The organism is Brevundimonas sp. G8 (assembly GCF_902506205.1).
Classification (GTDB): Bacteria; Pseudomonadota; Alphaproteobacteria; order Caulobacterales; family Caulobacteraceae; genus Brevundimonas.
Map to the genome: position 1 here is coordinate 3,123,690 of NZ_LR732816.1, position 54,260 is coordinate 3,177,949.

Here is a 54,260-nt window from a genome sequence, read left to right on the forward strand (position 1 = left end):
AACCCCGAGTTCGCCACCCTTCTGCGCTTCTGCGTCAGCATCGCCGCCATCAGCATCACCGGTCTTCTGGTCGTCAGGACGCTGCGGGATCGCGACAAGCTGTTGGGCCAGGCGATCGCTCTGCGCGCCAGTGAGGCGCGCTATCGCAACATCTTCAACACCCTGGCTGTCGGCATATGGGAGCACGATCTCGCCCCCCTTCGGACTGCCCTGCGACGGCTGCGGGAGACGGGCGTGGAGGATTTGCGCAGCTATCTGGTGCAGCATCCCGAGTTCGTGCGGGACGCACAACAGATCGTGCCGATCACCGACGCCAACGACACAGCTTTGAAACTGCTCGGCGTCGAACGAAAGGAAGACTTCTTCCAGACGCTGGCGGAAATTCTGCCCGCAACAGGCGGAAGCTTCATCGAGTTCCTCATCGCCTTCGACGAGGGACGCAGCTACTATCAAGCCGAGACCGAGGTGCTGGACCGGCAGGGCCAAACCATCCCGATCATCGTCGCCATCACCTTCCCGCCGCCCGGCGGCGAGACGGATCGCGTTCAGGCCGTCATCCTGAATATCGTCGAACGACGCCGCCTTCAGCTCGCCTTCGACCTCGCCAAACAGGACGCCGACCAGGCCCTGCGCGCCGCCGCCATGGGCGAGCTGTCGGCCTCCATCGCGCATGAGGTGAACCAGCCGTTGGCCGCCATCATGACCTCGTCCGAGGCCGCGCTGCGCTGGATGGACCATTCACCCCCCAATCTGGACGAGACGCGTGAGGCCTTGGCCGACGTTCTGCACGCAACACGTCATGCCACCGGCGTGGTCAAACGCGTGCGCAAACTGGTCAGCCGCAATAGGCCGGAGACCGAGCAGGTCGCCATCGACATTCTGACCACCGAGGCGCTGCGTCTGGTCCATCACGATCTCGGCCGCATGGGCGTTACGGTCAGCGCGAAACTGGCCGCAGCCGACGCCCTTATCCAGGCGGATCGCGTCCTGCTGCAACAGGTGTTGGTCAATCTGGTGATGAACGCGGCCCAGGCCATGACCGCCGCCGAGACGCCTGCCCCGACCATCGTCGTGCAAACCCGCCTGCACGACGGCCAGGCCCTCATCGACATCATCGACAATGGCCCAGGGTTCGATGCCGACAGCGCCCAGCGCGCGTTCGACGCCTTCTATACGACCAAGGCCGAAGGGATGGGCTTGGGGCTGGCGATCTGTCGCTCGACCGTGGAGGCGCACGACGGGACTATCGCGATCATTTCCGAACCCGGCGCCGGCGCCAGACTGTCGATCTCCCTGCCCGTCCTGACGGACTGACGGTCAGGCGCGCGCCTGAGGCGTCAGGTCCTGAGACAGCCGCACCAGATCGGCCACCGTGTGGACCTGCATCTTGCGCATCAGGCTTGAGCGATGCAGCTTGACGGTGACCTCGCTCAAACCCAGCTCGGCCGCCGCCTGCTTGTTCATCAGCCCCCCGACGACCAGGTCCATCACCTGCCTTTCGCGCGGGGTCAGTTGCGCATAACGCGCCTCGACGCCAGCGACGTCTCCCGCGCGCTCGCGCGTTCGACGGTCGCGCTCAAGCGCTTCGTTGACGGCATCGATCAGGTCCTGATCCCGGAACGGCTTGGTCAGAAAGTCCACCGCCCCGGCCTTCATGGCCCCCACGGACATCGGCACGTCGCCATGACCGGTGATGACGATAACCGGCGTCGTGACGCCCTGCGCCGCCAGCGCTTTCTGAAAGTCCAGTCCGCTGACGCCCGGCATTCGGACGTCGGTGATTATGCAGCTGACACGGCTAGGCGCCTGCGTCGCGAGAAAGGCCGTAGCGGACTCATAGAGCGTGGTCGCCAGGCCGATGGATCGGAACAGCGAATCCAGGGCGCGTCGCACCATTGGATCGTCGTCGATCACGATCACGACCGGCGCGTCCAGTTCAGTTCCGGCCAATCGCCCCTCCCGGATGATCCACGTCCCACCTGCCTACGGAAGCTGAGCCGTCAGATCAATCCAGTGCAAGCTCGACCAAGGGCTAGGACAGGCCGACGATTCGATTCCTAGCCATCAGGCTACGAACCTGAAGCACGACAGCCATCGCCGCCGCAACGGCCCCCAGCACGACCACGCCGGCCCAGCCGAACCGCGACCAGGCGACCGTGGCGATCGCCGAACCCGCCGCGCCGCCCAGGAACATGGAGCCCATGAACAGGGTGTTGATCCGGCTGCGCGCCTCAGGCCGCAGGGCGTAGACGACGTGCTGGTTCGACACGAGGGCGCTTTGCACGGCGAAATCGAGCAGGATGACCCCGACGACCAGACCGGCGATCGAGGTCCAGGCGCCGAAGAGTATCCAGGACGCCAGGGTCAAAAGCGCCCCCAGGGCGATCACCTCATGCGGCCCGCGTCGGTCCGCGACGCGCCCCGCGATCGGTGCGGCGATGATGCCGACCGCCCCGACCACGCCGAACAGGCCCGCCACATCGGAGCCCAGGCCAAAGCGCGGCTCCTGCAACCGCAGCGCCAGTATGGTCCAGAAGGCGGCGAAGGCGCCGAAGAGCAGCGCCTGGGTCAGGGCGGCAAGCCGCAGGCCCGGGAACTCGCGCCACAGGTCGATCAGTGTGCGAAGCAAGGCGGGATAGGACAGTCGGCTATCGGGCCGGCTTGTGGGCAGGACCGCGAACATCAATCCGCCGGCGATCAGGGCCAGCGGCGCGCCCAGCCAGAACATCTCGCGCCAGCCGAAATGCGCGCCGACGAAGCCCGCCAATGTCCGGCTGAGAAGAATGCCGCACAGGACGCCAGACATGACCGTGCCGACCGTCGCACCCCGCTTTTCCGGCGATGAAAGATGGGCCGCAAATGGCACGATCTGCTGCGCAACGGTCGCGGTCACCCCGACCACCAGCGAGGCGACGATGACCAGAGCCGCACCGGGCGCCGCCGCCGTCGCCGCCAGCGCAAGGGCCAGCACCACGAACTGTCCCACGATCAGCCGTTTGCGCTCGATCAGGTCGCCCAGCGGCAGGAGAAGGAACAGACCCAGCGCATAGCCCAACTGAGTGACCGTCGGCACGAACCGCGTCGCCTCGCCGGGCAGATCGCGTTCCATCAGGCCCAGCATCGGCTGGTTGTAATAGATGTTGGCGACGGCCAGCCCGGCGGCTACGGCCATGGCGAAGATCAAGCCCCCGCCCACGCCCGGCGCGCCGGCCACGTTTGCGAGTGCTGGCTGGTTTTGCTGTGTCATAACATGTTCCAGTTCAAAGGCTGGGACGCATCGTGCCCAGCCTGCCAGCCGCGTTCTTGTTCATTTCCGCTACTATGGCTCGAACTTCAGGCTCGACTGCTCATTTTGGACGCGGATTGGAGCACGTGGCCCGGCGGCAAGAAAGCAGACAGATTCCGTTGCCTTAATTTTCGTCGAACGCCGCTTAGGCGCAATCGCCTGCCCTCGCCTCGGTTAGGTAGCAACGCGCCATGAGCCGACATCATCTCACAGTCGGAAAGGCGTCATTCAGTCTTTTGCCCTCCCCGTCTCAACTTACGTCCAGGGTGACGCCGCCGACCATTCCGCATGGATATGGTCTATGAACATTCTCACCTTGGGCGAGAGATGGCGCCGCGTCGGATACACGGCGACTACGGGCCCTTCTTCGCGCCGGTAGTCGGTCAGGACCGGCGTCAGACGCCCCTCACGGATGTCATCGCCGACCAGAAAGGCGCCCAGTTGAACCAAGCCTAATCCGGCCAAGGCGGCGTCCCTCACGGCTTCACTGTTGTTTAGGCGGAGGGCCCCATTTACGCAGACCTCGCGATCTTCGCCGTTCACATTGAATCGCCAGGTCGAGACGGTCCCGCAAACTGTGAAAACCACTTTTTCGTGCGCCTGAAGTTGGTCGACGGCGCTGGGCATTCCTCGGGATTCCAAATATGCCGGAGCCGCGCAGGTGATGAAATGGTGCGGCGCAAGGACGCGCCGGATCAGTCCGCTGTCCGTCGGCCCGCCGACCCGAATAGCCAGATCGACGCCATCCGCAGCCAGATCGCGATAGTCGTCCGACAGGGTCACGTCGGCCTCTAACTCGGGCCATTTGGCCAAAAAGCGGTAGAGAGACGGCAGGATATGAATCCGCCCCAGAGCGATCGGCACATCCAGCCGCAACCGGCCTCTGGGCGATTGATAGCGTTGGGCCAACGCTGCCTCGGCGTCCTCCACCTCGCAAAGGATCCTGATGGCGTGCTCGTAGAAGAGCCGCCCCTCCTCTGTCAGAGCGACGCTGCGCGTTGTTCGGTGAACCAAACGGGTGGCGAGGCGCTCCTCCAGCCGAGCGACGCATTTGCCGACTGCCGACCGCGAAAGCCCCAACCGCTCGGCGGCCAAGGTGAAACTCCGTGCGTCCGCAACCCGCACAAAGGCCGTCACGTCGCCTAGCTGATCCAGCATTTCGGCCTCATTGGGTCCATTTCGTCCCTAGAGCTTTTACGTTGGTGCTGTTTATCGCGCTAGAGAGGACAGTCATGTCTCCACATCCGCAGATCGGAGACGCGACCATGACGCAAGACAAGACCAAGTTGGCCGTGTACGGGGCCGACAAACCTGTCTGGCGGCCTGTCATCGCAATCGGCCTGTCGACCTTCGCCGTCGTCACGACAGAGATGCTGCCTATCGGACTGCTGACGCCCATGGCAGCCTCGTTCGGCAGTCCTGTCGGCGCGGCCGGCCTGGCCATTTCCCTGCCGGCGCTGCTGGCCGGCCTTTTCGCGCCTGTCGTGCTGGTGGTTTCGGGCGGCATGGACAGGCGTCGCATCCTGATCAGGCTGCTCATCCTGCTGGTGCTCGCCAACCTGGCTTGCGCCGTGGCGCCCTCGATCGGCTGGCTTCTCGCAGCGCGCATTCTGGTCGGCTTTTGCATGGGCGGCGTTTGGGCCATCGCTGGAGGCTCGGCTCCACGCCTCGTTCCGCAGCCGTCACAGGGCATGGCGACCGCCGTCATCTTCGGCGGCGTCGCCGCCGCCTCCGTCTTCGGGGTGCCAACGGGCGCCCTGATCTCGGACCTGGCTGACTGGCGGACCGCCTTTGGCGTCATGGCGGCGTTCAGCGGGCTGGTGCTTCTACTCAATCTCTGGGCTCTACCGCCCCTCCCGGTCCGGCATTCCGTGCGGCCGCGCCAGTTCGTTGAACTGCTGGGACGACCTTCGGTCCGGTTGGGCCTGGGCATCACCCTTCTACTCGTCGCCGGTCACTTCATGGCCTACACCTTCGTGCGGCCCTCTCTACAGATGCTCTCTGGCATCCCGACCCACTGGGTCGGGCTGCTGCTCTTCGCCTATGGCGCTGCCGGCGTGGCGGGCAACTTCATCGCGGGGGCCCTACCCGCACGACGGATCGGCGCAACCCTGATCCTCATTTCGGGCTCTCTGGCCTCAACCCTTTTCGCCTTCCACATCCTGGGAACGACAGCATCAGGAGGAACCCTAGTGCTCATCGTCTGGGGCCTTGCCTATGGGGGCGTTTCGGTGGCCCTTCAGACTTGGATGATGCGGGCCGCTCCTGACGCCATCGAGGTCGCTACCTCGCTCTTCGTCGCCGTCTTCAACCTCGCCATCGCGCTCGGGTCTCTGCTTGGAGGACAGGCGGTGGACCGGCTGGACCTTCAGACAAACATGCTGATGGCGGCCGTACTGACGACAACGGCGCTGGGCCTAGCGCTCGTCGCCCGGCGCTCCCTTGCTCGCAGTAGTCGCTGAAGCGCCTCCGCTCATCCACAAATCCGCACGGTACCTCCATGACGCATCAAAGTTTCCACCTTGGCGACATCCGGCTCCAGTCGGGCCACGACATTCCCGACGCCGTCCTAGCCTATCAGACCCATGGCGCGCTCAATTCGGCCCGGGACAACGCCATCATCTACCCGACATCCTTCGCCGCCACCCACAAAGACGCGGCCTGGCTCATCGGGCCCGGTCGCGCCCTAGACCCCGACCGGTATTTCATCATCATTCCGAACGCCCTGGGCGCAGGCCTGTCCAGTTCCCCGAGCAACCGTCCCGCCTCCATGGCCGGCGATAGCTTTCCTCCTGTCACCATTCGCGACAACGTCCTGCAGCAACATCGCCTGGTGACTGAGCGGTTCGGCATTGATCGGCTTCATATGGCGATCGGCTGGTCCCTGGGGGGATCACAAGCCTTTGAATGGGCGTCAGCCTTCCCCGATCAGGTCGAGAGACTATTCACCTTCCAGAGCGCGGCGCGCACGTCGCGACACTTTTCAATCTTCTTCGACAGCGTTCGCGCTGCGATCATGCAGGATTCGGAATTTCGGAACGGCCTTTACATCCGCCAGCCCGAGCGCGGGCTTCGAACGGCTGCCCGCATATATGCGGCGTGGGGCTTCTCTCAGGCATTCTTCAGACGGCGGCTGGACGAGACCGCGCTTGGATACGCCTCCATGGAGGACTTCTTGACGGACTTCTGGGAAGGCTGGTTCCTCAAACGCGACGCCAACAACCTGCTCGCGCAGATCTGGACAGGCCAACACGCCGACATTAGTGCGAACGAGATCTACCAGGGCGATCTTGATCGTGCGCTCGGCTCGATCCAGGCTGACGCCATTATCATGCCCGCATCGAGCGATCTTTACTTCCCGATCGCAGACGCCGCGGAGGAAGCAAAACGCATTCCCGGAGCTGAGCTTCGCGTCCTGGAAACGGACTGGGGCCACGTAGCGGGTGAAGGCCTCAATGAGGCTGATACGGCTGCACTTGAGCAATCCATCAGCGACCTGCTGAGGCGATGAGCTACGGCTTGATGTCCGCTTTCCACCCCTTCGAGACTTTGGGGCAGCCCGCTTTTCGGCAGCCTGCCCCATGCCGGCTCAAAGATCGATCTGCTCCGAAATCTCCAACGCGTCGTCCACCTCGATGCCGAGATATCTGACGGTGCTCTCGAGCTTTCCGTGGCCGAGGAGGAGCTGGCAGGCGCGTAGGTTTCCGGTCTTCTTGTAGATCAAGGCCACCTTGGTCCGTCGAAGGCTGTGGGTGCCATAGGCGCTTGGGTTCAGGTCAATCATCCTCACCCAGGCATCGACCAGTCGAGCGTACTGCCGTGTGCCTATGTGCTCTCCATCTCGGCTGCGGCTGGGGAAGAGCCAGTCGTCACGCCGTGGCCCTCTGCGCTCTAGCCAGTGAGCCAAAGCTTCTCTCGCGGCCTCCGTGATCTCGAACGGCACCGGCCGACCGGTCTTTTGCTGGACGATGGTCGATCGCTGGCGAATGACGCCGCCCTGAGCGATATCGCCGAGCCGGAGCTTCACCAGATCACAGCCCCGAAGTTTCGCGTCCAACGCGATGTTGAACATTGCCAAATCACGGATCAATCCTACGGACTTGAGATGCTGTCGGATCGCCCAGATGTGCTTTGGCTTGAGTGGGGCCTTGGCGCCTGTCATTCGACCAGCGTTCCAGGGCTTGCGAGGTAAACGAAACAGATCGGGCTGGCTCATGGACACCTCCCACGATCAACGCCCCCTCCTCAGGATACGCTCCAGAGAGCGCAGATGCGCCAGCAGCGGACATAGACTAGCTATCCGGCTCCAGACATTCAGCTTGGTCAATTTCGGCCCTTTGATTCAGTATTGGGTCGGTCGCACGAGCAAGGCTTCCCCTCGTAGGCCCCAACTTCTAGCGTCGGGTGATGGACCACCTCCAACTCGACTTCGGATGGCGATCGGCTCTGCTCGGCTTAATGGCCGTCCAGATCATCACCCTCGCCATCGCCCTCGTCACCGCCTCAACCCGACGGACGGCCAACCGCGTTTTGGCCAGCGCCCTCTTGGTCATTGCAGGACTTCTGATCCCGTACGCCATCGGGTTCGCGGGCGCATACGATCTCTGGCGCGGCCTGACCCTCGCGCCCTTCGCCATCCCCCTGGCTCTAGGCCCCATGCTTTACGCCTATGCCCATGCGCTACAGGCCGGTCGCCTGCCTCGCCGCATGGCCTGGCACGTGGCCCCGCCGCTCGTGCAGTTCCTCTATTTCGGGGCCTGCTTCCTCCTGCCGCTGGACATTAAATGGGCTTGGTACACAGGCGTTCACCGCGAGGTGGCGGCCCCGGTCCTCGACGTGCTCGCCATGGCCAGCCTCGGCGCCTACGCCTGCGCCATCGGCCGGGTGCTCACGGACTATCGCCGTCGGTTGGCCGACGCCCGCAGCGACGACGACCTGTTCTCCGCGCGCTGGCTTGGGCGAGTGCGGGCCGCCATCGTCCTCGGCCTCCTCGTCGAGGTCGGTTTCTGGCTTTGGTCCGCCGTGACCGGCGGCATCGACTATTTCCAACAGGCCGGCCTATATTTCGCGCTCGGCGCTCTTGGCCTTTATCTCGGGGTTTCGGGCTGGCGCCACGCCGGCCTCCCGGAGACGTTCGTCCCTGAAGATCCGCCTGCGGCTGACGATCCCGCGCGCATCGCGCCTGACTGGGGCGCCATCGCCGCCGACTTCGCGGCCCGCACCCACGCGGAAGGCTGGTGGCGCGAGCCGGCGCTGACCATGCCGCGTCTGGCCCGGTGTTTGGGCACCAACAGCGGGCGGCTGTCCCGAGCGATCAACCTCGGGCTCGGCGTCAACTTCTCCACCTTCGTCAATGGTCTCAGGGCCGAGGCCGTGGCTGAGGCGCTCGCGGCCCGCACGGACACAGATCTCCTCGACCTGGCGTTCGAGATGGGCTTCGCCTCCAAGGCCAGTTTCAACCGCGCCTTCCAGGCCCGCTATGGCCTGCCGCCCTCCCGGTACCGCCAACAGGTCTCAGATCCTGCTTTTGTAGCGCCCGACGACGATCTGAGGCGCGCAAAGGCGTGAGGCCGCACATCCTCGACACCATCGAGATCGAGGATGCCCCATGACGTCGCTGAACCGCCGCCGCCTTCTGCAAGTGTCTGCGGGCCTATCCCTCGCCTCCGCATGTCCGGCCTGGGCGCAGTCCCGGTCCGACGACTGGAGCGGCGATGTCGCCATCCTGCGCGAGGTCTGGGAGGCCATGCATCCGGGAATCTACCGCTACAGCACGCCTGCCGAGATCACGACGCGCCTCGACACGCTTGCCGAGACCTGGCGGGCGCCAGGGTCGTTTCGTGAGCGCTTCCTGGCCCTGACGCGGGTCACCGCCTCGATCCGCTGTGGTCACACCTATCCCAGCCCGTACAACGGTGACGACGCCATGGTCGCGGCCATGTACCCGGACCGGTCGCTCGTGCCGTTCCGCTTTCGCTGGATCGACGGTCGCATGGTGGTAACGCAGGATCATACGCCCGCCAGCGCCCTGCCGCGAGGGACGGTGGTCACCGCCATCGACGGCGTCGCCACCAAAGCCCTCCTGGCCCGCCTTGTCCCGCTCGCCCGCGCCGACGGCGGCAACGACGCCAAGCGGATCAATCTGATGGAGGTTCGCGGCGAAGACCGGTTCGAGACCTTCGACATCCATCTGCCGCTCATCCTGCCGCTGAAGGACGAGGCCGCCTTCACCCTCGCGGACGGACGGATCGTGCGCGCGCCGCTGCTCACGCTTGCGGAGCGGCAGTCCCGCCTCGCGCCGTCGGCCAGCCCGACCCGCGACGCCAATCCCTGGACGCTGGAAAGCCTGCCCAATGGCGTCCGCCGCTTGACCATGCCCAGCTGGGCCCTATTCAACTCGACCTTCGCCTGGGAGGCCTGGCTGGGCGAGACCATGGACGCCTTGAGCTCACAGCGGGCGCGGGGCCTGATCATCGATCTGCGCGGCAACGAGGGCGGTCTCGACTGCGGCAACCTCATCCTCAGCCGCTTGATCGACCGCGACCTGCCCCTGTCGCGCAACCAGCGCTGGACCCGCTACCGCAGCGCCCCTGCATCGGTTCGGCCCTATCTCCACACCTGGGACCGCAGCTTCCTCGACTGGGGTGATCAGGCCCAACCCTCCACCGAACGCCCCGGCTTCTACCGACTGACCCGCTACGACGATGATGCGGAGGGCACGGTCATCCGACCGGCCGGAACTCGCTTCACGGGACCGGTCGCGGTTCTCTGCGACGCCTCCAACAGCTCCGCCACCTTCGGCTTCGCGCAGGCTGTGCAACAGAGCGGCGCCGCCAAGCTGATCGGCCAGCCGACCGGCGGCAACCGGCGCGGCATCAACGGCGGCACCTTCTTCTTCCTCAAACTTCCGGCATCGGGCATCGAGATAGACCTGCCGCTGATCGCCAATTTCCCCGACACGCCCCAACCGGACGCCGCGATCCAGCCCCACGTCTTGGTTCAGACGACGGCCGACGACATCGCCTCGGGCCGGGATCCGCAGATGGCGGCGGCAACGTCCTTGGTCATGGAGAGATGATAGGAACTCGGCACGGTGAACTCACAAGGCTGTTGTGATCCACGGCGTCCCCAAGGACTCCAAGCGGTCAGTCTTGATCGGATATTGAAGTCGGAAACGCGCCATGAGCGGACATTGACGTCTAACCGGAAAGCAGACCTTCAGGTTTGTCGATGGCGAAGCGTATCCACCACAACCTGGAAAGCTGCGAGGTTCTGACGACGGCTGGGGTAGTAGAGGAAATAGCCGTCGAACATGGGGGACCAGTCGTCGAGAATGAGGTCCAGCTCGCCTGACGCGATGCGGGTTGCGACAATGTCTTCCGGCACATAAGCGATCCCCAGCCCGCAGACTGCGGCGTCGATCATGGCGTAGGAGTTGTTGAAGGTGACCTGGCCGTCGACGCGGACGCGCAGCGCCTGACCATCTTTCTCGAACTCCCAAGCATAGAGGCTGCCCGCCGACTCGTGACGCATGTTGATGCATGAATGGGCGACGAGGTCCTTGGGATGAACCGGCCTGCCGCGTTCGGCCAGGTAGCCGGGTGAGGCGACGGCAACGAGCCGCCAATCGGGGCCGATACGGACGGCGATCATGTCTTTCTCGACGCTCTCACCGAGGCGGACACCGGCATCGAACCGCTCCTCGACGATGTTTCGGAAAGTGCTGTCGAGGATCAGTTCAACCTTGATGTCGGGATAGGCGGCGAGCACCGGCTTCAGCTTGGGCCAGACCACGCTGTCCAGAGCATGATCGGACAGGGTCAACCGGATGGAGCCCGCCGGTCTGTCCCGCACGCTGGTCAGGCTTTCGATCTCCTGCTCGATCTCGGCCAGGCGTGGGGTGATGGTCTGTAGCAGACGCTCACCCGCCGACGTGGGCGCGACGCTGCGGGTCGTGCGGGTCAGCAACCGGATGCCGAGGCGCGTCTCAAGCTGCCGGATGGCATGGCTGAGGGTGGACTGCGCCACGCCGATCCGGGCGGCGGCTTTCGTGAAGCTGCGTTCCTCGGCGACGATTTGGAACCAGGTCAGCTGGTTCAGGTCTGGTCCGGCCATGGACGGCCTCCTCGATTAATCGTCTGCATCGATTAGTTCATGCCGATCTCCATGGCTAATCGCTTTGAACGCCAGAGCCTAGTTTGTCCCTCGACGAATGAGGGAGACGACCATGCTCGCGGCCACCACACCACCATCCGACGCTGCGACGCCGACCGCCGCCTGGAGCGCGGTGCTGTCGATGGCGCTTTGCGTGGCTTTGCTGATCGCTTCGGAGTTCATGCCGGTCAGCCTGCTGACGCCCATGGCCCAAGGCCTCGGCGCCTCGGTCGGGCAGACCGGTCAGGCCGTCTCGATCAGCGGCCTGTTCGCTGTCATCGCCAGTTTGGGGGTGAGCACGGTCGCGGGTCGGCTGAACCGCAAATGGGTTCTCGTCGGCCTGACGGGTCTGATGGGCGCTTCGCTGGTGCTAGTTGCCGCAGCGCCCAACTTCGAGGTCCTGTTGGCCGGGCGCGCCTTACTGGGTCTCTGCATCGGCGGGTTCTGGGCGTTGGCGACAGCCGTCATCATGCGGTTGGTTCCGACGGCGGACGTGCCCCGCGCCCTAGCCCTGATGTATGGCGGACAGGCCATAGCCGCCGCCTTCGCCGCGCCGATCGGCAGCTATTTTGGCGGCCTGTTTGGCTGGCGCGAGGTCTTCTGGGCGCTGACGCCTCTCGTGGCCGCCAATCTCGTCTGGCACCTCGTCGCCCTGCCGTCGCTGCCCGCCCGTGGACAGCGAGGCATCGGCAATATGCTTGACCTCATACGTCGCCGCTATTTCCTGGTCGGCCTGATCGCCTCGATGCTGTCTTGGGGATCGGCCTTCACGCTTTTCACCTATCTGCGGCCCTTCCTCGAACAGGTCACGGGCGTGGGCGTCACCGGCCTGTCGATTCTGCTGCTCGCGCTCGGTTGCGCCGGCTTCGTCGGCACGTGGGCCTCAGGCCGCTTCATCAAGGGTGACGTGTCCAGGCTTCTGCGCCTGCCGGCCCTGGTCATGGGCGCGGTGACCGCAGGCCTTCTGGTCGTCGGCGGCTGGCCGATCGCGGCGGGCGTTCTCCTGATCGTCTGGGGCGCGATGAACACCGCCATGTCGGTGATCTGGATGACCTGGATGTCGCAGAACGCAGAGGACGCGCCCGAAGCCGCCGGCGGGCTGATGGTCGCCGCCGTCCAGGCCTCGATCCTACTGGGCGCGGTCATCGGCGGCCTGCTGCTCGACCACTTCTCGATCAATGCCGTCCTGGTCGCCAGCGTCGCCTTGGCCGTCATCGCCGTCCTGATCGTCCGCGACGGCCGCGCCCTTCTGAAACCCCGCTGAACACAGCCCTCGGAGCCCGACGTGACCCACACTTCCCCCGATCTTCAGACCCGGACGTCTGCCGCGATGGACCGTCGCGGCCTGATGAAACTGACCGGCGCCGGCGTGACCGCCTTGGCCGCCGCATCGCTCCTCCCGATCTCCAATGCAAAGGCACAGACCATGACCAGCGACTGGGACAAGGTGTTCCCCCGAGACAATGCTGTCGATCACCAGAAGGTCAGCTTCACCAACCGCTACGGCATCACCCTGAGCGGCGATCTCTACCGGCCCAAGGGTCGCGACGGGCAACGCCTGGCGGCGCTCGCGGTCGGCGGTCCGTTCGGCGCGGTCAAGGAGCAGTCGTCAGGCCTCTACGCCCAGACGATGGCGGCGCGGGGTTTCGTCGCCCTGGCATTCGATCCGTCGTTCACCGGCGAGAGCGGCGGACAGCCCCGAAACGTCGCCTCGCCCGACATCAACACCGATGACTTTATGGCGGCGGTCGACTTCCTCGGCCTGCACCCCTCGGTCGATCAGGAACGGATCGGCGTCATCGGCATCTGCGGCTGGGGCGGCATGGCGTTGAACGCGGTCGCGACCGACAAACGCGTCAAGGCCGTCGCAACCAGCACCATGTATGACATGAGCCGGGTCATGTCGCGCGGCTACGACGACAGTGTGACCCTCGAACAGCGGGCGCAGTCGCTGGAGCAGATGAGCCGCCAGCGCTGGATCGATGCCCGCAACGGCGGCCCCGCCTACGGTGCTGCCGCCAACGAGCTGAAGGGCGGCGAACCGCAGTTCCTGGTCGACTATCACGCCTACTACATGACGCCGCGTGGCTATCACGCGCGCGCGGTCAACTCCGGCAACGCCTGGTCGGTCACGACCCCGCTGTCCTTCATGACCTTCCCGCTGATGACCTACATCGCGGAAATTTCGCCACGCCCGATCCTGCTGATCCACGGCGAGAACGCCCACTCGCGCTACTTCAGCGAGACGGCCTTCGCGGCGGCGGCCGAGCCGAAGGAACTGCTGATCATTCCGGGCGCCAGCCACGTCGATCTCTACGACCGCGTCGATCTGATCCCGTTCGATCGGCTGGCGCGCTTCTTCGAGGAGCACCTGTCGTGATCGGCTCGATTGTTTCAGCCACAGCCGCCCTGTTGGGCGGAGAGCTCCCCATACAGACGCAAGGAAACGCACCCGTCATGGAAATCACCCGCAAGGCCGACCAGGCCACCGTCGACGGTCCGGCCGAATGGTTCACCGGCCGCGTCGCCATCAGCGGCCAGTTCCAGCGCGAGGCGCCGTCGCGCGTCGGCGGTGCCATCGTCCACTTCGAGCCCGGAGCCCGCACCGCCTGGCACGTCCATCCGCTGGGCCAGACCCTGATCGTCACCGATGGCGTCGGCTGGACCCAGATCGAGGGTGGGCCGAAGCTGGAGTTCCACGCTGGCGACGTCCTGTGGTGCCCGCCTGAGCACAAGCACTGGCACGGGGCCACACCGCACGCGCCCATGACCCATATCGCCATTCAGGAAAGCCAGAACGGCTCCCCCGTCACCTGGATGGAGCAGGTCACGGACGAACAGTATCTCGCCGACAACTCGGTGACCGCAGCAGAGGCAGACCAATGACCGACAACATCGCCGGCAAGACCGTGATTATCACAGGCGCGTCCTCCGGCATGGGCGCAGCGGCAGCCCGCCACCTGGCCGCGAAGGGGGCCAACGTCGTCCTCGGCGCCCGCCGCACCGATCGCATCGAGGCTCTCGTGGCCGAGATCACCGACGCAGGCGGCAAGGCCATTGCCGTGGCGACAGACGTGACGAAGCGCGATGACCTGAAGCGTCTGGTCGATGCGGCGATCAAGGCCTACGGGCGGGTCGATGTGCTGATCAACAACGCCGGGGTCATGCCCCTGTCACCGCTGGAACGCGTCAAGGTCGATGAATGGGACCAGATGATCGACGTCAATCTGAAAGGCGTGCTCTATGGCGTCGCGGCCGCACTTCCCCGCATGATCGCCCAGAAGTCCGGCCACATCATCAACGTCTCGTCGGTCGCGGGCCACAAGCTGTTCGGCGGTTCGGCCGTCTATTCCGCGACCAAGTTCGCGGTGCGCGCCCTGTCCGAAGGCCTGCGTCAGGAGATGGCGCCCCACAACATCCGCACCACCATCATCTCCCCCGGCGCGGTCAAGACAGAACTCCTCGACCACATCAGCGAGACGGACGTCCAAAAAGCCAATCAGGACTACGTCGGCCAGATCGGCGTACCTGCCGAAACCCTGGCGCGCTTGGTGGCCTTCGCCATCAACGAACCCCAGGATGTCGGCATCAACGAGATCCTTTTCCGACCCACTGCCCAAGAACTCTGAGTCCCTTCAAAACCGCCTACCGGGTGATCGCCCAAGGCACCCGGTAGGCGGTTGTTGAAAGGTGCTGGCCAAGGTCGCAGAAGCGCCATAGACAGACATTGGCTACCAGCCGATTTCCGGACATCCCATGGACACTCGCAAGTAAGCTCCCGACCCATGCGGACATCTCGGGTCCTCGCCACAGTTCGGCATGATGGGGGTGCCGGTATGGTGACGAATGATAAAACGCAGATACCCCGCACTATCGGAAGAGCTAACCGGCAAGCGCTCAAATACATGCTAGGCTGGCACGACCTTCTCTTCGTCATAATGTGCCGGCTCGCCGTCGTTAGACGGCATTGTCGCCCCCTTGGCCACTTCCTGACGGGCGGCTTCGATTGCGTCAGCAATCGCAAAAAGCTCGTCTCTTTGAGGCGAGGGCAGCAGCTCCTCGAATGTTGCTTGGTTGACGAGCGCGATCAGCTTGTCGATGTCCTTTCCACCGTGGCCGGCGGGTAAGTAGGCTTCCAAGGTACCCTCTTTAAGAACGTAGATGTCGTCTGCGCGCTGGCTGTCGATGAACGCGTTGATCGATCCCCGCTCTTCAACCGAAAGATTTGGCTTTAGCTTCGTCCGAATGGATTTGATGCGTTCCCATTCTTCGGAAGATCCTACCCACTTACCTTCCTTGATCGTGGCATCGAACATCGACACGATTTTCTCGCCATCGATGCTGCTTGGATCGCCGATGGCTTCCTTCACCTTTTTGGCGTTCACACCCATCATAGACTTGATGTCGTCCGTTCCGATCTGCTGGATGTAGTCGAAATCCGCGACCAAAATGCTTCGCACCCCACACGCCTTCAGAAGCGACGTGTAGTGGCCGAACATCATTTTTCCATGCACCGCCACGACTTCAACCGTCGCGCCCCCGCCGCCAGCCTTCGCTTCTCGGCTGGCGAGTAGCGCCTCCATCACCATGCGGTCGCTCGGGCCTTCAACGAGCACGACGATGTCGGCGAAGAATATCCGCTCGTTGTTTTGGCTGTTGATGGCATCGAAGCGGTGCTTTGTGCCAGGCAAGCCTTTCGGTTCCAAGCGGACTACACGGCTGCGCTGCTTCTCGGCAAAAACACGTGACACGTATTGGATGGATGTGGGTGAAATGAATGTCGGCGAATGAGTCGCCATGATGAACTGGTTGCCGGTTTCGGCGCTGAGCTGTTCGAACAGGTTCAGCAGCGCCTTCTGCCACCGAGGATGCAGATGCAACTCTGGCTCGTCGATCACGATCAACGCATCACGGATATCCAGAGCATAGATCGCCAAGAGATACGTGAGCAGCTGCCGTTCTCCGGAAGAAGCATTGCCTATTCGGAACGCCGACCCCTGCTTCTCGAGCAGGATCGTATAGGTGTTGTTGTCAGCGTTGATGCACTCCACGCTCCACTCATAGCCAAGCGCCTTAAGTGCTTTCGTAAGTCGCTCCATGTTCGGTTCGGACTTGAGTTTGGAAAGAGCCCCCGCGCCATGAGTTTGCTCCAGGCGTCGATGCTGCTGTGCGATAGTAGCGATAGCGCGACTGGATATGCTGCCAGCAAATTTCGACGTCATGGCGTCTGATTGCTTCTTCATGTCCCACGTATTGACGTTCGCGAGAACAACTTCAGCGCTCACATCTTGCGCTGACCGATTCACCGGTAGGTATAGCAATGTTTCGCGAAGTTGCTCCTCGCCAAGTATGCGGCGGAGTGAGTTGTCGGACTCATAAGCTTGAAGGTATGCGAAGAATAATTTCTCAGCATCCGTAGTTGGTGCGGCACTTCCATCACTGATCGTCAGAGCGACCCGATCACCAACCTTCACGCTGCCAGTGTTCCACTCATCTGCACCGGCGCTGCGACTGCCGTTGACGTTTCGCTTTTCCGATTTGAGAAGTCGCTTTGAATCCGCCTTGATCTTAGAAATGTTCTCAATGTCGTGGGCGGTCGCCTCAAATTCTATTGTTATGATTTGAGAGGCGTCTTCCGACCCCGAATGACGATCGAGCTGAGTTGAGCTGAGCTGGTCATTATGCATGAAATCATAGTAATATTGGTCGTTGGGTTGCGGGTTATGCCGCGCATACACAGGAGGCATTAGATAGCGTTTGATCGAAATTATGATGGCATCAAGGAGGTTCGTCTTACCGCCACCGTTCGGGCCTACCAAGATTGCAATCTCACCATCGACTTGCAGGACTTGCTTCTCAAGAAAGCTGCGAACATTGGAAACTTGAACCGAACGGATCTTCATTGATTTTTCTTCTCTTGGTTGCGAGGCATTGAACTTCATCCAGAAAAACCCTGCAACGGATAAACTTGGGCGGAGCGCTAGGTGCGAACTGGCCATCCAACACACAAAGGAGAGCCTGATTTTACCGCTCGGAAAGATCGGCTCCACAAGCCGCCATTCGGACCGGCAAACTTCCCGATCGAGAAGAGCGGCCTCGAATCCCAAAACGCTCGCCACCGGATGGCGCGATCGGAATCCTGGCCAAACTACCCCGGCCAGGCACTGGCAGGAATTGGTCACGCCCACGTAGAGGGCCAGATGCCAGTCGACGAAAAGCAGACATGTTCAACATCCGCTTTGAGTCAGAAGCGGACGTTGTGCTGATCGGAAAAGTAGTGCGACTGGCTGTCGCGCATTTTTCGAACGAGGGTTCCGGAGTCGCGTCACTTATTCGAATATGTGCGAATCCGGGGCCTTACCGATTACGGATGTATCGGTCGCAGGGTTTGCGATCAGTGACACTAATCGGCTTTCCTGCGCCCGCTTCTGGATCGTCACCGGCGTCTTCGCGCGTGGAGGTTGCCGCGTCAGTCTGACGCCCTTCAGCCACAGCTTGAGCGCCTCGTAGTGGATGGCAGTGACCACCTTGAAGGTCATCAACGGGATCGCGGCTGTAGCCGCCGCGATATGACGGTCGTCGATGGTCCGGCGTTCAGCCTCCATTGACGCCGTGATTAGCACGCCGTCGTCATCAAGGCCGTCGATCGTCATGTCGAGCCGTTCAGCCGGTAAGTGGCCGCGGAACCTGTAATCCATTTCCATGCCCATGAAGGGCGAGACATACAGCGCCTTGGCGGCGCCCTGTCGGATCAGGCCGGACGCTTGATCTTCGGCCGGCACGGGAATGACGTAGGCGTGGCGGATGCCGAAGGTGCTGGTCACTTCGTACACCATTGCCACGAGTCGGCCGTCCGGCTGGTGGCAATAGTAGAGACTGATCGGGTTGAAGACGTAACCCAGCACGCGCGGCATGGTCAGCAAACGGATCGGGCCTCCGTCGAGGTCGATGCCTGCGCGGTTCATCCAGGCCTCGACCTGAGGCCGCAAGGCGCCGGAACCGTCGCCATAATCGCCGTCGTGGAAAGACAGCAGGTTGAAGCGATTGCGCGAGAACAGTCGCAGGCTTCTATCGAGATCGTCGATCTCGGCCAGATCCAGCAGCAGCCAGAAAACGCGATAGTTCAGCTGGTGCGTCTTGGGACGCAGGCGTCGGTGCATCACCCGGCCGCGATAGAGGGCCGAGGCCTGGGTCACGCGGCCTGCTCGAATACGGGTATCGGCAGCGGCGACAGATGGATGCGGCCGCTCTCGTTCAGGACCGACCAGGGCCGACGGACGTCGCCGAGCTGCTCTGCGACGGCCAGGCCGGATTGCAGCCCATCCTCGTGGAAGCCGGCGCCGAAGTGGGCGCCGCAGAACCAGACGCCCCCCTGCCCCTGCAAGCTCCACAACGCCTTTTGGGCCTGGATGGCGGCGGGATCGAAGACGGGATGTTCGTAGAGTTCGCTGCGCAACAGGGTGTCGGCGCGCGGCGGGCGCGGCGGGTTCAGCGTGACGAACAGGTCGTCGCCCGGCAGGCCCTGAAGCTTGTTCATCCAGTAGGTGACGCAAAGACCATCGTCCGCGCCGATATAGTTCCAGCTAGCCCAGGCGCGACGACGACGCGGCATCAGGCTGGCGTCCGTATGCAGGACCGTCAGGTTGCGGCTGTAACGGAAGGCGCCCAGCAGGGCTTTTTCCCGGGCCGTGGGTTCCGCCAGCATGGCCAGGGCCTGATCGGCGTGGGCGCCGATCACTACCTGGTCGAAGCGTTCTACGCCCCCCTGGCTGTCATGGACGAAGACGCCCTCCTCCGTGCGTCGCACCGATGTCACGCCGCGATCCAGGCGAACGTCGTCGATGGCGCGCGCCAGATGTTCGACATAGACCCGGCTGCCGCCCTCGACGGTGCGCCACATGGGGCGTCCCACCAGTTTCAGCAGGCCGTGATTGCCGCAGAAGCGGATGAAGGACTCGGCCGGATAGTCCATCAACGTGTGCGCCGGCGACGACCAGATGGCGGCGGCCATGGGCAGCAGATGGTCGTCGCGGAACGCCTCGCTGAAGCCTTCACGCTTGAGATAGTCACCCAGGGTCAGCGACGGATCGGACATGCCGGCCAGATCCTTGGGCGCATCACGATAGAAGCGCAGGATCTCGCTCAGCATCGACCAGAACCGTGGCCGCAGCGCATTGCGACGCTGGGCGAACAGACCCGGCGCGGCATATTCGAACCGGCCGTCGTCCAGCGAGACGGCGAACGACATGTCGGTGGCGCGGGTCGCGATGCCCAGATGTTCGAACAGGGCGATCAGATTGGGATAGGTCGCATCGTTGAAGCAGATGAATCCGGTATCGACGGCGATATCGCCTGACGGCACGCCCGCCGTCACGGTGTTGGAATGGCCGCCCAGCCGATCGGCCTTCTCGTAGATCGTCACCTGATGTCGCTGGGACAGAAGCCAGGCCGACGACAGGGCGGCCACGCCGGAGCCGATGACGGCGATCTTCAGGCGATCGGCAGACGGATTCGCGGGCGACAGGGACATAGGAACTCCGAATACACGCCCGCTGGCGCAAGCCCAGGCATGAACGGATTACGGGCCGCCGTCATGATCGGATCGCGATTGATCCAGACATTTCCGCTGAGCGTATTAGGGTCTATGCATGTCGAGTCACTGCCTTTCACGTCGAGCCCATGCCGGTCCCCCCGCATGAAGACACTCGACAATTCCTCCGACCCTTTTTTCCATGATCGGTTGATCGAGGCGATTGCACAACGTCGCGACCGAGACGCCTTTGCCGCCCTGTTCGCCTATTTCGCGCCGCGCCTGAAAGCTTGGCTGATCAAGTCCGGGGCGACGCCCGGCGCGGCCGAAGACTTCGCCCAAGACACCATGCTGACCGTTTGGCGCAAGGCCGATCTGTTCGACACGTCCAAGGCTCGCGCCGCGACCTGGATCTTCACCATCGCCCGAAATCGACGCCTGGACATGCTGCGTCGCGACGCGCGCCCTCTGCCGACGCCGGAGATAGAGCTGGCGGGCGAGGACGTGCGCCGCCCCGACGAACTTCTGTCGATGTCCCAGGACGCCGATCGGGTTCGAGACGCCCTATCCCGCCTCACCCCGGACCATGTCGAGGTCCTGCGCCTCGCCTTCTTCATGGACAGCTCCCATTCCGAAATCGCCAAACACCTCGACCTGCCGCTCGGCACCGTCAAATCCCGTATTCGTAACGCCATGACCAAACTCCGCCTGATCCTAGCCCCGTCCGAGGAAGCCGCGCGATGAACCCGCAACGCAATCCTTCGGAAGAACGGCTGCTGGCCTACGCCGCCGGCACGCTCAGCCCGCCCGAAGCCGTGGTGATGGCCGCGCATCTGGCGATGCGGCCGGCGAACGACGCCTGGGTCCTTGATCTGCAAGCCGTAGGCGGCGAATTCCTGGACGAGGCGGCGCCGTCCACCCTGTCGCAGGATGCGCTCGCCCTGGCGATGGCGCGGATCGAGACGGACGCTGGCCAGGTGAAGGCCCTGGCCCCGCTGAACGACATGCCCGAACTGCCCGAGCCGCTGCGGCGCTATGCGCTCAGCCCCTGGCGCTGGGTCGGCCCCGGCATGCGGGTGCGCGATGTCCATGCACCGCGCGATGGGAACTGTCGCGTGATCCTGCTGAAGATCGAATCCGGCCGAGAGACGCCCAAGCACACGCACGGCGGCGTCGAACTGACCTGCGTCATCTCCGGCGCCTATGCGACGGAGACCGAACGGTTCGACGTGGGCGACTTCGAAGAAGCCGATCCCGAAGTGCTGCACCAGCCGCGCGTCGTGTCGGACGAAGCCTGCCTTTGCGTCGTGGCGCTGGATGGCCAGATCCAGCTGGACGGCTGGGTGGGCAAGCTGATCCAGCCGTTCGTTCGCCTGTGACCAGCCTGGCGGCGCTGTGGGGTGTTGCAGCCCTGTTTCTCGTCATCGTGATGTCGGCGGCCTGGCTGGTGCAGAAGCGCACTGGCCAAGGCGGCTGGGCCGACGCCTTCTGGTCGCTGGGCCTGGGCGCGGCAGGCGTCGGCGTGGCGCTGTTTCCCATCGATGGCGCGGCGCCGTCTCTGCGGCAATATCTGGCGGCCCTGCTGATCGGTCTGTGGGGTCTTCGTTTGGGCTCGCACATCGCCATCCGCGCCGCCCATGAGGGCGAAGACGCCCGTTATGCCCGGCTGCGTCAGGATTGGGGCGACGGGTTTCAGGTCAAGATGTTCGGTTTCCTGATGCTTCAGGCGGGGGCCGCGGCCTTCCTGGCGCTCAGCGTCATGGCCGCCGCCCGCAATCCAACACCCGGACTGACACTGCAGGACGGGTTCGCGACGCTGGTTTTCGTAGGTGCGCTTCTGGGCGAGGCCATCTCGGATCGACAGTTGGCGGCTTTCAAGCGCAATCCTGCCAACAAGGGCGGGGTCTGCGATGTCGGGCTGTGGGCCTGGTCACGCCATCCGAACTATTTCTTCGAATGGCTGGGCTGGTGCGCCTGGCCCCTGTTCGCCGTCAACCTGAGCGGTGAATGGACGTGGGGTTGGCTGGCGCTGACGGGGCCGGTCTATATGTATTGGCTGCTGACGCAGGTGTCCGGCGTGCCCTTGCTGGAAGAGCATATGCGACGCTCGCGACCCAAGGCGTTCGAGGCCTATGCCGCCCGCACCAGCGCCTTCTTCCCTCGCCCGCCCCGTCACTGAATCGACGTCAGTCCTTGCGAGCGGTTCCAAGGTGAATGTCGCCGCGTCTGCGCGCGATTTCCATCTGCCTGTGGCGCTCGGCATAGCGCTCGCGTTGACCGTCATCGCGCGTCGCGTGGCAGCGCTCGCAGCAGACGCCCTCGACGTAGTGGAGCGAGGCCCGACCGACGTCATCCACGGGCAGGCGGCATCCCCTGCAAAGCGTATGTGGACCCTGGCTCAGCCCGTGGCCGACCGAAACCCGCTCGTCGAAGACGAAGCATTCGCCGCGCCATAAACTCTCATCCTCATCCACCGTCTCAAGATAGCGCAGGATGCCGCCTTCCAGGTGGTGGACGTTTTCGACGCCTTCCGCCTTAAGAAAAGCCGTCGATTTTTCGCAGCGGATGCCGCCGGTGCAATACATGGCCACGCGCTTTGCGCCGGTCTGCTCCAGCAAGGCGCGGCCCTCGGTGCGGAACCAGTCGGGAAAGTCGCGGAAGCTGTGGGTGTTGGGTTGGACCGCCCCCTCGAAAGCGCCGATTTCGCCCTCGTAGTCGTTGCGCGTATCAATGACCAAGGTCTGCGGATCGGCGATCAGCGCGTTCCAGTCCGTCGGCGAAACATAGACGCCCGCCTGTCGCGCCGGGTCCAAGTCCGGCTGGCCCATGGTGACGATCTCGCGTTTGACGCGCACCTTCATCCGATGGAACGGCAAGGCGTCTGTCCAGGCGTATTTGAGCTCCAGCGTCTCGAACCCCGGCATGGCGTGGATCGTCGACAGCACCGCCTCGACGGCCGCCTCCGACCCGGCGATCGTGCCGTTCAGCCCCTCGGGCGCGACCAGCAACGTCCCCCTCACCTCCCCGGTGTCGCAAACGACCTGAAGCGCGTCGCGCACGGCGGCGGGATCGGCAATGGGTGCGAAACGATAGAGCGCCGCGACACGGACGGCGTGATCGGGCGGGGTCTGAAAGTCGGTCATGGATCAGGCCCCTCGAAGGCGCCAGGGATGGCGCGCCCAGCAGGACTCGAACCTGCAACATCCCGCTTAGAAGGCGGGTGCTCTATCCGGTTGAGCTATGGGCGCTCTTGCAAGACGTCAGGCGTCAGTGCGTCCAGGACTGCTTGCGGTTGGTGGCGAAGTTGTCGGCATAGGCCTTGATGATCATCGGCGGATCGTTCGGCTCGGACAGGCGGAAGGCGATGCCGTGGCGCTCGGCGTATTCGATAGCCTCTTCCTTCGATTCGAATGTCAGGCGGACCTGACCGTTCATATCGCTGGAGCTGGTCCAGCCCATCAGCGGATCGATGGTGCGCGCCGAGGCCGGTTCGAATTCCAGACGCCAGTCGCGGCTCTTGGCCTTGCCCGACTGCATCGCGGTTTTGGCCGGGCGGTAGATGCGGGCGAGCATGGCGGAGATCCTCAGTGACGGCAGGGCTTTCAGCCCTGCCATAACGCGCGCCGGATATTGAATCCAGCGGCCTTCCGTTGGTCGGGGCGAGAGGATTCGAACCTCCGACCCTCTGGTCCCAAACCAGATGCGCTACCAGGCTGCGCTACACCCCGGACCGAACGGAGCGCTCTATTGGCACTTCACGACGCGATCCGCAATCAAGGCTTGAAATAAGGATGTAAAACTTTGTCACCGGGCTTGGCATTGATCTCTGCCGCCCGCCCGGCGCGCAGTTCCAGCACGCCGTTGGCGGCGCCGTTCGAGGCAATGGGCGCCTCCGAGAAGGGCGTGGCGTGCGACGCGATTGAGACGATTCGCCCCTGAGGGTCGATATAGAGGATGTCCAGCGAACTGGGCGTGTTGCGCATCCAGAAGCTCTGCTCGCGCGGCGCCTCGCCCGGCCATTGGAACAGCATGCCGCGGTCATCCTCCAGCGGCGGACGGAACATCAGGCCGCGCTGCCGCTCGGGCTCCTCATCGGCGATCTCGACCCAGAACGGATGCTCGCCGGACGTGGTGACGATCGCCAGTTTCTGTAGCGGCTCGCCATTGGGGCCGAGCGGCGCCTTGGCGGCGCAACCGGCGACAGCGAGCATCAGCAAGCCCGCCATCAGAAAACGTCTCGTCGCCTCGATCATACGCCTCTCCTGGGCGCCGGATCAGTCGCCCGTTCTGATGTCCGCGACCACCAGGCCTTTCGGGCCATTGGCGAATCGCACCCGCACCGCATCGCCTGGAATCAGATCTTCCAGGCCGCAGCGACGCAGGGTCTCGATATGGACGAAGATATCGCCAGGTTCGCGATCGCGCACGACGAATCCGTAGCCCTTGGTGCGATTGAACCATTTGACCAGAGCCGTCTCCAGCTCTTCGTCGGTGTCGATGGCCGAACGAGGCGCGGTCGCAACGGCGGGGCGACGCGCAACCTGGACCGCTTCGCCCTCCCCCAGATCGTGGATTTCGACCGTCTGCCAGCCCTTCGAGCGTTTGACACAGTCGCAGGTAATGGGCGCGCCCTCATCTGCGGCGTCGCGGCCAAGGTCGCGCAGGCTGCTGATGTGCAGCAGAACGTCTCGCATTTCCGTCAGGGCGGGATCGTCCGGGACGATGAAGCCATAGCCCTTCACCGCATCGAACCACTTCACGCGCCCAGTGACGCGAACGGTCTGCACCGTCTCCGTCTCGCTATATTCAGACACTTATAAGTACCCCCGCCCGCGCCTCCAGCGGACTCCACTTATGTTTAACACTGTTCCGCGAAAGTTTGAAAAGCGGAAAATGCACGCTTGGGGTGAAGGTTGCGTCTCTGGGGAATGACGATGCAGGCGCGCCACAATGAATGACGGCCGCTGTGCATCGTCTGAAATATAAGGTGTTTCCGTTGCCAAGGAGCCTTGTGGCTCGACCGGCGAACTGCCCGCGTGGCAGTCCCTAGGGGAGTCGAACCCCTCTTTTCAGGTTGAAAACCTGACGTCCTAACCGATAGACGAAGGGACCGCTGCGCGGGAGAGCCGGCGATATAGCCGCGCCCTCGGGACGGTGCAAGCGTGGATTTCGAGTTTTTTGGACGTCGTCAGATCATCCGGGGATCGGCGACATCCTCGATCTCGAACTGCACGCCCTTGCGGCCGTTCCAGTCGTCGGCCTTCAGGCGTCCGACGACGCTCAGCCCGCCCTGCCCCGACAGCAAGGCCTGGCCCGACAGCAGATCGGCGCAGCGCCAGGCGATGGCCTTCACCGACGTGCCATCCGCGCCGACCAGGCGACAACGCACATGACCGCCGTTCATCGCTACAGGCTCGCGCGCCTGAATGCCGGTCAGGGCAAAGCTTGGCTCGGGATTGGCGGGACCGAAGGGCGCCAACTGCTCGAACGATTCGAACAGGTCGCGCGTCGCCGCGCCGGGATCGATCAAAGCGTCGATCTCCAGCACGTCCTGCGCCACAGCCTCGACTCGTTCGGAGGCCAGCCGCTCGTTCAGAAAGGCCTTAAGTTCTGCGACTCGCGCGCTGTCCATCGTCAAACCGGCGGCCATGGCGTGCCCGCCCCCCGCCATCAGGATGCCGCTCTCCCAAGCCGCCTGGATCGCGCGGCCCAGGTTCATGCCGGGCTGGGATCGTCCCGAGCCCTTGCCCAGACCCGTCACCGGATCGACGCCGATGACGATGACCGGCTTGCGCCAGCGTTCGCGCAGGCGACCGGCGACGATGCCGACGACGCCGGGGTGCCAGTCCTCGCCCGCGACCACGACGACTGCGGTGTCGTCGGCATGGGCGCCGGTCGCCTCAACGCTGCGGACGGCGGCGTCCGTCACCGCCCGTTCGACATCGCGTCGAGACAGGTTCAGCGCGTCCAGTTCGATCGCCAGCGCCTCGGCTTCGGCTGGGTCATCGGTGGACAGCAGCCGCGCGCCCAAGTCCGAACGCCCGATGCGACCGCCGGCGTTGATACGGGGCCCTAGAATGAAGCCGGCGTGATTGCTCTTTGCCGGCCCCGGCTCCGCCCCTGCCGCCGCCAGCAGGGCGCGCAGCCCTGGATTTCGCCAGTCACTCATGACCTTCAGCCCTAGCCCCGTCAGAGCGCGGTTGAAGCCGGTCAGGCCCGTGACGTCGCAAATGGCCCCCAGCGCCGCCAAATCCAGCCATTGGCGAATATCTGGTTCCGGCCGGTCGGTGAACAGGCCCCGTCGCCGTCCCTCGCGGTTCAGGGCGGCCAAAAGCACGAACACCACCCCCGCCGCCGCCAGATTGCCCTGACCGGAGTTGCAACCCGGCCGATTCGGATTGACGACCGCCAGCGCCGTCGGCGGCTCACTGCGCATCAAATGGTGATCGATGACAACGACATTCAGGGCGATGGCCGCGGCATGGGCGAGCGCCTCGTTCGCCGCAGCCCCGCAGTCCACGGTGATGACCAAGTCCGCACCCGAGGCCTTTAGCGTGTCGAAGGCCTTGGCGCTGGGGCCATAGCCTTCGGTCAGTCGGTCGGGCACGTAGATCGACAGCTCATGGCCCATCGCCCGGAACCAGCGCACCAGAAGCGCCGCGCTCGACGCCCCGTCCACGTCATAGTCGGCGAAGACGTGGATGTTGGCCTTGGCCTGCAGAGCGTTCAGGATCGCATCGGCCGCCGCATCCATGTCCATGAAGCTGGACGGATCGGGAAACAGGGCGCGCAGGGTCGGGGTCAGGAAATCGGCCCCCTGATCCGCCGATACGCCGCGCGACGCCAGCGCGCGGGCCAGGAGCTCGTCCAGCCCGAGGCCCTGCATGTGGGCGCGGGTCGTCGCCGCATCCGCAGGTCGCTGACGCCAGGCGCGCCCTGAGAGAGACCGGGTCACGCCCAGGAATGCGTTCAGTGTCTTTGCGCCGCCGTCATCCGCCATCAGCGCATCATCGCGGGATTCTGCATCCCCGGCGACCGGTCATTGCGTCGGGCGGCGGTCGAGCGGCGGCGGCGCCTTGGCGCGGTCGCGCAGGCTTTGGGCGAAGGCTTCGATGTCCGCCTGGGTGCGGGCGGCGTCGGGCGAGACCGGCACGGATCGGACCGCCGCCGCCGTCTCGGCGGCGAGGCCCTCAGGATCGGTCAGGGTCCAGTCGATCCGCGCGATCTCGCTGTTCAGCGTCGTGCTGTCGTTTTGCAGACGCTGAGTATTGGCCGCGACCTGGGCGACGGGCGGCAGGTCGGTGGGCGCGGCCGGGAAATCCTCCCAGCGGGGATAGTGGCGATTGGCGTCGACCAGTTCCTGAACACGCGGCGCCAGCGGCGAGACGGGCTCGGTCTTGGACGCAGAACCGCCGATGCAGCCGGCCAACGGCGCTGCGATCGCGACTGCGGCGATCAGGATCATCTTTTTCGAGAGCGACGCGTTCATTTCCTGGCTGGTCTTATGCCATCATCGCCACGCGCGGAAGGGCGGATGAACCGGCCTCTGTTGCAGGAAGCGCGAAGGACGATCATGGCCAAGCTCCCAAAGACGCCGACAGACGCCGCCGAACGCCCGGCGCGCAAGGCCGGACGCCCCACTTCCGCCAAGCCCCGCCCGCCGCGCCCGTCCAAGCCGAAATCGGCCGAAGCGCAGGATGTGCCGCCTGAAACCGTCGCCGAGGGCGCGCCTGAACCGGCATTCCCCGGCGCCGCACAGGCCGAACTGATCGAAACCTTGTCGATGAATCTGGCCAAGGCGGCCATGATGGCCCAGAGCGCGATTGCAGAAGCCGCCCTGACACAGGCGGACCGCCCCGCCGCCCTGTCGGCCGATCCGTTCAACGTCGCGCCTGCCATGACGTCGGTGATGACCAGCCTGGCGGCCCAGCCCGACAAGATGATGCAGGCGCAGGCCGACTTGTTCGGCCGCTATATGCAGCTCTGGTCCTCGACCGCCCGACAGGCGGCGGGCGAGGCGCCCGATCCGGCCCCCGTCGACAAGCGGTTCAAGGACCCGGCTTGGTCCGAAAATCCCATGTTCGACATGATGCGGCGGTCCTATCTGCTGACGTCGGACTGGATGAACGGCCTGATCGCGGGGGTGGAGGATGTCGATCCGACGCTGAAACGCCGCGCCCAGTTCTTCACCCGCCTGCTGACCGACGCCTTCTCGCCGTCAAACTTCCTGGCGTCGAACCCCGTCGCGCTGAAGGCCCTGGCGGAAACCAGCGGCGAATCACTGGTTAAGGGGATGCAGAACTTCGCCGCCGATCTGGAACGCGGCGGCGGGTCGCTTCGCATTAGCCAGGCCGACTACGGCAAGTTCGTCGTCGGCGAGAACGTCGCCACCGCGCCGGGCCAGGTCGTCTGGCGCGACGAGCTGTTCGAACTGATCCAGTATGCAGCGACGACCGAGACCCAGCACGAGATCCCGCTGCTGATCTTCCCGCCGTGGATCAACAAATTCTACATCATGGACCTCCAGCCGGCGAACTCGCTGATCCGCTGGCTATCGGCCCAGGGCTTTACTGTATTCGTCTGTTCCTGGGTCAACCCGGCCAAGGACAAGGCCGGTTTCGGCTTCGACCAGTATCTGGAAAAAGGCATCTATCACGCCGTCGAAAAGACGCTGGAACAGGCTGGCACGAAGCAGCTGAACGCCGTCGGCTATTGCATCGGCGGAACCCTGCTGGGGGCCGGTCTGGCGCATATGGCGGCCAAGAACGACAATCGGATCGCCGCCGCGACCTTCTTCGCCGCCCAACACGACTTTGCAGAGGCGGGCGACCTGCTGCTGTTCACAGACGAGCACTGGATCGCCGAGATCGAGCGTCAGATGGATGCGGCCGGCGGCGTCCTGCCCGGCGCAGCCATGGCCGAAACCTTCAACGCCTTGCGCTCAAACGACCTGATCTGGTCCTTCTTCATCAGCAACTATCTACTGGGCAAGGATCCACCGGCCTTCGACCTGCTGTTCTGGAACGCCGACCAGACACGGATGCCCAAGACGCTGCATCTGGACTATCTGCGCCAGATGTACGGGGCCAACGCCCTGGCCCAGGGCGGCTTCCAGATCGGCGGGCTGACGGCGGACCTGTCGAAGGTGTCGATACCGCTTTATTTCCAGGCCAGCCGCGACGATCACATCGCGCCGATGAATTCGGTCTATCGCTCGGCCAAGCTGTTCGGCGGCGAGGACGTCACCTTCACCCTGGCGGGGTCGGGCCACATCGCCGGCGTGATCAACGCTCCGGCGGCGAAGAAATACCAGCACTGGATCAATGCGGCCCTGCCCGCGACCCTGGCCGAATGGCAGGCCGACGCGGTAGAGCATCCCGGCAGCTGGTGGGACCATTGGGCGGCATGGCTGGGCGACCGCGCCGGGCCTCAGATCCCCGCCCGTGATCCTGAAAAGGGGCCGCTCAAGCCCCTCGAGCCGGCCCCCGGCAGCTATGTGAAAGTGAAGTCTTGAACCGTATCGAACCCAACGCCCTGCTCGCGATCAGCACGGGGGTAGCGCTGATCCTGTTGATCATGACGGCCAGCGTCTTCGGGGAGCCGGGCAATACGGTGAAATACGTCATCTCGGCCGTCATCTGCGCAGCCGCCTTCGTGCTGCTGAACGGACGCATGGCCCGGATGATGAAGCGCCCGACGGTTCAGCCGATGATCCATCCGAACGCGCCAGGCACGGCGGTCTGGGCCGGCCTGTTCCCTCTGATCGTCATCGCCATGGCCTGCGCGCCGGTTTTCTTCGCAGGTCATGACTACGGACTGCTGGTCATCATCGCCGCGGTCATCTTCGGCCTAACCGTAGATTCCGCCGTCAGGGCGCGCCGGAACTAGGCCGCGACGAACTTCAGCGCCACGCCGTTGTTGCAGTAGCGCAGGCCGGTCGGACGCGGGCCGTCGTCGAACACATGGCCCTGGTGCGCTAGGCAGCGGGCGCAGTGATATTCCGTGCGTGGGATGCCGATGGCCAGATCGCCCTTTCGGCCGATATTGGCGGCGATCACGTCATAGAAGCTGGGCCAGCCTGTGTGGGAATCGAACTTCCACTGCGACCGGAACAGCGGCAGGTCGCAGCCCTTGCAGATGAAGCTTCCGCGCCCGTGCTGGTCGTTCAACGGACTCGAATAGGGCCGCTCCGTCCCCTCGTGCCGCATGACGCGCCACGAGGCGTCGCCGAGCCGCCGTCGCCAGTCGGCATCCGACACGCGGCGATAGGGCGAGGTTGCATATTGCCCCTCCCCCGCCTCGGAGGTTTCGGGAGAACAGGCGGACAGGGCGAGCGCGCCGGCGCTCATCAGAAGGCCCCGGCGATGCACGATCAGGGACTGGGTCATGCCCTTCATACGAAGGGCATGGCGAAATGGTTTCAGCCGTTCAGATCAGGCCGGTCGTCTCGTCCAGTTCCAGCATGATGTTCAGGTTCTGCACCGCCGCGCCTGACGCGCCCTTGCCCAGGTTGTCGAGCAGAGCCACCAAGCGCGCCTGCTCGCCATTGCGGTCGCCGAAAACGTGCAGACGCAGGCGGTTGGTGCCGTTCAGACCCTCGGGCTCCAGTCCCGACACGGCCTCGGTTTCTTCCAGATCCGCGACCTCGACGAAGCGTTGTCCTTCATAGGCCTCGACTAGTGCGCCATGCAGTCGTTCGACGGATGGCGTTTCCGGCAAGGCGGCCAGATGCAACGGAACCTCGACCAACATGCCCTGACGATAGTTTCCAACCGCCGGAGCGAACAGCACGTCGCGTGTCAGCCCCGTGTGTTTCGTCATCTCCGGCACATGTTTGTGCTTCAACGATAGGCCATAGGCGCGATAGGCGGTCGCCGCCTCAGGCGCCTCGAACTCGGCGATCATCGCCTTGCCGCCTCCGGAATAACCCGACACCGCATTGACCGTGACCGGATAGGTCGCCGGAACCAACCCTGCCTTCACCAGCGGCCGCATCAGCCCGATGAAGCCGGTGGGATAGCAGCCGGGGTTCGAAACGAACGACGACCGCGCGATCAGATCACGCTGACCTGCGTCCATCTCGGGGAAGCCATAGGCCCAGCCTGGCGCGACCCGATAGGCGGTCGAGGCGTCGATCACCTTGACCGATGGGTTCTCGATCATGGCCACGGCCTCGCGCGCCGCATCGTCGGGCAGGCACAGGATCACGGCGTCGGCGTCGTTCAGTGCCGCGCGCCGCGCATCCACATCGCGACGACGATCGCCCAGCAGGACCAGTTGAAGATCAGAGCGCGCCTCCAGCCGCTCGCGGATTTCAAGCCCCGTGGTGCCGGCCTCGCCGTCGATGAAGATGGTGTGGGTCATAGGCTGCTCCTGACCGTCCTCCCTTGCGGGAGAAGATAGACAAGAAAAAGGGCGCTCCGGGTCTCCCCGAAGCGCCCCAAATCCAAACCGCGTGAACGCGATTAGCGCTTCGAGAACTGGAAGCTCCGGCGAGCCTTGGCGCGGCCGTACTTCTTGCGCTCGACGACGCGGCTGTCGCGGGTCAGGAAGCCATGCGGCTTCAAGACCTTGCGCAGTTCCGGTTCGAAGTGCGTCAGGGCGTGCGACAGGCCGTGGCGGATGGCTCCGGCTTGACCCGAGAGGCCCGAACCTTCGACGGTGCAGATCACGTCATATTGGGTGGCGCGGTCCGAAACGGTCAGCGGCTGGGCGATCATCATGCGCAGCACGGGACGAGCGAAATACTGCTCCTGGTCCTTGCCGTTGACGGTGATCTTGCCGGTGCCCGGCTTGACCCAAACGCGCGCGATGGCGTTCTTGCGCTTGCCGGTCGAATAGGCGCGGCCTTGGGCGTCCAGCTTCTGGACATAGACGGGGGCGTCGTTCTCGACCGAAGAGCTCAGGCCCTTCAGGGCGTCGAAGCCGGTGGCGGCGGTGTCTTGCGTCGCGTCAGTCATGCTCAGGCGCTCCGGGTGTTCTTGGGCGACGCCGACGCGAAGTCGATCGTTTCCGGTTGCTGGGCTTCGTGTTCGTGTGCGCCGCCGGCGAACAGGCGCAGGTGCGTCATCTGCTTGCGGGCCAGGGGGCTTTCCTTCGGCAGCATGCGCTCAACGGCCTTCTCAAGCACGCGCTCGGGGAAGCGACCGCCCAGAACCTTCTCGGGGGTCGTCGACTTGACGCCGCCCGGGTGGCCGGTATGGCGATAGTAGACCTTATCGGTCGACTTCTTGCCGGTGAACACGACCTTGTCGACGTTGGTGACGACGACGTAGTCGCCGCAATCAACGTGCGGGGTGTAGTCGCCACGGTGCTTGCCGCGCAGACGGTTGGCGATGAAGGTCGCGAGACGGCCCACCACGACGCCTTCGGCGTCGATGTGGATCCACTTCTTCTCGACCTCGGCCGGCTTCAACGAAGCCGTAGTGCTCTTCAGCATTGAGAGGGTTCCTGGAGACGAAAATCGGGTCCGGCCCCTGAAGGAACCGAATGAAGGCGCGCTGATACAGGAGACGATTGGTCGCGTCAACGCGTTCGAATACGTCATAATCAACACAAGATACTGATTTCATTCATTATTATAAATACGGTATTAAAATACCCGATGCATTTTGGCTTTCGGCGTTACGAAATAACGCCTTTCGTCATCAAACCATGACCTTTCCGGGCCATCCGAGGGCCGATCTTCTGTCGGAGCCCTCTCATGATCCTTCACCGTCGGGGCCTGATCGGCTCCAGCGCCGCGCTCGCCTTCTCGGGCCTGGCCCACAGCGTCCAGGCCGCCGCCGAGGAAACCTACGTCAACGAGGTCGAGGGCTACGGTCCGCTTAAGCGCGATCCCAACGGCATGCTCGACCTGCCCGAGGGATTCTCCTACCGCATCGTGTCCCAAGGCGGCGAGACCATGGCCGACGGCCTGCTGGTCCCCGGCCAGTTCGACGGCATGGGCTGTTTCGCCCTTGATGGAAGCCGGGTCGTCCTGGTCCGCAATCACGAGCTCAAGGGTTCGTCGGCGGCGCACCGCAACTGGGGTCCCGGCGGTTACAACCAGCAGCGAGTCGGTCTGCTGGATGCGGGTCGCGCCTATGACACCTACAAGGACGGCCGCCCCCTGCCGGGCGGCACGACCACGGTCGTCTATGACATGGCGACCGGCAAGACCGAACGCCAGCACCTCAGCCTGGCGGGCACCAGCACCAACTGCTGCGGCGGCCAGACACCCTGGGGCTCGTGGCTGACCTGCGAGGAGACGGAGGAAACGCCCGCCGACGCCGACGTGACCAAGGAACACGGCTATGTCTTCGAGGTGCCGGCGCGCGCCGAGGGCCTGGTCGATCCTGTCCCGTTGAAGGCCATGGGCCGGTTCGACCACGAGGCGGTCTGCGTCGACCCCCGCACCGGCATCGTCTATCTGACCGAGGACCGGGCCGACGGCCTGTTCTACCGCTTCATTCCCGACACGCCCGGCGAACTGATCAAGGGCGGCCGGCTTCAGGCCATGGTGCTGCGCGATCATCAGGGCGTCGACACCTCCAACCATGACGACCGCGTCTGGTCGGTCGGCGACTGGCTGAACGTCGACTGGATCGACATGGCCGACGTCGAAAGCCCCAAAGGCGACCTGCGCCAGCGCGGCCATGCCGACGGCGCCGCGCTGGTCGCGCGGGGCGAAGGCATCTGGTGGGGCGATGGCGAAATGTATCTGACCGCCACTTCGGGCGGGCCGATCCAGCGCGGCCAGATCCTGCGTTACGTCCCGTCGCCCGACGAAGGCCGCCCCGGCGAGGCGCATCGCCCCGGCCGCCTCCAGCTGTTCGTCGAAAGCACGAACGAGAAGACGATGAACATGGGCGACAACATCACCATCGCGCCCTGGGGCCATCTGATCGTTTGCGAGGACAACTATTCCAGCGCGATCCGCAATCACCTGAAGGGCGTCACGCCTAACGGCAGGATCTACACATTGGGCCGCAACGTGTTTCAGGGGAACTCCGAGTTCGCGGGCGCGGTCTTCTCGCCCGACGGCGGGACATTGTTCGTCAACATCCAGTATCCCGGCGTGACCTTCGCGATCACCGGCCCATGGAACGCGGTCCGGACATGAAGATGCGAGGCTGAGCCCGCAACACCAGCCACAGGTTCGCTGTCGCCACGGCCAGAACGACGGCGGCCCCGCCCTGGTGCAGCACACCCAGCCAGACCGGCACGGCGTGCATCAGGGTGACGATGCCCAGAAGGGCTTGGAACCAGACCACACCCGCCAGGGTGAAGGCGGCCAGGCCCATCCCCTCGGCCACGCGCCAACGCCAGGCCTGGAAGGCATAGATGCTGACGGCGATCAGCAGCCCATAGGCCACAAGCCGGTGATTGAACTGCGTCAGGGCCTGATCGTGCAGGAAGGCGCCTGCGCCCAGGCTCCAATCGGCCGGCGGCAGCACCGCCCCGTTCATCAGCGGCCAGTCGGTATAAACCAGCCCCGCATGACCGCCCGCGACCAAGGCCCCTAGCAGGCACTGGACAAAGACCGCGCCCAGCAGGAAGCCGGCGCCCCGCGCCCAGCCCGCGGGCGGACGCCCGTGGTCCTCGCCGTTCCACGCCTCCAGCCCGGTCCAGATCAGGGCGGCGAACAGCATGAAGGCCAGGCCCAAATGCGTCGCCAGCCGCTCTGGCGCGACGCTGACCCGCTCGGACAAGCCGCTGGACACCATCCACCAGCCGATCAGCCCCTGTAGCCCGCCCAGCGCCAGCAGCACGACGCAGCGCCAGATCAGCCGATCGGGCATGGCCCACTGACGGAACAGCGACCGCGGCGGCGCCACGCGGCAAAGCAGGAAGAAGACCAGCGGCAGGGCGAACACCATGCCGACCAGGCGGCCGATCAACCGGTGCAGCCATTCCCACCAGAAGATACCCTGAAACTCGCCCAGGCTCATGCCGGCATTGATCTGGGCGTACTGGGGAATCTGTTTGTATTTCTCGAACGCCTCGGCCCACTGGGCGGCGTTCAGCGGCGGGATGGCGCCCATGATGGGCTTCCATTCGGTTATCGACAGACCCGATCCGGTCAGGCGGGTGATGCCTCCGATGACGACCATCAGGAAGACGATGGCCGCCGTAGCGAACAGCCATACGGCGACGACGCGATTGCGATCTGGATTTCCGAAACGGTTCATTCGACGCCTGACGCTGACCCGGATATGCTGTCGCGCTCGACCATGACCAAATCGCGACCGGTGCGGTATGCCCCCCTGGAGCGACAAGATCGAGTCGGATTGAGTTAACGGCGCTGACGCCGCAGGAGATCAGGGTTGCAATACGCCGATATCGCCGCCGCCGTCGCAGGCGGCTTGCTTCTGGCCTGGATCGCCGACCTTCTAACGGGCCGTCGCGGCTTCGGCGGCACCAGCCTGGTGTCCGGCGTTGGCCTGGCCTGCGGCTGGTTCCTGGCCGTCCGTGTATTCGCCATCAGCACGATGGACAGCTGGGTCTGGGTGCCTTGGTCGCTGATCGGCTCCGCCTTCTGCCTGGTCGCCTTCTTCCTGTTTCGGAACAAGCGCTGATGCACCCGCGTCTGCGTCGCTTCGTCGCCGCGATCGGCGTCCTGGTCTTTCTGGTCTTCTGGGTCTGGGGCCTGATTGCGCTTCGGGGAATGCTGCCGCCGTCGCAATGGATCGACTTCCTGTTCTTCGGCATCGGCGGCACCGCCTGGGGCCTGCCGCTCATTCCGCTGCTGAAGTGGGCCGAGCGGGGATGAGGCCAACCTAGGCCCACATACGGCGATGGGGCCGCCCACAAGGACGACCCCACCATCATCATTCTTTTGCAAGAATGGTCGGAGCGACAGGATTCGAACCTGCGACCCCTTGACCCCCAGTCAAGTGCGCTACCAGGCTGCGCCACGCTCCGAAGGCGCTCCCTATAGACGGGGGGATCGTCGTCCGCAAACGCTAAAACGACTTTTCCACCTACCTTGAAAGAACGGCGTCCAGACGGGCCTTCGCCTGCTCCAGATCGGCGAGAACCTGCTGCAAATTCGAGGTTTCGAGGCGAACATCGTTGGACGAAGCAGAGCTAATCTCCACATCGCCGTCCTCGATCAGGGCGGCGGCTTCGGCCCCGATCAGCTTTTTCAGCCCCTGTTCCTTGTGCAGGCGTTGGACGCCGCGAATCGTCAGGCCGTCATCGTGCAGCAGCCGCTTGACCGCCTTGAGGACGGCGATGTCCTGAGGGCGATAGAAGCGTCGCCCGCCCGCTCGCTTGACCGGCGTCACGAAGACGAACTTCGTCTCCCAGAAGCGCAGCACATGCTGGGGCGCGCCGACCTCTTCGGCCGCTTCGGAAATGGTGCGAAAGGCGTCGGCGCTCTTGGCCACGCGCGTCAGTCCTCGACGACGGCGTCGTGAACCCGGCTCTTCATGATTTGCGAGGCGCGGAAGCTGATGACCCGGCGCGGATTGATCGCCGCCGGTTCGCCGGTCTTGGGATTGCGGCCCATGCGGGCGCGTTTCTCGCGGACCTGGAAAACACCAAAGCCGGATAGTTTCACCGTCTCGCCGCGTTCCAGCGATTCGACGATCAGTTCGAGGGTGCGCTCCACCAGGCTGGAGCACTCCTGACGCGACAGGCCGACCTCATTGTGTACGGCTTCGCACAGGTCAGCGCGCGTCACGGTCTGTTGGCCTGCCATCATATCCCCGCTCATGCGATCCGCTCGCATTCATAGGGCCGCAAAGGCCCCGAAAAATCAATGCCTATGGCCGATTTAAAGTCGCTGCCTCAAAGCCTCAGGGCGCAGGCGCCCCAGGTCAACCCGCCGCCCATGGCTTCCAGCAGGACCATGTCGCCCTTCTTGATCCGACCGTCCTGGATCGCGGCGTCCAGCGCCAGAGGGATGGAGGCGGCCGAGGTGTTGGCATGGGTCGCGACGGTAGAGATCACCTTGTTCTCGTCCAGACCCAGCCGGTCGCCAACGCCCTTGATAATGCGCTGATTGGCCTGGTGCGGCACGAACCAATCGACGTCCGCGATCTCGATCTTCGCAGCGGCGCAGGCGGCGGTGATGCCCTCGGCGATGTTCACCACGGCGTGGCGGAACACCTGATTGCCCGCCATCCGCAGATGACCGACGGTCCCGGTGGTCGCCGGGCCGCCGTCGACATAAAGCAGATCGGTCTTGGAGCCGTCGGCGCGCAAGGCGAATCCCAGCATGCCTTGGTCGTCGGACGTCCCCTGCCCTTCGCGCGGTTCCAGAACCACGGCGCCGGCGCCATCGCCGAACAGGACGCAGGTGGTCCGGTCGGTCCAGTCCATCAGCTTCGTCATTTCCTCGGCCCCGATCACCAGGGCGCATTTCGACAGGCCGCGCGCCACGAAACCGTCGGCGACGCTCAGGGCATATACGAAGCCCGAACACACAGCCTGGACATCGAAGGCGATGCCGACGCCCGCGCCCAACTTGGCCTGAACGATCGAGGCGACGGCCGGAAAGGTCATGTCGGGCGTGGTGGTTGCGACGATGATCAGATCGACATCCGTCGCCGTCTTGCCCGCATCGGCCAGCGCCTTCTTTGCGGCTTCGACCGCCAGGTCGCTAGTCGGCTGGTCGTCGCGCGCCTTGTGGCGTTGCTTGATGCCGGTGCGCTCCTGGATCCATTCGTCCGACGTGTCGACGAATTTAGCCAGATCGGCGTTGGTGACGATCTGCTCCGGCAGATAGGAGCCGACGCCGGTCACGGCGCTGCGGGTGACGCTCACTGAAGGGGTTCTCCCACGGATACGGCAGGCTTGGCGGTATGATCGAACACCGCGTCCAGCTTGCCCAGGTTGTCCCCCACCTTGCTCATATAGTCACTGCGCGCCAGATCGACAGCGATGCGGATCGCATTGCCGAAGCCCTTGGCGTCTGCGCCGCCATGGCTCTTTACGACGATGCCATTCAGGCCCAGAAGAGGCCCGCCGTTGATGGTGCTGGGGTCGATCTTCTGACGCATCTTCTTCAGCGCCGGCATGGCGATCACGGCGCCCAGCTTGGATTGCAGGTTCGAGGTCAGGGCCTCTTTCAGCAGCGCCGAGATATAACGCGCCGTGCCTTCGGCGGTCTTCAGCGCGATATTGCCGGTGAAGCCATCGGTGACGACCACGTCCACCGTCCCCTTGGCGATGTCGTCGCCCTCGACGAAGCCGTGATAGTTCAGGTCGAACGGCCCGTCGCGCAGGATGGCGTGCGCCTCCTTGACCTGTTCGTTGCCCTTCATGTCCTCCGAACCGACGTTCAGCAGGCCGATGGTGGGGCGGGCGATACCGCGAACCGCGGACTGGAAGGCTTCGCCCATGATGGCGAATTCTATCAGTTGTTCGGCGTCGCTGCCGATATTAGCGCCGACATCCAGCACCGCCGTGTGCCCCTTGAAGGTCGGCCAACTGGCGACGATGGCCGGCCGCTCCAGCCCCGGCGCAGACATGCGCAGAATCAGTTTCGAGATCGCCATCAGGGCACCGGTGTTGCCGGCCGAGACGACGCCGCCTGCCTGTCCCGTCTTCACCGCCTCGATGGCGTTCCACAGGCTGGAGCCCTTGCCGCGCCGCATGGCCTGGGCCGGCTTCTCGTCCATGGCCACGACCTTGTCGGTGTGACGGATTTCGCAGATGTCCGCCGCCAGGCCGCAGCGCGCCAGTTCAGGGGCGATCTTGGCCTCGTCGCCGTGCAGCAGGAATCGAACGCCCTCGCCGTCATGGGCGCGGATGTAGCTGCGGATGCCGGGAACGACGACGGATGGCCCGTGATCGCCGCCCATGGCGTCAAGCGAGATCGTAACTGGGGCTGGCAAATGGACCTCGTTTGGCCGCGTCGTCTTGTCGCGCGACGCTTGGCAGTATGCGCTGAACGATAGCGCCGAAGCCGGGGGATGCAACCACCCGGCCCCTGCGTCAACCTCAGCCTTTATCGTCCTGGGATTTAAGCGCCTTCAAGGCGGCGAAGGGCGAAATCTCTCCCGGCTCCTCCGGTTGCACGAACTCCGCGCCCGGCTTGCGCGGGAATGGATCAAGGGACAGCAGCAGTTGTTCGACGGCGTACTGACCCAGGTCGATCTTGCCGTCCTCGATCACGTCGGCGTCTTCCTCGTCCAGGGTGACCTCGATCTCCTCGGTATCCTGAGGCTTGGCCTGGATCAGCTGGATCGAAAAGCGGCGATCCACATCGACAGGCAAGGGCTCCAGCGTCAGGCCGCAGGACTGAACGGCATGGGCCGTGATACGGCCTTTCAGCGTCCACTCGCTGGTGGACGGGGTCGGCTTCACGTCAAAATCCACCACGAAGTCGTCGAGCCCTTGCAGGTCCAGGGCACGGGCGATTCGCTTGCACGTGTCCGCGTCGGGTTCGAGCTTCCGGTTCAGTCCGGCCCCGATCTGATTGACCCGCACCGTCTCGCTGTAGGGGAGCGTCACGCTCATCTGTCTCAAACTTCCGCCCAGGCCGGCGTCGCCAGCACCTTGTTGAAATCCTGCGCCGCCAGAGCCGCGCGCGTGGTCAGCGCATAGCGCGCCAGCGCCTCTGCGTGCATGGCTTGCGGCTCCGCATAGACGTTCTTCGCCATCGCCTCGGCCAGCCCGGCGGCATCACTGGCGCGCAGCGGCTGCTCGTAAGCGTTCATCCGACCATACAGGGCCTCGCCCAGCTTGCGCATCTTCTTGCCCACGGCGACGTCGCCGACGCCTTCCTCGCGCAGGGCATGATCCAGCGCCGAGACATAGACGTCGAACACCGCCTGGCCCGCATCCTGGCCCTGGGCCGTATTCTCGTCGCGTAGCCGCAGCACCAGCAACAGCACATGAAGCGTATAAAGCTCGAATCGGGCGTCGATGCGGTCGGCCACCCCCAGCCGCGTGTAAAAGGCCGGATTGCGAGCCTGGCTCACGGCCTTGGCATACAGATCGTCGCCGATTCGGATGCCGGGTCGGGGTTTGAACAGGTTTTTGAGCATGGGTTTCAACGGCCCCTTTTCCGCCGTGCCGTTGAACTAGGACGCAGGTCCGTCTAGGTCAAAGACCTTGTTCTCTCGCAGGCGCCCGACCATGTCCCGTTTCGTCCCGCTTTTCGTCGCTGTTTCGCTGGCTGGCCTGTCCGCCGCCTGTGCTCCGACCATCGGCTCCAACGGCTTCCAGGCCATCGACGCCAAGCCTCAGGACGTTGTCGCCGGCACCGACACCAAGGAAACGGTCCTGGCCAAGCTGGGTTCGCCCTCGACCACCTCGACGTTCGAGCCTGATCAGGTCTGGTACTACATCAGCCAGACGACAGAGAAATACACCTACAACCTGCCCAAGGTCTCCACCCGCACCGTGACGGAAATCACCTTCGTTCCTCAGGGCGACCAGGTGGCTTCGGTCCGCACCCTGGGCCTGACGGACGGCGAACAGATCGCCATGAACCGCAACGAGACCCCGACGCGCGGCCGCGAGCTGACGGTTCTGGAGCAGTTGCTGGGCAACGTCGGTCGTGGCCAACTGCCTCGCACCGAGGATGATACGCCCGGCCAGCGCCGCCCCGACTAAGACGGCCCTCTCCTCCCAAACAAAGACGCCCCGGAGATCGCTCTCCGGGGCGTTTTCGTATCGGTGACGATTCGACCTAGCCGATATTTCCACTCGCCAGCACCGCCAGCAGAAGCAGGGCGACGATGTTGGTGATCTTGATCATAGGGTTCACCGCCGGACCGGAGGTGTCCTTGTAGGGATCCCCCACCGTATCGCCGGTCACGGCCGCCTTGTGCGCTTCCGAACCCTTGCCGTGGACCACGCCGTTCTTGTCGGTGAAGCCTTCCTCGATCACCTTCTTGGCGTTGTCCCAGGCGCCGCCGCCCGAGGTCATGGAGATGGCGACGAACAGGCCGGTCACGATGACCCCCATAAGCATGGCGCCCAGGGCCGCGAAGGCGTTGGCCTTGTCCGAAATCGTCAGGATGGCGACGAACAGGACGATGGGTGACAGAACCGGCAGCAACGACGGCACGATCATCTCGCGGATCGCCGCCTTGGTCAGGATGTCGACCGCCCGGCCGTACTCCGGCTTGACCTCATAGGTCATGATGCCGGGGTTCTCGCGGAACTGACGCCGCACCTCGGCGACCACAGCCTCGGCCGCCCGCCCGACCGCCATCATCGACATGCCGCCGAACAGGAAGGGCAGCAGCCCACCGAACAGCAGGCCGACGACAACGTAGGGATTGGTCAGGTCGAAGGCGATCGGCCCCATATTGGCGAAGAACGGATAGTCCGTAGGATTGGCCGAGAAATACTGCAGGTCCGACGTATAGGCCGCGAACAGCACCAGCGCGCCGAGGCCCGCCGAACCGATGGCGTATCCCTTGGTCACGGCCTTTGTGGTGTTGCCGACGGCGTCCAGCGCATCCGTCGAATGCCGCACGTCGCTGGGCAGGCCCGCCATTTCGGCGATGCCGCCGGCGTTGTCCGTCACCGGGCCGAAGGCGTCCAGCGCCACGATCATCCCCGCCACGCCCAGCATGGTGGTGGTGGCGATGGCGATGCCGAACAGGCCCGCCAGCTGGAAGCTGGCCACGATGCCGACGATGATCGTCAGAGCCGGAAGCGCGGTGGATTCCAGCGACACCGCCAGCCCCTGGATGACATTGGTGCCGTGCCCGGACACCGAGGCGTTGGCCACCGACTGCACGGGCCGGAAGTTCGAGCCGGTGTAGTATTCGGTCACCACCACGATCGCCGCCGTCACCGCCAGACCGACCATGCCGGACCAGAACAGCGCCATCGGCTGGATCTCCAGACCGCTGGCCGTCACGATCGGCCCCGTCACCATCTGGTTGATCACCCACCAGACCGCGAAGATGGACAGGACGCCGGTCACGATCAGGCCCTGATACAGCGCCCCCATGATGTTCTGGCTCTTGCCCAGTCGCACGAAGAAGCTGCCGATGATCGAGGTTACGATGCACACCGCACAGATCGCCAGCGGCAGGACCATCATCACGTCGACATAAGGCTGTCCCCTGAAGAAGATGGCGGCCAGCACCATGGTCGCGACGGTCGTCACTGCATAGGTCTCGAACAGGTCGGCCGCCATGCCGGCGCAGTCGCCGACATTGTCGCCCACATTGTCCGCGATGGTTGCGGCGTTGCGAGGGTCGTCCTCGGGAATGCCCGCCTCGACCTTGCCCACCATGTCGCCGCCCACGTCGGCGCCCTTGGTGAAGATGCCGCCACCCAGGCGCGCGAAAATCGAGATCAGCGAGGCGCCGAAGCCCAGCGCCACCAGCCCGTCGATCACCTCGCGGCTGGTCGAGGCCAGCCCCAGATGATGGGTCAGCACGATATAATAGCCCGACACGCCGATCAGGGCCCCGCCCGCCACGAACATGCCGGTGATGGCGCCCGAGCGGAACGCCAAGTTCAGCCCCTTGGACAGGCTTTCTGACGCGGCCTGAGCTGTGCGCACATTGGCCCGCACCGAGATCAACATCCCGGCATAACCGGCCGCGCCTGACAGGACGGACCCGATCAGGAAGCCGATGGCGGCGTATATGCCGATCAGGAAATAGGCGGCGATCAGGATCACGATCCCGACCACGCCGATGGTCAGATATTGCCGCTTCAGATAGGCGGAGGCGCCTTCCTGGATCGCGGCGGCGATCTCTCGCATCTTGTCGTTGCCGGTGCTCGCCTTCATCAGCACGGCGGTCTGAGCGGCGCCATACAGCACCGCCAGCACACCGGCCGCGAAGACCAGCGTAAGTGAGTTCGTCATTGGCGTTTCCATGCCCTTGCAAACAGGCGCGCAGGCCTTGGCGCGGTCGGGCGTTATCGCCTCTGTCCGCCTTCCGGTCCCCCCGCACGCGGCGAACGCGTCAGTGCGTTCTTTGGGATTTGCCAGGGGAGCGTGTCATGACCTTACAGGTCGCGCAACCGTGATCGACGAGCGCTCAACGCGTGGTCGGCATGCCTGTGCGGCGTCTCGGGCTTTGGGACACGACTTCGACGCCCGTGATGGAGCCACGCCCCGAGATCGCGTTCGCGGCCGACACGACGGCAGCAGACAGCGCCTGTTCGTTCAGCCGGGTCCAGTCGCCGGCAACAGTGAACGGCGTCCGATGCGCGGCCTTGACCAGGGCGTCACGGAAAAAGGCTTCCTTGGGCCGCATCTGCTCGACCGTCTTGCCACGACCCAGTTGAAGGCGCAGCGCCACGAAGACGTAGTTCCTCAATCGGCCGCCCTCGATCACGGGCAGGCCAAGGCCGGCGATGCTCAGCGCAGCCGAGACGGCGGGAGCGTCGCTGCTGCTCGATGCGGTTGCGGATGTGGCGGCCGCCCCGGCGAGAGCGGCGGTTCCGGCGGCGATCAGGGAGCGACGGTTCATCCGTCGCTTATGACGCAAGGCCGTTAGGATTCCCTTGCGACGTCAACCATGGGTCCAGCCGCTGCGCGCCATTACGATGGGCAGGCCGTCGTAGGTCACGGTCAGGCCCGATCCAGCGGTCACCTCGCCGATCCGGGTCAGACGCAGCAGGCGACGTTCGGCCTCACGACGCAGGGTTTCCTCGTGACGCGGATGGGCGGTGAAGGCGATCTCATAGTCGTCGCCGCCGCTGGCCAAGTCTTCCAGAGACAGCTGCGGATCGACCCGGTCCGCGAACCAGGCTTGGGCCGCAGCCGACAGTGGCAGGACGTTCAGGTTCAACGACACACCTACCCGGCTCGCTTTGGCGACATGTGCCAGATCGGCGGCTAGGCCGTCAGACACATCGACCGAAGCCGTCGCGAAATCCCGCACCACATCGGCGAAATCCACCCTGGGCGTCGGCGTGCGATAATGGGCCGCCAGGGCTGCGACGCGTTCTGGTTCAAGCGAAAGCTCGCCCCGGGCCGCTTTCAACCCCAGCAGGCCGTCGCCGATTGCGCCGGTCACGAACACCAGATCCCCGGCCTGTGCGCCCGCACGCGACACGGCCGCGCCCGTCGGAACCCAGCCCAGGGCCGTCAGCGAGAACGTCGCCGGGCCGGGCGTTTTCACAGTGTCGCCACCCAGCAGGAAGATGCCGAACCCAGCCTGATCTTCGGCAAGACCCGCCGCAAAGGCCTCACGCTCGGGCCAGCCGCAGCGTTCGGACCAGAAACAGGCGAGCAGATAACCGAACGGCTCGGCGCCCTTGGCCGCAAGGTCCGACAGGTTCACCCGCAGCAGCTTCTTCGCCACCGTATCCAGCGGATCGTCGGGCAGGAAATGCACGCCCTCGACGATGGCGTCCTTGGTCAGGACCAGGTCGTGGCCCGGCCGCGACGGCAGGACCGCCACATCGTCCTGAAGCCCCCTGCCCCATTCGGGATGGGCCAGGGGCCGCAGCAGCCTCTCGATCGTCTCGAACTCGCCCGCGACGTCGAGCGCCGGCATTATTTGCGCGTGTCTCTGGACACGCCGTCCAGCGCCGCATTGACGAAGCGCGCCTCGGAGTCGTCGAAGAAGGCCTTGGCCAGTTCGACGTATTCGTCGATCACGACCTCGCGCGGCGTCTCAGGATGTTTGATCAGTTCCCACGCGCCCGAACGCAGCAGGGCGCGCAGGGTGGCGTCGATTCGCTCCAGCTTCCAGTTGGAGGCCAGGCGGGCCTTGATGGCCGCGTCGATGTCACGCTGGCTTTCGATCACGCCACGAACGATGTCGGCGAAATAGGCCTCGTCGGCCTCCGCCAGAGCCTCGCCCTCGATGTCGGTGTCGAAGCGGAAGTTCGAGAACTCGGTGATCACCGTCTCCACGCCTTCGCCCGCCAGCTCCATCTGATACAGGGCCTGGACAGCGGCGAGACGCGACACGGTGCGTGCGCGACGCTGTTTCGAGCTCAGATTGGGCTCGGCTCGCTGCTTTTCGGCTTCGGCGAGTTGTTCGAGGACGGCTTTGACGCTGTTCGGTTCAGTCATGCGCCGACGCCATGACGCAACCGCTTCTTCAATGCAATGAGGTCGAGGCAGGCCTTGGCCGCGCCGCCGCCCTTATCGCCTTCCGAAAGACGCGCCCGATACCAGGCCTGGTCCTCGTCTTCGGTCGTCAGGATGCCGTTGCCGATGATCACGCCCTTGACGCCCAGGGCCATGATGCCGGCCGCCGACTGGTCGGAAACGATCTCGAAATGATAGGTCTCGCCGCGGATGATCGTGCCCAGGGCCACATAGCCGTCATACCGAGGCGCGGTCGGGAAACGGCCGGCCTCCTCAGCCAGAGCGATGGCCGGCGGCACTTCAAGCGCGCCGGGCACGGTGATGACGTCGAAGTCCACGCCCCGCGCCTTCAGCGTCTCCTTGGCGCCGTCCAGCAGGGCGTCAGCCAGGTCGTCGTAGAATCGCGCCTCGACGATCAGAATACGGGGGGCCTCAGTCACGCCTTGTCTTCTCCATCCATGTCGCGCCAGCCGACGATGCGCAGGCCATAGCCCTCAAGCGCCGTCGGTTCGGGTCGCGTCGAACTCATCACGATCATGTCCTTGACGCCCAGGTCCAGCAGGATCTGAGCCCCGACGCCATAGGCACGCAAAGACCGATCCATCGCCGCGGGCTTGTCCACGCCCGCCAGCCGTTCGGCCAGGGAGTTCAACGACGGATCACGCAGGAAGACGACGACGCCGGGGCCGTCGTGATCGGTGATCTGCTTCAGGGCGGCGGGTACATAGTCCTGGCGCGCCTCGACATGGCCCAGCAGATCGCAGGCGAAGTCCACCTGGTGCATCCGCACCAGGGTCGGCTTGGTCGGGTCGATGCGGCCCTTGACCAGAGCGACGTGCTCGGCGCCCTCGATTGTGTTCTTGTACAGCATCAGACGGAAAGGCCCGCCGTGAACGCTTTCGAACGGCGTATCCATGATCCGCTCGACAAACCGCTCGGTGCGGCGACGATAGGCGATCAGGTCGGCGATTGTGCCGATCTTCAGCCCGTGCAGCTGGGCGAAGGCGACCAGATCGGGCATCCGCGCCATCTCGCCGTCGTCCTTGATGATCTCGCAGATCACCCCGGCTGGGGTCAGCCCCGCCATGCGGCTGATGTCCACGGCCGCCTCGGTATGACCGGCGCGAACCAGGACGCCGCCGTCGCGCGCCACCAGCGGGAAGATGTGGCCGGGCGAGACGATGTCGTCCATGCCCTTCGAAGCATCGGTCGCCACATGGATGGTGCGCGAGCGGTCGGCCGCGGAGATGCCGGTCGTCACGCCGTCCTTGGCCTCGATCGAGACGGTGAAGGCGGTCTTCATGCTCTCGCGATTGTCGGCGGCCATCGGCGGCAGGCGCAACTGGTTCGCCCGCTCGGCCGTGATGGCCAGGCAGACCAGGCCGCGCGCCTGGCGGATCATGAAGTTGATCTGGTCGGGCGTGGCGAATTGGGCGGGGATGATGATGTCCCCCTCGTTCTCTCGGTCCTCGGCGTCCACCAGGATGTAGGGACGGCCGTTGCGGGCGTCCTCAAGAATGTCCTCGATGGGACTGATCGGGCTGTCGTTCATGTTTGCGGCCAATTGCATTCAGGCGGTCTCCTGCCACCGCGCGAGGTAACGCGCCAGCATGTCGATCTCCAGATTGACCGGATCGCCGACTTTCAGACGGCCCAGGGTCGTCACCTCCCAGGTATGCGGGATGATGTTCAGCGAGAAGACCCGGCCTTCGACGGAGTTCACCGTCAGGGAGACGCCGTCCACCGTGATCGAGCCCTTGGCGGCGATGTAGCGATGCAGGGGCGCGGGCGCCTCGACCTCAACCCGGTGCGATCCGCCCTCCGGCGTGATCGACACGATCCGCCCCAGGCCGTCGACATGGCCAGACACCACATGGCCGCCCATCTCGTCGCCCAGCCTGGCGGCGCGCTCCAGATTGACGCCGTCGCCGGCCTTCCAGGCGCCCAGGGTGGTCTTGGACAGGGTCTCGTTTGACACTTCGACCGCGAACCAGTCCGGCCCCTTCTCCGTCACCGTCAGGCAGCAGCCCGCATGGCTGATCGAGGCGCCCAGGTCGATCCCGGCCACATCCCACGCCGTCTGGATCTCGTAGCGGCGGTCGCGGTCGGTCTCGCGGACCTCGCGGACGCGGCCGATGTCGGTGACGATGCCGGTGAACATTGGACGCTGGCCCCTTTCGGACCCGAAAAACACAGTCTGAATAGTCTCAATCGTCTGAAATCGACCGCCTCAGAGACGCCCGTAGCGTTCCCACAGATCGTCCCCGACAGGCTCGACGCCCAGGCGACGGAACTTGGGGGCGTCAGACAGCTTTGCAAGAGCCAGGGACGCCACGCAGGGCCTTCCGTCACCGCCCAGCAGGATCGGGGCGCGGAACCATTCCAGCGCATCTACAACGCCGGCGCGCAGGAAAGACGCGGCGACCTGCCCCCCGCCTTCGATCAGCACCGACTTGGCCCCCGCCGCCTTCAACGCCTTTAGAACCGCGGGGATCGCCGGACGTCCCTCGTCCGCCTCGACCCGTTTCACCTCAGCCGCACCGACAGAGCGTGGGTCTGCGACGGTCAGGATTAGTGTGTTTTCGCCGGCCAGCTTCGCCGTCTGCGGCGTCCGCAGGCGGCTGTCCAGCACGACCCGCAGAGGCTGATCCACGCTGCGCCCGGGCAGGCGCGCCGTCAGTTCAGGGTCGTCTTGCAGAACCGTCTCGACGCCGACCAGGATGGCGTCATGCGCGGCCCGCAGGCGGTGGCCTTCCAGCCGCGCCGCCTCGCCGGTGATCCACTGGCTTTCGCCCGAGGCCGTGGCGATTCGTCCATCCAGCGAGGTCGCCAGTTTCAGGGTGATCCGCATCAGGCCTTGCCGGACGGTTCGTCGAACCCTTCGTCGCCCAGGAATTTGGCGAAGTCGCCCGTGTGGCGGAAATCCTTGTAGACCGAGGCGTAGCGGACATAGGCGACTTCATCGACGCCCTTCAGCGCCTTCATGATGAAATCGCCAACCGTGCTGGACGGGATTTCCGTCTCGCCCAGGCTTTCAAGCTGACGCACGATCCGGTTGACCATCTGCTCGACCTGATCGGCCTGGACAGGGCGTTTGCGCAGGGCCACGCCCAGCGACCGCTCCAGCTTGTCGCGCTCGAACGGCGTACGCCGCCCGTTGCGCTTCAGGATGACAAGTTCACGCAGTTGCACCCGCTCGAAGGTGGTGAAGCGCCCATTGCAGTTGGGGCAGGATCGACGACGTCGGATGGCCGAGCCGTCGTCCGACGGTCGGCTGTCCTTCACCTGAGTATCCTGATGACCGCAAAAGGGGCACTTCATCAGGGTGTTATCCGTAGATCGGGAAGCGGTGCGTCAACTCGCGCACCTGAGCCGCCACGCCCGCGACCACGGCCGGATCGGCTTCGTCGCCGCCGTTCATCGACGAGACGACATCGGCGATCCAGTGACCGATCTGCTTGAACTCGTCCTCGCCGAAGCCGCGCGTGGTGCCGGCCGGCGTGCCCAGGCGGACGCCCGAGGTGACGGTGAAGGGCGCGGTGTCAAACGGCACGCCGTTCTTGTTGCAGGTCATCAGCGCCTTTTCGAGCTCGTGCTCGGTGGCCTTGCCGGTCACGCCCTTGGGCCGCAGATCGACCAGGGCCAGGTGGCTGTCGGTGCCGCCCGAGACGATGGCCAGGCCGCGCTCGATCAGCACGCCGGACAGGGCCTGGGCGTTCTTGACCACCTGCTTGGCGTACAGTTTGAACTCGGGCTTCAGCGCCTCGCCGAAGGCCACGGCCTTGGCGGCGATGACGTGTTCCAGAGGACCGCCCTGCAGGCCGGGGAAGACGGCCGAGTTGATCTTCTTGGCGATGTCGCCGTCGTTGGTCAGGATCATGCCGCCGCGCGGGCCGCGCAGGGTCTTGTGCGTCGTGGTGGTGACGACATGGGCGTGCGGCACAGGGTCGGGATACGCGCCGCCGGCGATCAGGCCCGCATAGTGGGCCATGTCTACCATCAGATAGGCGCCGACGCTGTCGGCGATCTCGCGGAAGCGCTTGAAGTCGATGTGGCGGCTGTAGGCCGAGGCGCCGGCCAGGATCAGCTTGGGCTTCTCGCGCTCGGCCATTTCGGCGACGTGGTCGTAATCGATCAGGTGATCGTCTTCGCGCACCTTATAGGTCACCGGCCGGAACCATTTGCCCGACTGGTTCGCCGGCGAGCCGTGCGTCAGGTGACCGCCGCAGGCCAGATCCATGCCCAGGAAGGTGTCGCCGGGTTGCAGCAGGGTGAAGAACACCGCCTGGTTGGCCTGGGCGCCCGAGTGGGGCTGGACGTTGGCGAAGGCCGCGCCGAACAGCTTTTTCGCCCGCTCGCGCGCCAGATCCTCCGTGATGTCGACGAACTCGCAGCCGCCGTAGTAGCGACGACCGGGATAGCCCTCGGCGTATTTGTTCGTCAGCACAGAACCCTGCGCGTCCAGCACCGCCTGGGAGACGATGTTCTCGGACGCGATCAGCTCGATCTGCTCCTTCTGGCGACCCAACTCGCCCTGAATGCCCTTGAAGACGTCCGGGTCGGCGTCAGCGAGCGTCTTGGTGAAATAGGCGTCGTGGGTGAAGGCCGTCACGCTGGAATCCCCGAAAATCAGAAGGCCGCCTATCTAGGCCCCACAGCGCCCGACCACAACATCTTGTGGTCAGCCTGATGCCAAAGCCCGCCGCAGCTTGGCGATCGCCACCCGCTCGACGGACTTCGGCTCGTTGACCGGCCCCATGGCGCTGACCTCGCGGCCGGTGGCGACGTGGATGGCCGAACATTTTAGGTAGGAGCCGTTACGGGTGAACTCGACGATCACCTCGCCGAGATCTTCGTCCGCCATCGCCGAGCCTCAGGCCGCGACGGGCCGGCGCGCCACGTTGCAGTGGGCGAACAGCTTGTCCATCGCCTGGACCAGGTGATCCATCATGGCGTCGGTGTGGTTCGGCGAGGGGGTGAAGCGCAGGCGCTCGGTCCCCTTGGGCACGGTCGGATAGTTGATCGGCTGAACATAGACGCCGTATTCGTCCAGCAGCATGTCCGAGATCATCTTGCAATGGATCGGATCGCCGACGTGCACGGGCACGATATGGCTTTCGCTTTCCATCACGGGGATGCCGGCCGCCGCGAAACGCGACTTCAGCGTCGCCGCGCGTTCCTGATGCTGGACGCGCAGTTCGGGGTGGGCCTTCAGGTGCCGCACGGAGGCCAGCGCCCCCGCCGTCAATGCGGGCGGCAGCGAGGTGGTGAAGATGAAGCCCGAGGCCCAGCTGCGCACCGCATCGATGATCATGGCGTCGGCGGCGATATAGCCGCCCATCACGCCGATGGCCTTGCCCAGGGTGCATTCGATGATGTCGATCTGATCCAGCACGCCGTCGCGCTCGGCCACGCCCGCGCCGGTCTCGCCATACAGGCCGACCGCATGGACCTCGTCCAGATAGGTCAGGGCGCCGTACTTCTTGGCCAAAGCAATGGTCCCGGCCAGGTCGGCGATGTCGCCGTCCATCGAATAGACGCTCTCGAAGGCGATCAGCTTGGGCGCCTCCGCAGGCGCCGCCGCCAGCAGGGCCTCCAGATGCGCCAGGTCGTTGTGCATGAAGACATGGCGCTCGCCGCCGCCGTGGCGAATGCCGGCGATCATCGAGGCATGGTTCAGCGAATCGGAGAAGGTGATCAGGCCGGGCAGAATCTTTTGCAGCGTCGACAGGGTCGCCTCGTTGCCGACATACCCCGAGGTGAACAGCAGCGCCGCTTCCTTCTGGTGCCAGTCCGCCAGCTCGGCTTCGAGATCGACAGCGGAACGGGTCGTGCCGGAAATGTTGCGCGTGCCGCCGGCGCCGGCGCCCACCGCATCGATTTCCTCATGCATGGCGTCCAGCACGACAGGATGCTGGCCCATGCCCAGATAGTCGTTGGAGCACCAGATCACGACGTCCTGTTGGAATCCGTCGTCGCGACGACGCACCGCCAGGGGAAACTGTCCACGCACGCGTTTCAGATCGGCGAAGACGCGATAGCGCCCTTCGCTGCGAACCTGCTCCACCGAGCTTTTAAAGGCGGCCTTATAGTCGAACAAACTACGCGTTCTTTCGCTTATGGCGATGTCTTTGCGTTATTTGCTCCCCCGGCGCGGGCTTGTCCATGTCCGCCACATGGACAAAACGACCCAAACCCTTAATTGATAACGGTTCTCAGTATCGCGCCGTGTCAGCCCGGCTTGCGGAAGCGATAGACGAACTGATCGGTATTGCCCCGGATCTTCTCGTCGAAAACGTTCAGGCTGTGGTCGTCGGCCGGATTGGCGACGGCCTTGCTCTCGCCCTCGTAGACGAAGCCCGCCGCCTCGACTTCGCGCTTCAGATAGTCGCCTTCGATGCGATGCAGAGTCTGGACCGCCGAGATGCCTGTGCCGGGCGCCGCCTCATGGTCGATCAGGATGTAACGACCGCCGGGTTTCAGCGCCGCGAACACGGCCGCATTCATCTTGGCCACGTCGGTGTTGAAGCCGGGGATGTGGAAGTCGTGGTATTCCTGGCTCATGAAGATCATGTCCAGCGGCTCTGCGTAGGTCATCGAGTCCAGCAGGCCGTTGACCCGCGTGACGTTGGAATAGGCGGCGACCAGGGCGTCAGCACCGGCGTTCTCCCGCGCCATCGTCCGCTCGGGCACGAAGGCGTACACCCGGCCAGTCGGCCCAACCACGTCCGAGAACAGGCGGGTGAAATAGCCGGCGCCGGGGCGGATATCGGCGACCTTTTCACCCGGCGCGAGCTGGGCGAAGGCCAGGATCTCGGCCGGATGACGCAGCGGATCGCGCGCCACTTCTTCGGCCGGACGCTTCGTGTCGGCGACCGCATCGGTGTAGAGCGAGACATACGACGGCGACGCCATCGCGGCGTTGTCGCCTGCGACCACGGTCCGCGACCCACCGTCAGACGACACGATGATGCAGGCCGAAAGGCCCGTCGCCAGAGCCAGAACCGCCGCGCCGGCCGCCAATCGCTTGATCATCGTCATCTCCCAGGATTTGCGCCGATAGGCTCGCATTTCGCCGGTCCGCGCAAGCCGTCATCACACACGAAACGATCCGACGCATCACGCGATTTGCGCCCAGGTCGCTGCGGCGCTAGTCCGACGCCAAGTTTCGAAGGTTCCGTCATGCTTCCCTATCAGCCCGCTCCCTTCCCGCTCGCCCGTCCGCGTCGCCTGCGGTCCAGCCCGTGGGTGCGGCGGCTGGTGGCGGAAACGACGCTGACGCCGGCCGATCTGATCTGGCCTTTGATCGTCCACGACGGCGCAGAGGACCGGGTTCCCGTCGCCTCCATGCCCGGCGTTTTCCGCCTGTCGCCCAGAGAAGCCGCCAAGGCAGCCGTCGAGGCGCGCGACCTGGGCATTCCGATGCTCGCCCTCTTCCCGAACGTGGACGGCGCGATCAAGGACGCGGTCGGCACCGGCGCCACTGATCCAGACGGCCTGATCCCCGACTGTATCAAGGCCATCAAGGACGCGGCGCCCGAGATCGGCGTCATGACCGACGTGGCGCTCGACTGCTACACCGACCACGGCCACGACGGGGTGATGGAGGGCGACCGGATCGCCAACGACTCCAGCCTGGACCGTCTGGCCGAACAGGCCTTCATCCACGCTCACGCCGGCGCCGATGTCGTGGCCCCGTCCGACATGATGGACGGCCGCATCCAGGCGGTGCGCGAGGCGCTGGAGGCCAATGGCTTTTCCGACACCCTGATACTGTCCTATGCGGCCAAGTTCGCCTCGGCCTTCTACGGCCCCTACCGCGACGCCGTCGGGTCGTCCGCCATGCTGAAGGGCGACAAGAAGACCTATCAGATGGACTACGCCAACTCAGACGAGGCCCTGAAGGAGGTCGCGATGGACCTGTCGGAAGGCGCAGACGCGGTCATGGTCAAGCCGGGCATGCCCTATCTCGACATCGTGCGGCGGGTGTCCGAGACCTTCCGCGTGCCGACCTTCGCCTATCAGGTGTCGGGCGAATATTCGATGATGCAAGCCTCCATCGCCAATGGCTGGCTGGATCAGGACCGCGCGATCCTTGAGACCCTGCACGGGTTCAAGCGCGCGGGCTGCGCTGGCGTTCTGACCTATTTCGCGCCTCAGGCTGCGCGGCTGCTGGGCCGATGACCGTCGAAATCCGGCCGATCACCGACGCCGACTGGCCCAGCCTGTGGCCGATCATCGAGACCGTCACGCGCGCGGGCGAGACCTATACCTATCCGCTGGACATGACCGAGGCGCAGGCCCGCACGATGTGGATGCCATCTGCGCCCGGCGGAACCCTGGTCGCGGTCCAGGACGGCCAGGTGCTGGGCGCCGCCAAGATCATTCCGAACCAGCAGGGAAACGGCGCCCACGTCGCCAACGGCAGCTTCATGGTCGGCCCTGCCGCACGCGGGCGAGGCGTGGCCCGCAGCCTGGGCGAGGCCGCGCTGACCTTCGCTCGCGACGCCGGCTTCAAGTCGATGCAGTTCAATGCGGTGGTGGAGACCAACACCGTCGCCGTCGGCCTGTGGAAGAAGCTGGGCTTCGAGATCGTCGGCACGGTCCCTGAGGCCTTCAATCACCCCGCCCACGGCCTGGTCGGCCTGCACATCATGCACCGCTCGCTTTAGGCGTCAGTCTCGCGATTGCAGCCGCGCGGCCAGGCTGGACGTGTCCCAGCGATTGCCGCCCATGGCCTGAACCTCGGCGTAGAACTGATCGACCAGGGCCGTCAGGCTAAGGCGGGCCCCGTTCGACCGCGCCTCGTCCAGCACCAGACCAAGGTCCTTGCGCATCCAGTCGACGGCGAAGCCGAACTCGAACTCGCCCTTGGCCGCCGTCTTCCAGCGATTGTCCATCTGCCAGCTTTGCGCCGCACCTTTCGACACGGCTTCATAGGCGGCGTCTGTGTCCAGGCCTGCGACCTGGGCGAAATGTACGGCCTCGGCCAGGCCCTGAACCACGCCGGCGATGGCGATTTGGTTGACCATCTTGGTCAGTTGGCCCGATCCGGCCGGCCCCATGTGTTTGATCGCCTTGGAATAGGCCTTCAACGCTGGTTCCGCCGTCGCCAAGGCGGCGGCGTCTCCGCCGGCCATGACGCTGAGTTGTCCGTTCTCGGCGCCGGCCTGACCGCCCGATACTGGCGCATCGACGAACTGTCGCCCCTGGCCTTGCGCCAGTTCCGCCATTTCGCGCGCCACCTTGGCCGAGGTCGTGGTGTGATCGACGATCACGGCGCCGTCCGCCAGATGCGGCAGTGCCTCCGTTACGACGGTGCGCACGTC

The 54,260-nt window shown here is 64.7% G+C and carries 59 protein-coding genes and 4 tRNA genes (2 of these 63 cut by a window edge); 20 read left to right on the forward strand and 43 right to left on the reverse strand.

The genetic code is table 11. The features are described 5' to 3' along the window. Positions 1 to 1,314, forward strand: the 3' portion of a protein-coding gene (locus CHRYSEO8AT_RS15070; RefSeq protein WP_159851373.1) for a sensor histidine kinase. Its footprint begins 249 nt before the window's first position; the window shows 1,314 of its 1,563 coding nt (coding positions 250-1,563); its start codon lies beyond the left edge, outside the window; its stop codon occupies positions 1,312 to 1,314. A 3-nt stretch (positions 1,315 to 1,317) separates the two neighbouring features. Here CHRYSEO8AT_RS15070 and CHRYSEO8AT_RS15075 read toward each other — a convergent pair whose 3' ends face one another. The 3 genes from CHRYSEO8AT_RS15075 to CHRYSEO8AT_RS15085 form a co-directional block, all read right to left on the reverse strand. After that, on the reverse strand, positions 1,318 to 1,950 hold the full coding sequence (locus CHRYSEO8AT_RS15075) for a response regulator transcription factor (RefSeq protein WP_236547568.1): 633 nt from the start codon (positions 1,948 to 1,950) through the stop codon (positions 1,318 to 1,320). Positions 1,951 to 2,032: 82 nt separating this feature from the next. Beyond that, a complete protein-coding gene (locus CHRYSEO8AT_RS15080) occupies positions 2,033 to 3,247 on the reverse strand; it encodes an MFS transporter (RefSeq protein WP_159851375.1) in 1,215 nt (404 codons plus the stop codon). 294 nt (positions 3,248 to 3,541) lie between these two features. Beyond that, positions 3,542 to 4,444: a LysR family transcriptional regulator gene (locus CHRYSEO8AT_RS15085; protein WP_159851377.1), complete on the reverse strand. Its 903-nt coding sequence runs from the start codon at positions 4,442 to 4,444 to the stop codon at positions 3,542 to 3,544. A 107-nt stretch (positions 4,445 to 4,551) separates the two neighbouring features. On the opposite strand from CHRYSEO8AT_RS15085, the gene CHRYSEO8AT_RS15090 reads away from it, so the two are divergent. Together CHRYSEO8AT_RS15090 and CHRYSEO8AT_RS15095 are read left to right on the forward strand one after the other, a co-directional pair. Continuing rightward, positions 4,552 to 5,748 (forward strand): MFS transporter, encoded by a 1,197-nt coding sequence (locus CHRYSEO8AT_RS15090; protein ID WP_159851379.1) that lies wholly within the window; start codon positions 4,552 to 4,554, stop codon positions 5,746 to 5,748. 38 nt (positions 5,749 to 5,786) lie between these two features. Then, positions 5,787 to 6,797, forward strand: coding sequence for an alpha/beta fold hydrolase (locus tag CHRYSEO8AT_RS15095; RefSeq protein WP_159851380.1), 1,011 nt, complete (start codon positions 5,787 to 5,789; stop codon positions 6,795 to 6,797). 78 nt (positions 6,798 to 6,875) lie between these two features. Here the strand turns inward: CHRYSEO8AT_RS15095 and CHRYSEO8AT_RS15100 are convergent, their stop codons facing one another. Then, the gene (locus CHRYSEO8AT_RS15100; RefSeq protein WP_159851381.1) at positions 6,876 to 7,502 is read right to left on the reverse strand and encodes a tyrosine-type recombinase/integrase; all 627 of its coding nucleotides are present in this window, start codon (positions 7,500 to 7,502) and stop codon (positions 6,876 to 6,878) included. A 191-nt stretch (positions 7,503 to 7,693) separates the two neighbouring features. Here CHRYSEO8AT_RS15100 and CHRYSEO8AT_RS15105 point away from each other — a divergent pair, with 191 nt between their 5' ends. Continuing rightward, positions 7,694 to 8,854 carry a helix-turn-helix domain-containing protein gene (locus CHRYSEO8AT_RS15105; RefSeq protein ID WP_159851382.1) on the forward strand — a complete coding sequence of 387 codons (1,161 nt, stop codon included), beginning with the start codon at positions 7,694 to 7,696 and terminating at the stop codon, positions 8,852 to 8,854. A 40-nt stretch (positions 8,855 to 8,894) separates the two neighbouring features. Beyond that, positions 8,895 to 10,364 carry a S41 family peptidase gene (locus CHRYSEO8AT_RS15110; RefSeq protein WP_159851383.1) on the forward strand — a complete coding sequence of 490 codons (1,470 nt, stop codon included), beginning with the start codon at positions 8,895 to 8,897 and terminating at the stop codon, positions 10,362 to 10,364. A gap of 140 nt (positions 10,365 to 10,504) precedes the next feature. On the opposite strand, the gene CHRYSEO8AT_RS15115 is transcribed toward CHRYSEO8AT_RS15110, so the two are convergent. Continuing rightward, positions 10,505 to 11,401: a LysR family transcriptional regulator gene (locus CHRYSEO8AT_RS15115; RefSeq protein WP_159851384.1), complete on the reverse strand. Its 897-nt coding sequence runs from the start codon at positions 11,399 to 11,401 to the stop codon at positions 10,505 to 10,507. Positions 11,402 to 11,513: 112 nt separating this feature from the next. On the opposite strand from CHRYSEO8AT_RS15115, the gene CHRYSEO8AT_RS15120 reads away from it, so the two are divergent. The 4 genes from CHRYSEO8AT_RS15120 (at position 11,514) to CHRYSEO8AT_RS15135 (ending at position 15,069) form a co-directional block, all read left to right on the forward strand. Beyond that, positions 11,514 to 12,704, forward strand: coding sequence for an MFS transporter (locus tag CHRYSEO8AT_RS15120; protein ID WP_159851385.1), 1,191 nt, complete (start codon positions 11,514 to 11,516; stop codon positions 12,702 to 12,704). A gap of 21 nt (positions 12,705 to 12,725) precedes the next feature. Continuing rightward, positions 12,726 to 13,820, forward strand: coding sequence for an alpha/beta hydrolase (locus CHRYSEO8AT_RS15125; protein ID WP_236547570.1), 1,095 nt, complete (start codon positions 12,726 to 12,728; stop codon positions 13,818 to 13,820). Positions 13,821 to 13,897: 77 nt separating this feature from the next. Next, entirely contained in the window at positions 13,898 to 14,326 is a 429-nt protein-coding gene (locus CHRYSEO8AT_RS15130) for a cupin domain-containing protein (RefSeq protein ID WP_159851386.1), read from the forward strand. After that, positions 14,323 to 15,069, forward strand: a complete 747-nt coding sequence (locus CHRYSEO8AT_RS15135; protein WP_159851387.1) for an SDR family oxidoreductase — start codon at positions 14,323 to 14,325, stop codon at positions 15,067 to 15,069. The genes CHRYSEO8AT_RS15130 and CHRYSEO8AT_RS15135 overlap by 4 nt, the downstream gene beginning before the upstream one ends. A 279-nt stretch (positions 15,070 to 15,348) precedes the next feature. Here CHRYSEO8AT_RS15135 and CHRYSEO8AT_RS15140 read toward each other — a convergent pair whose 3' ends face one another. From CHRYSEO8AT_RS15140 to CHRYSEO8AT_RS15150, 3 genes are all read right to left on the reverse strand, one after another. Next, a complete protein-coding gene (locus tag CHRYSEO8AT_RS15140) occupies positions 15,349 to 17,382 on the reverse strand; it encodes an ATP-dependent endonuclease (protein ID WP_159851388.1) in 2,034 nt (677 codons plus the stop codon). A 387-nt stretch (positions 17,383 to 17,769) separates the two neighbouring features. Continuing rightward, entirely contained in the window at positions 17,770 to 18,636 is an 867-nt protein-coding gene (locus CHRYSEO8AT_RS15145) for a DUF1365 domain-containing protein (RefSeq protein WP_159851389.1), read from the reverse strand. Further along, on the reverse strand, positions 18,633 to 19,970 hold the full coding sequence (locus CHRYSEO8AT_RS15150; RefSeq protein ID WP_159851390.1) for an NAD(P)/FAD-dependent oxidoreductase: 1,338 nt from the start codon (positions 19,968 to 19,970) through the stop codon (positions 18,633 to 18,635). The genes CHRYSEO8AT_RS15145 and CHRYSEO8AT_RS15150 overlap by 4 nt, the downstream gene beginning before the upstream one ends. 63 nt (positions 19,971 to 20,033) lie before the next feature. Here CHRYSEO8AT_RS15150 and CHRYSEO8AT_RS15155 point away from each other — a divergent pair, with 63 nt between their 5' ends. Genes CHRYSEO8AT_RS15155 through CHRYSEO8AT_RS15165 form a run of 3 tightly spaced genes read left to right on the forward strand, consistent with a single transcriptional unit; the run spans position 20,034 to position 22,149 of the window. Continuing rightward, complete coding sequence (locus CHRYSEO8AT_RS15155; protein WP_236547571.1) at positions 20,034 to 20,714, forward strand: sigma-70 family RNA polymerase sigma factor; 681 nt, start codon at positions 20,034 to 20,036, stop codon at positions 20,712 to 20,714. After that, positions 20,711 to 21,349: a ChrR family anti-sigma-E factor gene (locus tag CHRYSEO8AT_RS15160; protein WP_159851391.1), complete on the forward strand. Its 639-nt coding sequence runs from the start codon at positions 20,711 to 20,713 to the stop codon at positions 21,347 to 21,349. The genes CHRYSEO8AT_RS15155 and CHRYSEO8AT_RS15160 overlap by 4 nt, the downstream gene beginning before the upstream one ends. Then, positions 21,346 to 22,149 (forward strand): DUF1295 domain-containing protein, encoded by an 804-nt coding sequence (locus CHRYSEO8AT_RS15165; protein WP_236547573.1) that lies wholly within the window; start codon positions 21,346 to 21,348, stop codon positions 22,147 to 22,149. Before CHRYSEO8AT_RS15160 ends, CHRYSEO8AT_RS15165 begins: the two co-directional genes overlap by 4 nt. A gap of 7 nt (positions 22,150 to 22,156) precedes the next feature. Here CHRYSEO8AT_RS15165 and CHRYSEO8AT_RS15170 read toward each other — a convergent pair whose 3' ends face one another. The 9 genes from CHRYSEO8AT_RS15170 to CHRYSEO8AT_RS15210 all read right to left on the reverse strand — a co-directional run bounded on the left by CHRYSEO8AT_RS15170 (position 22,157) and on the right by CHRYSEO8AT_RS15210 (position 27,459). Further along, positions 22,157 to 23,113, reverse strand: coding sequence for a rhodanese-related sulfurtransferase (locus tag CHRYSEO8AT_RS15170; RefSeq protein WP_159851392.1), 957 nt, complete (start codon positions 23,111 to 23,113; stop codon positions 22,157 to 22,159). Between the two features lie 28 nt (positions 23,114 to 23,141). Further along, positions 23,142 to 23,218: transfer RNA gene (locus tag CHRYSEO8AT_RS15175), tRNA-Arg, on the reverse strand. Between the two features lie 19 nt (positions 23,219 to 23,237). Then, the gene (locus tag CHRYSEO8AT_RS15180; protein WP_159851393.1) at positions 23,238 to 23,543 is read right to left on the reverse strand and encodes an ETC complex I subunit; all 306 of its coding nucleotides are present in this window, start codon (positions 23,541 to 23,543) and stop codon (positions 23,238 to 23,240) included. Positions 23,544 to 23,621: 78 nt separating this feature from the next. Further along, positions 23,622 to 23,698 (reverse strand) — tRNA-Pro (locus CHRYSEO8AT_RS15185). Between the two features lie 45 nt (positions 23,699 to 23,743). Then, positions 23,744 to 24,223 carry a DUF192 domain-containing protein gene (locus tag CHRYSEO8AT_RS15190; protein WP_201304456.1) on the reverse strand — a complete coding sequence of 160 codons (480 nt, stop codon included), beginning with the start codon at positions 24,221 to 24,223 and terminating at the stop codon, positions 23,744 to 23,746. 21 nt (positions 24,224 to 24,244) lie between these two features. Beyond that, entirely contained in the window at positions 24,245 to 24,784 is a 540-nt protein-coding gene (locus CHRYSEO8AT_RS15195; RefSeq protein WP_201304457.1) for a cold-shock protein, read from the reverse strand. 223 nt (positions 24,785 to 25,007) lie between these two features. After that, positions 25,008 to 25,082, reverse strand: a tRNA-Glu gene (locus CHRYSEO8AT_RS15200). Between the two features lie 76 nt (positions 25,083 to 25,158). Then, positions 25,159 to 26,970 (reverse strand): single-stranded-DNA-specific exonuclease RecJ, encoded by a 1,812-nt coding sequence (gene recJ, locus CHRYSEO8AT_RS15205; protein WP_159851394.1) that lies wholly within the window; start codon positions 26,968 to 26,970, stop codon positions 25,159 to 25,161. Between the two features lie 39 nt (positions 26,971 to 27,009). Then, positions 27,010 to 27,459 carry a hypothetical protein gene (locus CHRYSEO8AT_RS15210; RefSeq protein ID WP_159851395.1) on the reverse strand — a complete coding sequence of 150 codons (450 nt, stop codon included), beginning with the start codon at positions 27,457 to 27,459 and terminating at the stop codon, positions 27,010 to 27,012. 84 nt (positions 27,460 to 27,543) lie between these two features. Between CHRYSEO8AT_RS15210 and phaC the strand changes: the two genes are divergently transcribed. After that, entirely contained in the window at positions 27,544 to 29,484 is a 1,941-nt protein-coding gene (gene phaC / locus CHRYSEO8AT_RS15215) for a class I poly(R)-hydroxyalkanoic acid synthase (RefSeq protein ID WP_159851396.1), read from the forward strand. Further along, a complete protein-coding gene (locus CHRYSEO8AT_RS15220; RefSeq protein ID WP_159851397.1) occupies positions 29,481 to 29,858 on the forward strand; it encodes a hypothetical protein in 378 nt (125 codons plus the stop codon). Before phaC ends, CHRYSEO8AT_RS15220 begins: the two co-directional genes overlap by 4 nt. Here CHRYSEO8AT_RS15220 and msrB read toward each other — a convergent pair. The 4 genes from msrB to rplM all read right to left on the reverse strand — a co-directional run bounded on the left by msrB (position 29,855) and on the right by rplM (position 32,406). Next, positions 29,855 to 30,358, reverse strand: a complete 504-nt coding sequence (gene msrB / locus CHRYSEO8AT_RS15225) for a peptide-methionine (R)-S-oxide reductase MsrB (protein ID WP_159851398.1) — start codon at positions 30,356 to 30,358, stop codon at positions 29,855 to 29,857. The two genes, CHRYSEO8AT_RS15220 and msrB, sit on opposite strands and share 4 nt — an antisense overlap. A 40-nt stretch (positions 30,359 to 30,398) precedes the next feature. After that, positions 30,399 to 31,334: an N-acetyl-gamma-glutamyl-phosphate reductase gene (argC, locus tag CHRYSEO8AT_RS15230; RefSeq protein WP_159851399.1), complete on the reverse strand. Its 936-nt coding sequence runs from the start codon at positions 31,332 to 31,334 to the stop codon at positions 30,399 to 30,401. A 101-nt stretch (positions 31,335 to 31,435) separates the two neighbouring features. Then, positions 31,436 to 31,930: a 30S ribosomal protein S9 gene (gene rpsI, locus CHRYSEO8AT_RS15235; protein WP_135195973.1), complete on the reverse strand. Its 495-nt coding sequence runs from the start codon at positions 31,928 to 31,930 to the stop codon at positions 31,436 to 31,438. A gap of 2 nt (positions 31,931 to 31,932) precedes the next feature. Continuing rightward, positions 31,933 to 32,406: a 50S ribosomal protein L13 gene (gene rplM / locus CHRYSEO8AT_RS15240; protein WP_159851782.1), complete on the reverse strand. Its 474-nt coding sequence runs from the start codon at positions 32,404 to 32,406 to the stop codon at positions 31,933 to 31,935. Positions 32,407 to 32,673: 267 nt separating this feature from the next. Here rplM and CHRYSEO8AT_RS15245 point away from each other — a divergent pair, with 267 nt between their 5' ends. Continuing rightward, entirely contained in the window at positions 32,674 to 34,074 is a 1,401-nt protein-coding gene (locus CHRYSEO8AT_RS15245; RefSeq protein WP_159851400.1) for an alkaline phosphatase PhoX, read from the forward strand. Here CHRYSEO8AT_RS15245 and CHRYSEO8AT_RS15250 read toward each other — a convergent pair. Then, positions 34,043 to 35,143 carry a COX15/CtaA family protein gene (locus CHRYSEO8AT_RS15250; RefSeq protein ID WP_159851401.1) on the reverse strand — a complete coding sequence of 367 codons (1,101 nt, stop codon included), beginning with the start codon at positions 35,141 to 35,143 and terminating at the stop codon, positions 34,043 to 34,045. The genes CHRYSEO8AT_RS15245 and CHRYSEO8AT_RS15250 overlap by 32 nt on opposite strands. A gap of 135 nt (positions 35,144 to 35,278) precedes the next feature. Here CHRYSEO8AT_RS15250 and CHRYSEO8AT_RS15255 point away from each other — a divergent pair, with 135 nt between their 5' ends. After that, positions 35,279 to 35,530 carry a transglycosylase gene (locus CHRYSEO8AT_RS15255; protein WP_159851402.1) on the forward strand — a complete coding sequence of 84 codons (252 nt, stop codon included), beginning with the start codon at positions 35,279 to 35,281 and terminating at the stop codon, positions 35,528 to 35,530. Continuing rightward, positions 35,530 to 35,724 carry a DUF2842 domain-containing protein gene (locus CHRYSEO8AT_RS15260; RefSeq protein WP_159851403.1) on the forward strand — a complete coding sequence of 65 codons (195 nt, stop codon included), beginning with the start codon at positions 35,530 to 35,532 and terminating at the stop codon, positions 35,722 to 35,724. The genes CHRYSEO8AT_RS15255 and CHRYSEO8AT_RS15260 overlap by 1 nt, the downstream gene beginning before the upstream one ends. A gap of 75 nt (positions 35,725 to 35,799) precedes the next feature. Here the strand turns inward: CHRYSEO8AT_RS15260 and CHRYSEO8AT_RS15265 are convergent. The 7 genes from CHRYSEO8AT_RS15265 to CHRYSEO8AT_RS15295 form a co-directional block, all read right to left on the reverse strand. Continuing rightward, positions 35,800 to 35,876 (reverse strand) — tRNA-Pro (locus CHRYSEO8AT_RS15265). Between the two features lie 59 nt (positions 35,877 to 35,935). Continuing rightward, positions 35,936 to 36,343, reverse strand: coding sequence for a MerR family transcriptional regulator (locus tag CHRYSEO8AT_RS15270; protein WP_159851404.1), 408 nt, complete (start codon positions 36,341 to 36,343; stop codon positions 35,936 to 35,938). Positions 36,344 to 36,348: 5 nt separating this feature from the next. Further along, positions 36,349 to 36,657, reverse strand: a complete 309-nt coding sequence (locus CHRYSEO8AT_RS15275; RefSeq protein WP_135196090.1) for an integration host factor subunit alpha — start codon at positions 36,655 to 36,657, stop codon at positions 36,349 to 36,351. A gap of 89 nt (positions 36,658 to 36,746) precedes the next feature. Further along, complete coding sequence (locus CHRYSEO8AT_RS15280) at positions 36,747 to 37,724, reverse strand: beta-ketoacyl-ACP synthase III (RefSeq protein ID WP_159851405.1); 978 nt, start codon at positions 37,722 to 37,724, stop codon at positions 36,747 to 36,749. Further along, positions 37,721 to 38,764, reverse strand: a complete 1,044-nt coding sequence (gene plsX, locus CHRYSEO8AT_RS15285) for a phosphate acyltransferase PlsX (protein ID WP_236547622.1) — start codon at positions 38,762 to 38,764, stop codon at positions 37,721 to 37,723. Before plsX ends, CHRYSEO8AT_RS15280 begins: the two co-directional genes overlap by 4 nt. 139 nt (positions 38,765 to 38,903) lie before the next feature. After that, positions 38,904 to 39,422, reverse strand: coding sequence for a DUF177 domain-containing protein (locus CHRYSEO8AT_RS15290; protein ID WP_159851407.1), 519 nt, complete (start codon positions 39,420 to 39,422; stop codon positions 38,904 to 38,906). A 5-nt stretch (positions 39,423 to 39,427) separates the two neighbouring features. Then, positions 39,428 to 39,952: a ubiquinol-cytochrome C chaperone family protein gene (locus CHRYSEO8AT_RS15295; RefSeq protein ID WP_159851408.1), complete on the reverse strand. Its 525-nt coding sequence runs from the start codon at positions 39,950 to 39,952 to the stop codon at positions 39,428 to 39,430. A 91-nt stretch (positions 39,953 to 40,043) separates the two neighbouring features. Here CHRYSEO8AT_RS15295 and CHRYSEO8AT_RS15300 point away from each other — a divergent pair, with 91 nt between their 5' ends. After that, positions 40,044 to 40,523: an outer membrane protein assembly factor BamE gene (locus tag CHRYSEO8AT_RS15300; RefSeq protein WP_017503908.1), complete on the forward strand. Its 480-nt coding sequence runs from the start codon at positions 40,044 to 40,046 to the stop codon at positions 40,521 to 40,523. Positions 40,524 to 40,599: 76 nt separating this feature from the next. Here the strand turns inward: CHRYSEO8AT_RS15300 and CHRYSEO8AT_RS15305 are convergent, their stop codons facing one another. From CHRYSEO8AT_RS15305 to CHRYSEO8AT_RS15365, 13 genes are all read right to left on the reverse strand, one after another. Next, positions 40,600 to 42,747 carry a sodium-translocating pyrophosphatase gene (locus tag CHRYSEO8AT_RS15305; RefSeq protein ID WP_159851409.1) on the reverse strand — a complete coding sequence of 716 codons (2,148 nt, stop codon included), beginning with the start codon at positions 42,745 to 42,747 and terminating at the stop codon, positions 40,600 to 40,602. Between the two features lie 175 nt (positions 42,748 to 42,922). Next, positions 42,923 to 43,357, reverse strand: a complete 435-nt coding sequence (locus CHRYSEO8AT_RS15310; RefSeq protein ID WP_159851410.1) for a hypothetical protein — start codon at positions 43,355 to 43,357, stop codon at positions 42,923 to 42,925. A gap of 42 nt (positions 43,358 to 43,399) precedes the next feature. Next, on the reverse strand, positions 43,400 to 44,389 hold the full coding sequence (gene thiL, locus CHRYSEO8AT_RS15315) for a thiamine-phosphate kinase (protein WP_159851411.1): 990 nt from the start codon (positions 44,387 to 44,389) through the stop codon (positions 43,400 to 43,402). Beyond that, a complete protein-coding gene (gene nusB / locus CHRYSEO8AT_RS15320; RefSeq protein ID WP_159851412.1) occupies positions 44,389 to 44,913 on the reverse strand; it encodes a transcription antitermination factor NusB in 525 nt (174 codons plus the stop codon). The genes thiL and nusB overlap by 1 nt, the downstream gene beginning before the upstream one ends. Continuing rightward, entirely contained in the window at positions 44,910 to 45,371 is a 462-nt protein-coding gene (gene ribH / locus CHRYSEO8AT_RS15325; protein ID WP_159851413.1) for a 6,7-dimethyl-8-ribityllumazine synthase, read from the reverse strand. Before ribH ends, nusB begins: the two co-directional genes overlap by 4 nt. After that, the gene (ribB, locus tag CHRYSEO8AT_RS15330) at positions 45,368 to 46,501 is read right to left on the reverse strand and encodes a 3,4-dihydroxy-2-butanone-4-phosphate synthase (RefSeq protein ID WP_159851414.1); all 1,134 of its coding nucleotides are present in this window, start codon (positions 46,499 to 46,501) and stop codon (positions 45,368 to 45,370) included. Before ribB ends, ribH begins: the two co-directional genes overlap by 4 nt. Further along, positions 46,502 to 47,092, reverse strand: a complete 591-nt coding sequence (locus CHRYSEO8AT_RS15335; protein ID WP_159851415.1) for a riboflavin synthase — start codon at positions 47,090 to 47,092, stop codon at positions 46,502 to 46,504. Between the two features lie 69 nt (positions 47,093 to 47,161). Then, a complete protein-coding gene (locus tag CHRYSEO8AT_RS15340; RefSeq protein ID WP_159851416.1) occupies positions 47,162 to 47,782 on the reverse strand; it encodes a RibD family protein in 621 nt (206 codons plus the stop codon). Then, the gene (nrdR, locus tag CHRYSEO8AT_RS15345) at positions 47,782 to 48,252 is read right to left on the reverse strand and encodes a transcriptional regulator NrdR (RefSeq protein WP_135195991.1); all 471 of its coding nucleotides are present in this window, start codon (positions 48,250 to 48,252) and stop codon (positions 47,782 to 47,784) included. The genes CHRYSEO8AT_RS15340 and nrdR overlap by 1 nt, the downstream gene beginning before the upstream one ends. 7 nt (positions 48,253 to 48,259) lie before the next feature. Continuing rightward, positions 48,260 to 49,543 carry a serine hydroxymethyltransferase gene (glyA, locus tag CHRYSEO8AT_RS15350; RefSeq protein WP_159851417.1) on the reverse strand — a complete coding sequence of 428 codons (1,284 nt, stop codon included), beginning with the start codon at positions 49,541 to 49,543 and terminating at the stop codon, positions 48,260 to 48,262. A 69-nt stretch (positions 49,544 to 49,612) separates the two neighbouring features. Then, positions 49,613 to 49,795: a hypothetical protein gene (locus CHRYSEO8AT_RS15355; protein WP_159851418.1), complete on the reverse strand. Its 183-nt coding sequence runs from the start codon at positions 49,793 to 49,795 to the stop codon at positions 49,613 to 49,615. A gap of 9 nt (positions 49,796 to 49,804) precedes the next feature. Then, positions 49,805 to 51,031, reverse strand: a complete 1,227-nt coding sequence (gene hemA / locus CHRYSEO8AT_RS15360; RefSeq protein WP_159851419.1) for a 5-aminolevulinate synthase — start codon at positions 51,029 to 51,031, stop codon at positions 49,805 to 49,807. 131 nt (positions 51,032 to 51,162) lie between these two features. Beyond that, positions 51,163 to 51,966, reverse strand: a complete 804-nt coding sequence (locus CHRYSEO8AT_RS15365) for a class I SAM-dependent methyltransferase (RefSeq protein ID WP_236547574.1) — start codon at positions 51,964 to 51,966, stop codon at positions 51,163 to 51,165. A 147-nt stretch (positions 51,967 to 52,113) separates the two neighbouring features. Between CHRYSEO8AT_RS15365 and hemB the strand changes: the two genes are divergently transcribed. Both hemB and CHRYSEO8AT_RS15375 read left to right on the forward strand, forming a co-directional pair. Next, complete coding sequence (gene hemB, locus CHRYSEO8AT_RS15370) at positions 52,114 to 53,115, forward strand: porphobilinogen synthase (RefSeq protein ID WP_159851421.1); 1,002 nt, start codon at positions 52,114 to 52,116, stop codon at positions 53,113 to 53,115. Continuing rightward, entirely contained in the window at positions 53,112 to 53,603 is a 492-nt protein-coding gene (locus tag CHRYSEO8AT_RS15375; RefSeq protein WP_159851422.1) for a GNAT family N-acetyltransferase, read from the forward strand. The genes hemB and CHRYSEO8AT_RS15375 overlap by 4 nt, the downstream gene beginning before the upstream one ends. 3 nt (positions 53,604 to 53,606) lie before the next feature. Here CHRYSEO8AT_RS15375 and CHRYSEO8AT_RS15380 read toward each other — a convergent pair whose 3' ends face one another. Continuing rightward, positions 53,607 to 54,260: the 3' portion of an NAD(P)-dependent oxidoreductase gene (locus tag CHRYSEO8AT_RS15380; protein ID WP_159851423.1), read on the reverse strand. The gene runs 207 nt beyond the window's last position; only the last 654 of its 861 coding nucleotides appear in the window; its start codon lies beyond the right edge, outside the window; it ends in the stop codon at positions 53,607 to 53,609.

Coding starts and splice junctions, on each gene's coding strand:
- argC (WP_159851399.1), bottom strand. CDS start 31,334: ATGACCCACACCATCTTCATCGACGGCGAGGCCGGCACCACGGGGCTT.
- recJ (WP_159851394.1), bottom strand. CDS start 26,970: ATGGCGGATGACGGCGGCGCAAAGACACTGAACGCATTCCTGGGCGTG.
- CHRYSEO8AT_RS15155 (WP_236547571.1), top strand. CDS start 20,034: ATGATCGGATCGCGATTGATCCAGACATTTCCGCTGAGCGTATTAGGG.
- hemB (WP_159851421.1), top strand. CDS start 52,114: ATGCTTCCCTATCAGCCCGCTCCCTTCCCGCTCGCCCGTCCGCGTCGC.
- phaC (WP_159851396.1), top strand. CDS start 27,544: ATGGCCAAGCTCCCAAAGACGCCGACAGACGCCGCCGAACGCCCGGCG.
- CHRYSEO8AT_RS15110 (WP_159851383.1), top strand. CDS start 8,895: ATGACGTCGCTGAACCGCCGCCGCCTTCTGCAAGTGTCTGCGGGCCTA.
- CHRYSEO8AT_RS15100 (WP_159851381.1), bottom strand. CDS start 7,502: ATGAGCCAGCCCGATCTGTTTCGTTTACCTCGCAAGCCCTGGAACGCT.
- CHRYSEO8AT_RS15085 (WP_159851377.1), bottom strand. CDS start 4,444: ATGCTGGATCAGCTAGGCGACGTGACGGCCTTTGTGCGGGTTGCGGAC.
- CHRYSEO8AT_RS15210 (WP_159851395.1), bottom strand. CDS start 27,459: ATGAACGCGTCGCTCTCGAAAAAGATGATCCTGATCGCCGCAGTCGCG.
- plsX (WP_236547622.1), bottom strand. CDS start 38,764: ATGGGCGGCGATCACGGGCCATCCGTCGTCGTTCCCGGCATCCGCAGC.
- CHRYSEO8AT_RS15135 (WP_159851387.1), top strand. CDS start 14,323: ATGACCGACAACATCGCCGGCAAGACCGTGATTATCACAGGCGCGTCC.
- CHRYSEO8AT_RS15340 (WP_159851416.1), bottom strand. CDS start 47,782: ATGCGGATCACCCTGAAACTGGCGACCTCGCTGGATGGACGAATCGCC.
- CHRYSEO8AT_RS15305 (WP_159851409.1), bottom strand. CDS start 42,747: ATGACGAACTCACTTACGCTGGTCTTCGCGGCCGGTGTGCTGGCGGTG.
- CHRYSEO8AT_RS15295 (WP_159851408.1), bottom strand. CDS start 39,952: ATGCTCAAAAACCTGTTCAAACCCCGACCCGGCATCCGAATCGGCGAC.
- CHRYSEO8AT_RS15335 (WP_159851415.1), bottom strand. CDS start 47,092: ATGTTCACCGGCATCGTCACCGACATCGGCCGCGTCCGCGAGGTCCGC.
- CHRYSEO8AT_RS15170 (WP_159851392.1), bottom strand. CDS start 23,113: ATGACCGACTTTCAGACCCCGCCCGATCACGCCGTCCGTGTCGCGGCG.
- CHRYSEO8AT_RS15275 (WP_135196090.1), bottom strand. CDS start 36,657: ATGGCAGGCCAACAGACCGTGACGCGCGCTGACCTGTGCGAAGCCGTA.
- CHRYSEO8AT_RS15375 (WP_159851422.1), top strand. CDS start 53,112: ATGACCGTCGAAATCCGGCCGATCACCGACGCCGACTGGCCCAGCCTG.
- CHRYSEO8AT_RS15120 (WP_159851385.1), top strand. CDS start 11,514: ATGCTCGCGGCCACCACACCACCATCCGACGCTGCGACGCCGACCGCC.
- CHRYSEO8AT_RS15355 (WP_159851418.1), bottom strand. CDS start 49,795: ATGGCGGACGAAGATCTCGGCGAGGTGATCGTCGAGTTCACCCGTAAC.
- rpsI (WP_135195973.1), bottom strand. CDS start 31,930: ATGACTGACGCGACGCAAGACACCGCCGCCACCGGCTTCGACGCCCTG.
- thiL (WP_159851411.1), bottom strand. CDS start 44,389: ATGCCGGCGCTCGACGTCGCGGGCGAGTTCGAGACGATCGAGAGGCTG.
- CHRYSEO8AT_RS15080 (WP_159851375.1), bottom strand. CDS start 3,247: ATGACACAGCAAAACCAGCCAGCACTCGCAAACGTGGCCGGCGCGCCG.
- CHRYSEO8AT_RS15090 (WP_159851379.1), top strand. CDS start 4,552: ATGACGCAAGACAAGACCAAGTTGGCCGTGTACGGGGCCGACAAACCT.
- CHRYSEO8AT_RS15150 (WP_159851390.1), bottom strand. CDS start 19,970: ATGTCCCTGTCGCCCGCGAATCCGTCTGCCGATCGCCTGAAGATCGCC.
- msrB (WP_159851398.1), bottom strand. CDS start 30,358: ATGACCCAGTCCCTGATCGTGCATCGCCGGGGCCTTCTGATGAGCGCC.
- CHRYSEO8AT_RS15115 (WP_159851384.1), bottom strand. CDS start 11,401: ATGGCCGGACCAGACCTGAACCAGCTGACCTGGTTCCAAATCGTCGCC.
- CHRYSEO8AT_RS15130 (WP_159851386.1), top strand. CDS start 13,898: ATGGAAATCACCCGCAAGGCCGACCAGGCCACCGTCGACGGTCCGGCC.
- CHRYSEO8AT_RS15140 (WP_159851388.1), bottom strand. CDS start 17,382: ATGAAGTTCAATGCCTCGCAACCAAGAGAAGAAAAATCAATGAAGATC.
- CHRYSEO8AT_RS15250 (WP_159851401.1), bottom strand. CDS start 35,143: ATGAACCGTTTCGGAAATCCAGATCGCAATCGCGTCGTCGCCGTATGG.
- CHRYSEO8AT_RS15245 (WP_159851400.1), top strand. CDS start 32,674: ATGATCCTTCACCGTCGGGGCCTGATCGGCTCCAGCGCCGCGCTCGCC.
- CHRYSEO8AT_RS15160 (WP_159851391.1), top strand. CDS start 20,711: ATGAACCCGCAACGCAATCCTTCGGAAGAACGGCTGCTGGCCTACGCC.
- CHRYSEO8AT_RS15180 (WP_159851393.1), bottom strand. CDS start 23,543: ATGCTCGCCCGCATCTACCGCCCGGCCAAAACCGCGATGCAGTCGGGC.
- CHRYSEO8AT_RS15260 (WP_159851403.1), top strand. CDS start 35,530: ATGCACCCGCGTCTGCGTCGCTTCGTCGCCGCGATCGGCGTCCTGGTC.
- nusB (WP_159851412.1), bottom strand. CDS start 44,913: ATGACTGAACCGAACAGCGTCAAAGCCGTCCTCGAACAACTCGCCGAA.
- CHRYSEO8AT_RS15300 (WP_017503908.1), top strand. CDS start 40,044: ATGTCCCGTTTCGTCCCGCTTTTCGTCGCTGTTTCGCTGGCTGGCCTG.
- CHRYSEO8AT_RS15105 (WP_159851382.1), top strand. CDS start 7,694: ATGGACCACCTCCAACTCGACTTCGGATGGCGATCGGCTCTGCTCGGC.
- nrdR (WP_135195991.1), bottom strand. CDS start 48,252: ATGAAGTGCCCCTTTTGCGGTCATCAGGATACTCAGGTGAAGGACAGC.
- CHRYSEO8AT_RS15365 (WP_236547574.1), bottom strand. CDS start 51,966: ATGATCAAGCGATTGGCGGCCGGCGCGGCGGTTCTGGCTCTGGCGACG.
- CHRYSEO8AT_RS15290 (WP_159851407.1), bottom strand. CDS start 39,422: ATGAGCGTGACGCTCCCCTACAGCGAGACGGTGCGGGTCAATCAGATC.
- ribB (WP_159851414.1), bottom strand. CDS start 46,501: ATGCAATTGGCCGCAAACATGAACGACAGCCCGATCAGTCCCATCGAG.
- CHRYSEO8AT_RS15190 (WP_201304456.1), bottom strand. CDS start 24,223: ATGATCGAGGCGACGAGACGTTTTCTGATGGCGGGCTTGCTGATGCTC.
- CHRYSEO8AT_RS15095 (WP_159851380.1), top strand. CDS start 5,787: ATGACGCATCAAAGTTTCCACCTTGGCGACATCCGGCTCCAGTCGGGC.
- CHRYSEO8AT_RS15310 (WP_159851410.1), bottom strand. CDS start 43,357: ATGAACCGTCGCTCCCTGATCGCCGCCGGAACCGCCGCTCTCGCCGGG.